The following is a 55,752-nucleotide window of genomic DNA, read 5'->3' on the forward strand; positions in this document are numbered from 1 at the left end:
AGACAAGGCATACGATGTGCCTCAGCTGCGGAAATGGTTACGCGGCAAGCGCATCGGCGTGCGCATCGCCCGCAAAGGCATCGAGTCCAGCGAACGATTGGGCCGCCGCCGGTGGGTCATCGAGCGGCCCATCTCCTGGCTGTCCGGCTACCGTCGGCTCAGCCCCCGCTACGAACGAAATCCCCGCAACTACCTGGCCTTTCTCGGTCTCGCCGCCGCCCTGTGTTGCTACAAGCGACTCCTCCGCCTCACCACATAGGACACCGTCTTACTCGTGGAAGCAGCAGGGAGCGTAAAGAGGAAGCGGCTGCATTGCGGAGCGGCCGTCGACGACGAGCTCGCGTATTTCATGAAGTTGTTGAGGAAGTCGGGTAGCTCCGTGAAGGGGCTGCACAAGGCACTGAGCAACGCTTCGGTCACCGGACTGGGGACGGACGACCTGGACGCCGCGTGTGAGAGCTTCCAGGAGGACTGGAAGTACGGCACCGAGGAGATCGGCGAGCAGTACCCCATCGCCGACAACTCCACGGAAACCGGCCGCAAGAAGAACCGCCGGGTCGCGGTCTCCTTTCCCCGCTCGGAGAGCTGACGGCAGGCCGGTCCCGCCGCACCTCGGCTGCGGGACCGGCCTCGCACCGCGCGGGTTGCGGGCGCCCTACAGCAGGTGGTCGGCCTTGCCCGCCTTGATGTCCCGGATGAGCGTCCGGAGGGCATCACGGCTGTCGGTCAGATGGTGCTCCTCCTGCCCGGCGACGGCGATGTAGGCATTGCCTTCGGTGTCGGTGCCTATGCGGAAGCAGTTGTTGCCCTCGCCGCAGAAGGGCTCTTCCCAGGTGATGCCGGCGGTCATGGTGGCTCCCTCAGAGTTCGCGGGCGATGTTGCGGACGAGGTCGCGGGAGGCCGCCGAGCGCAGCGCCGCGTCGTCCATCCAGTCCAGATGGGCACGGTACTTCGTGAGCTGGGCCTCTGCGTCGGTGAATTCCGGCCCGTGCGCGGAGTCCAGTTGCACCGTGTCCAGCTGGGGTACTGTCCCGTCGGCATACAGCAGTGCGTGCCCGGCCCCTGGAAAGCCGCTCACGCTCGTTGGAATGACCCGCACATCGATGTTGCCGCGCTCGGACTGCGCGGCCAGGTGCTCCAACTGTCGCCGAGTCGCCTCAGTGTCGCCGTAGGGCATGCGCAGCGCGGCCTCGTGGACGTAGGCGACGTACGGAAGCGGCACGGCCCGGTCGAACACCTGCTGCCGCTCCATGCGATGGGCCACTCGCAGCTCGACTTCGAGTCGACTCAGCCGGGGGAGTACGGCGACGAAGACGGCGCGGGCGTACTCCTCGGTCTGCAACAGTCCCGGTACGTGCAGGACCTGAGCCGTCCGCACGCGCGTGGCATGCCACTCCAACTCGGCGATGTCCAGCAGTCCGGCGGGCAGCGTGCCCCGGTACTGTTCCCACCACCCCCGCTCCTTGCCCTCGGCCATGGCGACCAGTGCTGAGATGTAAGTCTCGTCCGCGCAGGCATAGTTACAAGCAAGCGTGCGGATGCGCTCGGCCGAGAACGGCCTGATCCCCGACTCCATGTTGGACAGCCGTGTCCGGTCGATGCCGAGCAGACCGGCGGCGTACTCCGTGGTGACACCCGCTGCGAGCCGCATCCTGCGCAACTCCGCACCCAGTCGCTTCTGGCGCTCCGTCGGCGTGCTTCTCGTCCCCATACCGCCCCTTCTCCACCGTGTGAGTCTCAGTCTGCCGGTGAGTATGGGCCCCGACGCACCAACGATGGGGGTAATTATCTCTGAATCGTTGGACACGGTGACTCCGCCACTCGTACGGTCAGTGACAGGTCGATCACACTGCTCCGCCCACCGGAAGCGCATCGCGCGAGCCTGCCCGCACTCCTGCCCTGGGAGGGCTGGCTCGCGTCAGGGAGACAAGCCACCGCTCGGAGTCGGAGCCGGAGTTCCTCACCATCCACCTGCACGCCAAGGGAGTTGCCGCCGTGCCCGCACCCTTCACGACCTGCCCGCCCCCGTCCGCCACGGACCTGCCGCCCACCCGCCCCGCCCCCGAAACCCTCGCCTACAGCTTCACCCTCCCCGGGGCCCCGCAGAGCCCGTCCATCGCGCGCGCCGCAACCAGAACGGTCCTGCGAACCCACGCCCTCGACGACGTGACGGACGCTGCGGTCCAAGTGGTGAGCGAATTGGCGGCCTGCGCCTGCCGTTTCACCCCCGTCGCCGAGGTCTATATGTCGCTCCGCTACCGGGACGGCGCCCTGCGCGTGATCCTCTACGACGGCCACCCCCGCCACCTCAACCCCCGCCTCGCCGCAGCCTGCGAGTCCCGTCGCCGAGCCGCCCTGCGGGTCCTGTCCTGCGTGGTGAAGTCCTGCCGCGGCGACTGGGGTTTCGGCGAGGCCCGCGAACCGGGCGGCGGTACCCGGATGTGGGCGGTACTGCCGAGGGAAGGCGCGAGCTCGTACCTGTACGGCTGACTCGTTCTGCGCCGAAGCAGAGGACCGCAGGCGCGGAGACACGTGGCTGCCGGGTCTGGAATCGTGGTGCTTGTGCCAGCCGCAACAGGCCCACACCTCACAGGAATTAGGCCTGAGGTTGGGTCCGTGGGCCCAGGTGGCCTGCTGTGACCGAGCGTTACGCTCTGGACCTGGATTGACGAGGGGGATCGAGGTCATCCGGAACAGCCGGACGCGGCAGCGGTTCCGTGTTCACGGGCCGACGGAACCGTGCAGCCGAGGCTGTATGACGTGCGCGTGCGGGCTCCAGGGCGGAGACCCGCCACGACTCGACATACCAGCAGCCGCAGCCGCAGCCGCCTCTGCATCATGCCCTGGAGGCGCATCCCTACGGCCATTCTTCCCCTGACTCATCCTCCTGCTCGGCGAGTTGAGGAGTGGCATGTCTGCGTTCGGGGGCGTTCCGGTGTGGGGGGACGGTGATGGGCCGTCGACGGGGAATGGACGGCGCCGGGAGCTGCCCGGGCCGCTGTCGGTCGCGTTGGTGCTCGTCCACACGCTGTTCGCGTTCTCGGTGCTGGGCGGGATCGGTCTGCTGTTGACGGCGGCGTCGCTGGACGCCGTGGACGGTCGGCTGCTGGCGCAGGTGGCGTTCGCGGCGGCGCCGGGCACGATCGGATGGGTGCTCGCGCGCAGGTCGTGGTCAGGCGGCGTGTGGGTGTGGCGGGGCCTTCTCGTCCTGCAGGCATGGCTGATCGTCGCCGCTCTGGGCAACGTTGGAGATGGCTCGGGGCGGGGCTTCACGCAACTCTTCTTGCCCATCCTGATCGTCGTGTTCCTGACCCGTCGGGAGAGCCGGGAGCGGTTCCGGCTGCCGGATCCGGAGCGAGCGGATCGTCGCCCGTTCTCGGTGGCGCGGATGATCCGCTGGCGCCGGGACGAGGGACAGACGGCGGTGGAGTACGCGGGGCTGGTGGCCGTGGTCGCGGCGATCATTGCCGCGCTGGTGGTCGGCGGGCTTGGGACGCAGATCTTCACCGGCATTCAGTCGGCGGTGTGCAAGGTCACCGGTACGGCGTGCCCGGCGGCGACGGGAAACGGCGGCGAGGAGGTTCAGGCCGGGGACGGCGCGGACGGGACCGACGGTGAGGGGCCCGACGGTGAGGGGCCCGACCGTTCCGGAGCAGCCGGCCAGGACCAGGAGGGCCAGGGCCAGGGTGATCAAGGCGACGGTGATCAGGGCCAGGGTGATCAGGGCAACGGCGGTCAGGGCAACGGCGGTCAGGGCAACGGCGGCCAGGGTGACGAGGACGGCGGATCGGGTGACGGCGGTACCGGGAGCGGCGGCACCGGAGGAACCGGGCCCGGCGGAGCCGACTCCGGAGGTCAGGGCGACGGCGGATCCGGCCCGGGTGGCCAGACCGGCGGGAACAGCGGAGGGAGCGGCTCCGCCTCGCAGGGCGGCGACGGCGGATCCGGCGGTGTCACCGGCGGCGTCCCCGGCGAGGACACCGGCGCTTCGTACACCGAGGAGACGGACGAGGAGAAGAACGACGCAGCAGAGGGCGAGCCGGGATGGGAGGAGGACGAGCAGGCCGCCGAGGACAGCGCTGACGAAGGCGGCGAGGGCTGCACCTCCGGCGTCGGGGCCTTCTTCCGCTGTGTCGGGGACCAGTTCAAGCAGGTGGGGCAGGGCCTCTTCGTCGACGGCATCTGGGGTGACGTCACGGGCATCTGGGACACGGTCACCAACCCGGGTGAGGCGTGGGAGGGCCTGAAGGACTACGGCAGCTCGCTGGGCGACCAGTGGTCCGAGGACGCCAGGGACGCGGGCGAGAAGTGGGAGAACGGCGACTACTTCGACGCGCTCACCGACTGGGGCGGCGCGTCGTGGAACGCCGGCGTCAAGGTCCTGGACGACGTGTTCGTGGGCGACGAGGTCCGCGACCAGTGGAACAACGGCGAGAAGACCCGCGCGGTCACGAACGTCGCCTGGAACATCGGCTCGCTCTTCATCCCCGGCTACGGCGAAGCCAAGATCGTTCAGAAACTCGGCAAGCTGGGCAAGCTCGGCAAGCTCACCGAGAACGCGGCGAATGCGGCGGAGGATGCCAAGAAGGCAGCCAAAGCCGGAGACGCTGACGCCGCCGGGAAAGCAGCGAAGGAGGCCGACGAGGCGGCGGACGCGGCCGAGGAGAGGGCGAGGAAGTCCGGCTGCGCCATCGCCTCCGCTCCCGGCCGCCGCACCCCGTACGGCGACACCCCGGGCCTGACCGGGTCGGCCGGCGGCGGCACCACGGTCCTCGCCGCCGGCGGGTCCCGCTCCCCGTACGTCGTGCTGGCCGAGGGCGGCTGCGACGAAGAGGCAAAGAAGCAGGCCGAGGAAGCCCGCCGGCAGGCGGAGGAGGCCGAGAAGGCCGAGAAGGAAGCGAAGAAGGAGGAAAGCCGCAAGAAGGTCGCCAAGTGGAAGAAGCCGTCCTGGTACAACGACCTGAAGAACCCGCGGAAGGGCTCCAAGGATGGTGGCGACGGTCACTGGAAGGCCAAGAAGGCGGTGGCGTACTGGCCGAAGTCAGAGGTGTGGATGCGCTACCAGGAGCAGGTCTCCAAGGTGAAGCGCGGTAAGGAATACGCTGTCAAGGACCCGAAGACCGGCAGGGACGTCGACTTCGACGGTTGGGACTCGTCACGGCAGACTTACGTCGAGGCGAAGTTCGGCTACGGCAACAAGGTGCGGGCGGACGGCACGCTCGAACCCGCTCAAGCGAACAAGTTCGTCGAGCAGGCGCGGCGGCAGCTGAGCGCAGCGAACGGGAAGCCGGTCGAGTGGAACTTCTCCAACAAGGCGGTGGCCGAGGCGGCAGAGGAAGCCTTCGACGAAGCCGGTGTCGCGGTGGTCGTCAAGTACACGCCGTGGGAGAAGTAAAAGACGGGAGTGCGGATCATGAGTGCGGTGACGGTGGCTGTGCACTGGTGGGCCAGGTCTGAGACGCCGCAGGAGCAGGCGGAACGCTGGTTGGTTCTCCTCGCCCGGCTGACGGCGCTGTCTGACGACGAGCTGACGGAGTGGCGCTGGGACGTGGACCATGACGGCCCCGGCCCACTGGTGCCCCGGCGTGCGGGTGCGTTCGCGACAGCGCTCCAGGCGGCAAACACCCATGATGACGTCGAGATCATCGGCTGGACAGCTCACGTGGTCGGCCGCCGGCAGGACGGTGGCTACGTCCAGGTGTGGATCTCGGCGGGCGGCACGGACGAGCACAGCCCGTTCTTCGTGATCGTGAAGCTCTTCCCCGGGCCCGGGGCGTCGGCCCCTCCGCTCGCGGACCGTCTCGCCGAGACCCTCGCCGCGCTGGCGGAGGCCTGGGACCCGGACACCGGTCTCGCCTACGATCGTGAACTGTTCAAGACCGTCAAGGCGACCTACGGTCTGTCGGCTCCCGCTCCCCGCTGCGGCTGGTCGGTCTACCTCTCCGAGAACCGCGCCGCGCGCGTCCCCGACGACTTCACGGCCCGGCGGCTGCCCACCGAGCACGGCGGCCTCGTCCTGGACCTCGCGCCGAACCCTGGCGAGACCCCGGCCACCGAAACGGTCCTCGCCGCCCACAAGGCCCTCGCCGAGAGCGGCGCCCTGGAACCCATGCCCGTACCCGCGACGGGTGCGAAGCTGTGACGATGAGGGCCGGCGAGCGGTTCGAGACCCCCGGACCGTGTCCGGCGACGAGGCGCCGCTGACGCCGTCGGCTGTCGGCTGTCGGCTGTCGGCCCGGACAGTGGCTGCCCCATCGCCGAGCTGGAGAGCCGGCGGTGAACGACGAAGCAGTGAGGCCCCTCGGTGATCGTGCAGCAGTACCTCGCCCAGATCGACGAACTCCTCGCGCGCCCCCTGACCGGGAGCGACGCCTACCACCTCGTGACCCTGCGCGAGAGCCGTGACTTCGCTCCGCCGAACGACGACTGGGACGAGCTCATGCGGACCAGTGAGGAGTTCGCGGGGGAGCTGAAGCATCTGGCAGCCGCGTTGGACGCCCGATGGGGTCCGCACGCCACCCTGTCCATGGAGGGTTACGCCTACGCCTTCATGGATCCGGACGACGACGACCTCTCGCCCTTCTTCCGGGACCTGTGCGAGAGCGGATACTTCGGCGACCTCCTGTACTGGCGGGTCGGCGACCGTCTGCTCGCCGCGAGCGTCGGTCATGAGGACAAGGAGGAGCCGGTCGTGCTGTTCGCGGGAGTGACCGGTTCCAGGGAGGGGTTCCCCACGTAGGAGCGAGAGGCCCCCGGTTAGGCGCACGGGCTGCTCGCGGTTGACCCCCTGTTCGGAAGGCAGTCCGAGTGGGCCTACCACGCGCCGACGCACTCGTCCCCCGGTCGCGCTTCCACAACACTGGCCGCCGACACACTGTGCGCGGCGGCGTGCCACCGATCAGCCGACCGACACCAATGTCATGAGCGGGTACTACTGGCGTCGGCGTCGTGCGCCTGACTCCGCGCCACGACAACTTCCACCCGAGCCCCTTTCCGCAGCCCCCATTCACCCATCACCCCGGCCTCCGCCTCCACCACATGCCGGGCCCGCGGCCGAGGCATCCCCAGCCGCCCCGGCCGCATGGTGCACACGTCGATGACGCGCAGGCCGCGATCGAGATAGGCGGCATCGATCGGCCACGAACTCTGCGTCGCGGGGACGGAGGCGTACCGGCTCGGCCTGGTCGCCGGGAAGGGGCTCCCCGCGGCGCCTTGAGACAACGCGCGTCCCGACGGTCAGGCGCCGCAGGCCCCGTTTCCGCCGAGGCTGATCATGGCGCGGTACAGCTGCTCCTCGGTGAGCGGCGGCGCCGGCAGCGGGTGGGCGCGGTCGGTTCGGAAGCCGTCGAGCAGAAGGTAAAGGTGGCGGCGCCAGGCGTCCGGGGCGATGGCGTGGGTGGCCTCGGTGACGCGGCTGTGCGACCAGATGACGAAGGCAAGGTCCTCGGGGGTGAGGTCGGGGCGCAGGCTGCCCTGCTCCTGCGCACGCTCGACGATGTGTACACCGAGTTCGCGGATGCGGGTCTGGGCGCCCGCCAGGCAGGCGCTCTCCGGCAACCGTATGGAGGCCAGGTCGTTGAACCCCCGGTCCTGTGACTGGAGTTCGCACATGGTCTCCAGGAAGTGGCACAGCCCCGCCCAGGCGTCGTCCATGGTGACGGCCTTCTCGGCGGCCTCCCGCCAGACGGCCAGCTTCCCGGCGAAGGTTGCCTGCACCAGGTCCAGTCGGGTGGGGAAGTGCCGGTACAGCGTGCCGATGGCCAGCCCGGCCCGCTTGGCCACCTGCTCCAGGGGAGCCTCCATGCCCTGCTCGGCGAAGCAGGAGCGGGCCGCGGTGAGCAGGGCCTCGCGATTGCGCTGCGCGTCGCGCCGCAGTGGGCGGACAGGGGCCGGGTTCCCGGCGGAGGCGGACGGAGAGTCGATGGCCATGTCACCCAGCCTACCAACCGGAGGGGTGCCTCATATTCTCTGCTACGATCCAAGAACATGAGGCAGCCCTCGACTTTCAGTCCTGACCGCTGTCGGGGCGGGAGGTGCCCCTCATCTGTCCAGCCCGTCCGACCAGAGGAGCACCACCCATGCCCGTCATCGCCGTCATCGGGGCAGGCCCCGGCCTGGGCCTGTCCATCGCCCGCCGCTTCGGAAGGGAGGGTTTCCAGGTCGCCCTGGTCTCCCGGACTCAGGACAAGCTCGACGCGCTCGCCGCGCGGCTCGCCGAGGAGGGCATCGAGGCCGCGGGCTTCGCCGCGGACGTGACGCGTCCCGACTCGCTCCAGTCGGCGCTCGCCGCGGTCGCCGGCCGGTTCGGGGCCGTCGACGTACTGGAGTACTCGCCCGCCGACCCCACTCTCGCCGGCGCCGCCGCAGTCGACGCCACGGCGCAGGACCTCCACAAGCAGCTCGACTACTACCTGTACGGAGCGGTTGCCGCGGTCCGTCAGGTGCTGCCCGCCATGCTCGAACGTGGCAGTGGCACCCTGCTGTTCTCCACGGGCGCCTCCTCGGTCCGGCCGCTGGGCGGCGCGTTCGGCAGCATCGGCGTCGCGGCGGCGGCCCTGCGCAACTACGCCATGACCCTGGGCGTCGACCTCGCCGAGCGCGGTGTGCACGCCGCGCACGTGGCGATCGGGGTGTTCATCGGCAGCGGTCCCGGCACCGAGCCCGAGACCATCGCCGAGCACTACTGGGACGCGTACACCAAGCGCGACCAGGCCGAGATCGTCCACACCGTCCCCGGCGGCATCTGGTGAGCACCTCCGGCACGCCCGCGGCGAACACGGCCAGGCCACCCATGGTGAAGATCTTCCGAGCCGCCAACAAGGTCGTACGGCCGCTGCTCGCCTCCCGCTTCCACAAGCCGCTGAGCGGGCGCCTGATGCTGCTCACGTACAAGGGGCACAGGACGGGTCGCGAATTCACGGTCCCCATCGGCTACTTCGACTGGGATCCCGGCACGGTGCTCGCCATGTCCTCCCAGCTCGGCTGGATCCCCAGCCTGCGCCAAGGGTCCGCCGTCCGGCTGCGCATCCGGGGCCAGGACCACGGCGCCGTCCCGACGGTCGTCGAGGACTCTGAGGAAGTCGCCGCCCTGCTGGGTGAGTTCGGCCGGCGCAACGGGCCCAAGGCCGCCAAGGGGCTGATACTCGGCAGTTCGGTTCCAAGCGCAAGTGGAAGATCGTCAGTGACAAGAACTGCAAGTACTGAGGGGCCATGAGGAACAACGTAGCGGCGCTGGTCGTTGCTGTCGTGAGCGTGCTCTGCGCGCTGGCGTTGCGCGCAGTGGACGCGCCCGTGTGGGCGTTCGTCCTTGTGGCAGCCATCCTTGCCACGTGCATCGGCGGTGCCGCCGTCCTCCGTCGCCGGGCGAACGGGGAACCGGACGCGGTGACACAACCCAGCTCTTCCTCCCACTCCTCGTCCTCTACTTCCTCACCCGAGAGGAGAGCCGCGACTGGTACCGCCTCCCCGACCGGGAGCGCGCCGAACGCCGCCCCTTCTCCCTGCCCCGGATGATCCGCTGGCGCCAGGACGAGGGCCAGACGGCGGTGGAGTACGCCGGCCTCATCGCGGTCGTCGCCGCCGTCATCGCGGCCCTCGTCGTCAGCGGCCTGGGCCCGCAGATCGACTGGTCCAAGATGAAGGACCCGGAGCGCGCCAAGGCGTACCTGGGCATCGACTGAGCGGACGACGGAGACGAGACGTTGGTGGGACGCAGGGATGAGTGAGCCGGGCACGGATCCGAATGCCGAGGAGATGTGGGATCCGCAGGTCGCGCGGTGGCGCGACCCGGAGGGTGACTACGTCCTGCCCCACGCCCTGCGGTCCCTGCCCCAGCCCTGGGACGGGAGCGACTGGAGGCGGGTCGCGGAACTGCCCCGCACCGACGAGCGGTTGGCCGAAGCCCACCGCGTGCTGACCGTGCTCCTGGAGGATCCGGCACTGGCCCCGCAGGTGCCTCAGCCGCCGTCCCCCGGCCTGCTGTGGCAAGTGTGGGAGGAATTCCACCAGGCCGTCGGGGAGAGCATGCCCCGCCCGAGCCAGGTGACCTGGTCCGGTGTTGACGAGCTGGTCCGCGCGTGGCGGGACCGACCGCAGCTGTATCCGCTGCACCGGCATGTCGTGCGGCACGTCGAAGCGGCGATGCTGGCCCTGATCCCGTCGCTGCGGGACGACATCGCCGACTCGGTGTTCCGCTGGCTGGCTCTCGAAGCTGACCCGGGTCGATTCGCCGACTGGGCGGTGGGCCTGGCCGAGCGTTGCGTGACCGAGGACATCGGTGCCGACTCTGCCCTCGAACTGCTCGGAGCGATGGGCGGCCCGGAGGCCAGGGCGGCACTGGAGCGCCTGTCGGTGAAGCCGGACGGGCCGGCGAGTTGGGAGAACGCGGAAGCCGCACAGAGCACGCTCTACGACCTGGGGAGCGAATGATCTATGGCCTGCTGATGGCCGGGATGCCGATTCCGCCCGCCTCGCTCGCCGATGCCCTGGCGGAGGCCGTGCGGACGGAAGGCGTCGACGTGGACGTGGCCGACAGGGACGACGACCAGGGTCGGCGCGACTGGAGCGCACCTGTCCTGCGTGGCTACATCAGACTGCGCGGCGACGACACCCTGGTCAACGAGGACCCCAAGGAACCGGAACTCGCCCGCCGCCTGGCTACGGCGCTGGGCGTTCCCGTCCTCTACCCGGCCGAGAAGGACCTTCCTCCGTCGGCCTACTGGCTGGCGACCTCGACAGGACAGTCGGTCCGCGCCCGGCTGTACTCGACGGACGACGAACCACCGGTGCACACGATCGACGCGGTCGACTCCGCGGTCTCCCAACTTCCGCACGTGCGGGTGAGCGACCTGCCGTAGAAGTCCCCCTGAACGAGGCCCTAACCCTCCTCCCCTTCCACGACAACCTCCATCCGAGCCCCTTCTCGTACCCCCCACTTTCCCATCGCCCCGGCCTCCGCCTCCACCACATGCCGGGCCCGCGGCCGAGGCATCCCCAGTCGCCCCGGCCGCATGGTGCACACGTCGATGACGCGCAGGCCGCGATCGAGATAGGCGACATCGATCGGCATGCGCATACGGAAGGTGTGCACGCTGCTCGCGGGGGAGAGGAGGATCGCCCCGTCGATGCGGCCGCGTCCCAACAACCCCCTGGTGCGAGCCCGATAGGAGGTGGCGATCTCCAGCGGCACCCTGACGGACGGCCCTCCATCACCCCCGTGAACGACCAGCTCCCCACGCCCGTCCCGCCAACGCCGCCCCATCCGGACCCCCTCCGACCGCGCCGTCTGCCGACACGCAACTCTTTGCTGCTTCCTGACTGAAACGCCCCGCACGGCACCACTGTTGGCCAACCCATTGGCGCGTTATGCAACCGTTACGGCCGGAACGGGACGACGAATCGCCGATTCCTCCCCATACTCCGCTCCAGTTGACCAGCTTCACCCTGGTGCGGCTGCACCCCGCTGGATAGCTTTGGTTCGCTCAAGAGAAGCCTCGCCTCTGACCGGGAGCCGAACCGTGAACCGCCGCCCCACCCTCCTCGCAGCGCTCACGCTGACCGCCGCTGCGGCCCTGACGCTGTCCGCGTGCGGGAGCGATGACAGCTCCAAGGGCAAGGACAACGACAAGATCGCGGGCGCCGACACAGGGGACAAGGCGTCGCCCTCCCCCTCGCCGAGCGCTGCGGACTCAGCTGACCGGCCGAAGATCGAGCTGCCTTCAGACCTCTCCTACACCTTCGACTGGCCCAAGACCGGGGACAAGGACAAGGACGCGATCCTGGCCGACGGCGAGCAGTCCATCAAGGCCGTCGACCTGGCGATCGTCAACCAGAACGCCCTCGACAAGGCGTACCTCTACTACTACGAGGGGGAGGCAGCCGCCGGCACGCAGAAGTTCGTCCAGAACTACGTCGACCACAAGGCGGCCATCACCGGCGCATACCGCTTCTACGCTCCGCAGGTAGCGGTCGACAAGGACGGCACGGCCTCCCTCAGCTACTGCGAGGACCAGGGCAAGGCGTATGTGAAGGACCTCAAGACCGACAAGGCCAAGAAGACCGAGGTCACCGCCAAGAGCTACGTCATCTACCACACGTCGCTCAAGAAGAACGACAAGGGCGTCTGGGTGATCCAGAAGATGGTCTCGCAGAGTGGGAGCCCCAAGTGCCAGCCATGAAGCGCCCGTTGAAGAGGCTCTCCGCGGTGCTCACAGCCGGCACGTGCTGGTCGCTCCTGGCCCTGCCTGGAGTGGCGACCGCTGACGACACCCTGGGTGGCGACACACAAGGCGCCACCCAGGAGGCCAACGCAGGCAAAGACGGCACCGTCTCCGTCACCGTGGGCGGCGTCGTCTTCGACCGTTCGAAGAACGGCAGCGGCAACTCCGCGGGCGCGCTCACGTCGTCCACGTCCTGGACTCCGCCCCCCTGCTGGTACGCCCCGAAGTACACCCCCGAACAGCTGCAGAAGTACCTTGAACCGACCTGGGAGGCCGGTTCGACGGGTTACCAGTGGGACGCCGAGCAGCGCGACAGGTACGTCAAGGGGCACCCGTACAAGGACTTCAACAAGGACAAGACCGGGAAGGGCTATTTCTGGGACTCCTTCGTCAACAAGGACTTCCCTCCGGGCTGGGACTCCTGTGAGGAACCCATCTTCTGGGTGGACCAGGGCGACCCTCCGCCGGCGAACATCGAGAACGCCGTCACTCCGAAGGTCCTCGCCGAACTCGCCTACGCGGAGATCCGCGTCCCCAGCACCGAAGTCACCCTGGCGCCCGCCGCCGCGACCAAGGTCAACCTGCCGACTTGGGCCTGGCTGGACGCTGCCGACTTCAAGCCGGTGTCCGTCACCGCGTCCGTACCGGTCATCGGCATCTCGGCGACCGCGACCGCGAAACCGGTGTCCCTCAGGATCGAGCCGGGCACCAAGGACGCCGTCACCTACCCGGCCTCCGGCGTCTGCGAAGTCAACAACGACCGCATCGGCCAGCCCTACGCCAAGGGCAAGGCCGACCAGACGCCGCCCTGCGGAGTGAGGTACCTGCGCTCTTCGGGCAACGGCACGTACCCCCTCCAGGCCACCATCACCTGGGAGATCGACTGGACCGGCAGCGGCGGCGCAAGCGGCGACCTCCCCGACGGCACGTTCGGCGCGACCCAGGACGTCGTCGTACAGGAGATCCAGGCCGTCAACCGCTGAGCCGAGCCTCGGACCCGACCGCCCCGCCCGCCCGGCCAGCTGAATGCATAACGTTCTTCACTGTCACGTGGCGGGTGACCAACCGGGCTCCGCGGAAGGTCATCGCTGCCCGCGCGGCCGTGGGCAGCGAGCGTGCCGAGCACATCGAGAGTCTCGACCTTCCCTGCGGCCCGGCGTCACTCGTACAGGAGCGCCTGACCGCCCCGCCGGAGTCTGCGCTTTTTCAGCGGGAGCTGCTCCAGGTCACCGCATACGTTCCGTGTCCCGACGCTGTGCGGGTGGTGGTGCTCACCTTGGCCACTGCGGCGATCGGACGTGCGCAGCACTACCGTGCCCTGCTCCGGGATATCGCCCAGACAGTGACCTTTGACAACCCGCTCCCAGACGTGTCCGACGAGGATTGACATGGCCAACATTTCCTACACCACAGCCTGGGAAGACTCAGCTACGCGTCGGGCCTGGACGAAGCTCATTGCCTGCGCGATCCTCGGCCAGGCTCTTTGGCCGGCTGCGTGAGTGGGAATGCTGGCCTGGTACGTCAGATCGCCGACCTGGGCCCTGTGGCTGTTCTTCGTGCCGATGCTCTACGCGTTCTACCGGACCTGCCTGCAGCCCGCGTACTTCGTCTGGGCCTTCCGTGCACGTCGTCTTCTCCGGGAATATCCGTGGCAGGTTTACAAGAACCCGGAATGCGGCATCGGAAGGATTCCGGAGGCCGGGCCGGCTGACGTCTGGCTGAAGTTCCCCGATCCTGAACGCACCGCCGAGATTGGCATCGTGATGCGTTCCCACCTCCGGGCGACGTTCTGGGTCAGGCGTCTTGGCCCAGGCGTGAAGCCGGCAAAGGCATCACAGGTCGAAGAGGTCTGGTTCGCGGGGGACCCCCGCTTCGCCGGCGTCATCGCAGTCCCCGGCCCTCGACGCCTCTATGTCATCTGCCAGTGCCTGAGCTGCAAAGGCATTTCTGCCGGAGCACAGGGAGCCGGCCCGCAGGCCGTCGAACGCGCCTGTCGCGCAGGCGTCCGGGTCGAGGGGCCGTCCCCGATGGCACCAGGTGCCGTGGAGAACTGATCCTTTCCAGGACTGCCAGCTCCGCTTCCCGAGGCCGTAAACACGTTGTTGGGCGTCTCCCCAACCGGGTAAGAACGGCTGCATGACCCCACTAGGCGCCGTATTCCGCCCCCAACTTGCCCCCGAACGACTGAAAGCTGTCTCTCGAGTCGCAGACGCGGCCGGTCTCGAAGAGCTCTGGCTCTGGGAGGACTGCTTCAGAGAGGGCGGTATCTCCACCGCCGCCGCAGCCCTCGCGTGGACCGAGCACGTGCGGGTCGGGGTCGGGCTGTTGCCCGTGCCCTTGCGGAACGTTGCCATCACCGCCATGGAGGCCGCCGCGCTGCACCGGATGTTCCCCGGGCGGGCGATCCTCGGCGTGGGGCATGGCGTGCAGGACTGGATGGGGCAGGTCGGCGCCCGGGTCGAGTCGCCCGTCACCCTGTTGCGGGAGCATCTCATCGCGCTGCGGGCCCTGTTGGGCGGCGAGCGGGTCACGGTCGACGGGCGGTACGTCAAGCTCGACGACGTCGCTCTCGACTGGCCGCCGGAGGGTCCGCACAGCGGGGTCCTGGCCGGGGCCACCGGGCCGCGGTCGCTGCGGCTCACCGGCGAGGCCGCCGACGGCACCATCCTCACCGCCGCCACCAACGCCGAGGGCGTGCGCAAGGCGCGGCAGCTCGTCGACGAGGGGCGCGCGGCGGCCGGTCGTGCGGCCGGGCCCCACCCCCTGGTCGTCTATCTGCTCACCGCCACCGGGCCCGGCGCCGCCGCCCGGCTGCGCGCCGAGCTCGCGGCCGAAGGGCTCGAAGCGGTTCCGGACCTCGGGGTCGCCGGAGACGCCGGGGCCGTCGCGAAAGCCGTCGAGCGGCTGGTCGAGGCCGGGGCCGACAGCGTCGTGCTGCAGCCGACCGCGGACGAGCCCGACCCGGAGGGTTTCGTGCGGTTCGCGGCCGAGGACGTGCGTCCCCTGGTTCCCTGAGGGCTCGTTGTCAGTGCCGGCTGGCACACTCCGGGCATGAGCGAGGACGACGTGGACGTGCGTCTGCGAGACGTTGTGGAAGCCGACCTGGAGGACCTGCTGGCGTACGAGCATGATCCGGAAGCCGTTCGGCGGTCGAGGTTCACGCCTCGGCCGCGCGACGCGTTCCTGCGGCACTGGAAGACCAAGGTCCTCGGGGACGACACCGTCTTCGTGCAGGCCGTGACCGTCGACGGTGAGGTCGCCGGCAGCGTCGTCGCCTGGTGGGACGGGGACCGCCGCTTCCTCGGGTACTGGCTCGGACGCCCGTACTGGGGCCGCGGTATCGGCAGCCGGGCCCTGGCCCTGTTCCTGGACCGGGAGCAGAACCGGCCTCTGTACGCCGACCCCGCCGGTGGGAACACCGGTTCCGTACGCCTCCTCGAGAAGCACGGCTTCCAGCGGACCGGCACGGTACGGCACGGCGAGGACGAGCACGTCGTGTTCGTCCTCCCGTGAGAAGGCACCGCAGGCCGTCGCCCCGCCTCGGCAACTCGCCGGCACGCCATCGCGCACGGCGAAGTCAACACCCTCGCCCAGCTGCCGATGGGATACCCCGGTCCGCTGACCACGCCTCCGTACTGCCCCGCCTCTGACACATCAATTGCCGAGCGTCCCCGCCCGGCCCCCTGCCACCATTCCCCCATGGCAGAGCAGCAGGAATCCCACCCCTCACGCCCCACCACCTTCGAAGACCTCCTCGCCGAAGGCGCCTCCGTCCCCACGGACGGCTGGGACTTCTCCTGGTTCGAGGGGCGGGCGACGGAAGCACGCCCCTCCTGGGGATACGCCGTGTCGATGGCCGAGCGGTTGAGCCGGGCGAGTGCCGTGCTCGATGTGCAGACCGGGGGAGGAGAGGTGCTGGACTTCGCCCTCTCCAAGGCCGCAGCCGAAGCCAAATCCCCAGCGAAGACTCCAGCCGAGCCCACCACCGACACCGCCGCCCCCAACCCACCCCTCCTCACCATCGCCACCGAAGGCTGGCCGCCCAACGTCGCCAAGGCGACCGCCTTGCTCCGTCCCCGCGGCGTCGCGGTCGTCGCCGCCGCCGAGGACGACCTCCTGCCCTTCGCCGACGGCGCCTTCGACCTGGTCGTCAGCCGTCATCCCGTCCGCCCGCACTGGGATGAGATCGCCCGCGTCCTCCAGCCCGGCGGGACCTACTTCGCCCAGCACGTCGGCCCGGGCAGCGTCTTCGAACTCGTCGAGTACTTCCTCGGGCCGCAGCCGGACGACGTGCGCAGCGCCCGCCATCCCGACCGTGAGCGTGCCGACGCCGAGGCCGCCGGGCTCGACGTCGTCGGTCTGCGAGCGGAGCGGCTGCGCATGGAGTTCCACGACATCGGCGCGGTCGTGCACTTCCTGCGCAAGGTGGTCTGGATGGTCCCCGGCTTCTCCGTCGAGGCGTACGAGCCGCGGCTCCGGGAGCTGCACGAGCGCATCCAGGCCGAGGGCCCCTTCGTCGCCCACAGCACCCGTCACCTCTTCGACGCACGCAAGCCGGGCTGATGCGCACCGTGCGCATGATCATGCACCGGCCGGCCTGACGCGCACCAAGCGCATGATCACGCGTGCGGCCCCACCGTCACCTCTCCCACCACCAGCTCCGGCGTCGCCTCCAGCACCTCGCCCACCCGCTCGACCTGCTCGCCCAGCTCCCGGTGCTGCCGCGCCGTCAGCCGGACGAGCGGCTCGACCGCGACGGTCGTACGACGGCCCCGGCGCCGCTGGTGCCACACCCCCGCCACCACACCGTCGACGAGCAGCACCGGGTGGTTGCCCGCCTGGCCGCCCCCGAGGGCGCGCTGGTATGCCTTTCCGGGAAACAGCCGATCGCGGGGCTGCCCGGCGACGACGAACGCGTCGAAGTAGGGGAGCAGGCGCACACCCCGGGCCGGGCCGTCCGGGAAAGCGGTGTCGCCCGCCGCCACCCACGCCGGTGCCCCCTCGAAGCGGACCTCCTCGATACGGCCCGCTGCGGCCAGTTCACCGAACAGGGCCGTGACCCAGCCGGGCGGCGCCGCCAGCCAGCGCGCGAAGTGCTGCGGTGTCGCCGGGCCGTACGCGTGCAGATAGCGGTCGACGAACGCGGACAGGGCATTCCCCGCATCCGCCCCGCGCTCGCCTCGCTCCCCCCGTACCGGGCGCGTGTACGTCGCCTTGCGGCCGCGGTTCGGTCCGAAGCACAGCGCGCCCGCCCAGCCGGCCCGGTGCATCACCTGACGCCAGCGCGGCCACAGGTCCTGGAACGCCGGCATCACGCGGTCACCGGCCCAGGGGCCCGTACGGGCGACGACCTCCTCGGACAGCTCGTCGAGGGTCAGGTACCTCCCGTCGAGCGCGTCGCCGATCGCCGTCACGACCTCGTCGGCCTGCTCCTCGGTGAGCCGTACGCCGGGCGGGAAGGGGCTCGGCCCGGTCGGTACCGCGGTCAGCGCCGCCGAGAAGAGGGGGAGTTCACGGGCCGGGAGGAGATGGACCGTGCCGCGGGGGCCGTACGTCTTCACCAGGGACCGGTCGTCCCAGAGCGCGGCCCGCACGTCCGCCCGGGTCACCCCGTCCGCCCGTATCCCCACCGACAGCTCCGCCGCGGAGAGCACCTGCGCGTGCGCGCCCAGCATCGCTCCGACCACCTCGGCCACGGGCGTGCCGGTCCCGGCCGGCCCGGCCAGGAACTGCCGCTCCGCCCGGCGCGCGCTCGCCGCGTCCCACGTGATCTCCACGGTCGTCGTCATGGTGCGACGCTAGACGGGGAAGAGGACAGATCCTGGCCTAAGGACCCTTAAAGCCGGGTCGATCCGCGCCGATCGTCGGGTCACTCCTCTCGCTCACTGCACTTGCGCATCTTCCGACGAGAGTTTTCACATCGTTATCGCCCGCGGCTCGCCTCCGCGTCGCCGCTCACGTAAATTCGGACGTGGCAATTCGCGTGAGCAAAGCTGCGCGGGCGGTACCGCGCAGTGGAGGGGGCTGCGCGGTGCCAGGGCCTCCCCCTCGAACCGGCGCGGCGGCGATGTCGAGTCGGCAAAGCGGTGAATCGCGGACGGCCCAGGAGTCGGCTCCGGGTCAAGCGGATACGCGCGGCCGGGTCACCCGTCGGAGGGAAGCCGGGGCAAGTCACCCGAGCGGCCCCCAAGATGCGGCAAATCCTCCGGATCCGGCCCCCGGGGCGCCCGATTTCCCAGCGTATGGGCCTTGCTCCGGGCAGAAGCGCGCCCTGAACGAGAGGTTCCGCGGGCACCGCCGCGTCGCCGGGCGGCTCCGGAGAGTAGTTGTGGCACGCCGATGCACGCAGCATCACTTACGAAGGGTTATGGTGGAAACCCCCCCTCGGGCCGGTCCGTCTCCCCCCCACGGACCGGCCCGTTTTTCTTGCTCCGCCGGGCGGCTCGAACCCCCGGCCGGAACCGTTCGTTCCGCCCCAATTGGCGGCCCACGGCCGCAGCGGGGGTAGGCTTCGCCTCCGGGGACTGCCGTACGGGCAGGGACCGCCCGCGGCCACGACCGGGCCGCACGCCGCGGCCTGTCCGATCCGTACCGGAGGGGCTGACAATCACGTGAACCTGCGCGACAAGCTGCGTGGCCTGCTGGTCAGGCTGTACGCACGCCGGGTGGAAGGTCACCTGGACCACGCTCAGGTGCCCAAGCACATCGGCGTCATCATGGACGGCAACCGGCGCTGGGCGAAGGCCGCCGGTTCCAGCACCGTCGACGGTCACCGGGCCGGTGCCGGAAAGATCGAGGAGTTCCTCGGCTGGTGCTCCGAGACCGATGTCGAGGTCGTCACCCTCTGGCTGCTGTCCACGGACAACTTCGACCGGCCGCAGGAGGAGCTCGTCCCCCTGCTCGGCATCATCGAGGACGTCGTCCGCACCCTGGCCGCCGACGGCCGCTGGCGCGTGCACCACGTCGGCACGCCGGACCTGCTGCCCTCCGGGATGCAGACGGTCCTCAAGGAGGCCGAGGAGACCACCGCGCACGTCGACGGGATAGTGGTCAACGTCGCCATCGGCTACGGCGGCCGCCAGGAGATCGCCGACGCCGTGCGGTCGATGCTGCTCGACGCCCAGGACAAGGGCACCTCGATGGAGGCGCTCGCCGAGGCCGTCGACATCGACATGATCGGGCGTCACCTCTACACGAGCGACCAGCCCGACCCCGACCTGGTGATCCGCACCAGCGGCGAGCAGCGGCTGTCCGGATTCATGCTCTGGCAGACCGCGCACTCCGAGTACTACTTCTGCGACGTGTTCTGGCCGGCGTTCCGCAAGGTCGACTTCCTGCGCGCCATGCGCGACTACGCGGCCCGCCACCGGCGCTTCGGCGGCTGAAACACCCCGTCACCGGACACCGCGGACGCGGGACGTCCCACGTCGCAACACCTCCCGGTACCCCGCTGAAGACGCACGTAACACGGAGTTCACCGGCTCGCCGTCATATGCCGTGGCATGGCGACGCTCGTTCGAGGGCATAACCCAGTCAGGTCGACGCCCGAACCACGGGTGTCGGATCTCAGCGGACGGCACGGGGCCGTCCGCCCGGGAGGCCCTTTGCACCAGCCCGATCGTGCGGTCACAGCACGGACGAAGAGGCGGAGGGCCGGTTTTCGGCCCGCGCAGGGCGGCCGACGACCGGTCCAGCTCCACTCCGTCGCTCCCCGACCTCATCCGAGGGGGTACGTCCTTCCGTGGTGACCAGCACAAAGCGCCACAAGCCCGACCGGCGCACCTATGTTCTCGACACCAGCGTCCTGCTGGCCGATCCGAACGCCCTGAACCGCTTCGACGAGCACGAGGTCGTGCTCCCCATCGTCGTGGTGACGGAACTGGAGGCCAAGCGGCACCATCCCGAACTCGGCTACTTCGCCCGGCAGGCCCTGCGTCTGCTCGACGAGTTCCGGGTCCGGCACGGTCGCCTCGACGCCCCCATCCCGATCGGGGACCTCGGCGGGACCGTCCGTGTCGAGCTCAACCACTCGGACCCCAGCGTGCTGCCCAGCGGCTACCGCCTGGGGGACAACGACTCCCGCATCCTCGCGGTCGCCCGCAATCTGCAGGCCGAGGGGTTCGACGTCACCGTCGTGTCGAAGGACCTCCCGCTCAGGATCAAGGCGTCCTCCGTCGGACTCCTCGCCGAGGAGTACCGTGCGGAGCTCGCCATCACGGACTCCTCCGGCTGGACCGGAATGTCCGAACTGACCCTGCCCGGTGAGCAGGTGGACATCCTCTTCGAGGAGGGGCACGTCCACGTCCCCGAAGCCGCCGACCTGCCGGTGCACACGGGCCTGATGATCCAGTCGGAGCGCGGCAAGGCACTCGGGCGGGTCACGCCCGAGGGCAACATCCGTGTCGTACGCGGGGATCGTGAGGCGTTCGGCATCAAGGGCCGCAGTGCGGAGCAGCGGATCGCGCTCGATCTGCTGCTCGACCCGGACGTCGGGATCGTGTCGATGGGCGGCCGGGCCGGCACCGGCAAGTCGGCGCTGGCGCTGTGCGCGGGCCTGGAGGCGGTGCTGGAGCGCCGTCAGCACCAGAAGGTGATGGTCTTCCGTCCGCTGTACGCGGTGGGCGGGCAGGAGCTCGGCTATCTGCCGGGGTCCGAGGCCGAGAAGATGAGCCCCTGGGCGCAGGCGGTCTTCGACACCCTCTCCGCGGTCACGTCCCGTGAGGTCATCGAGGAGGTCACCGCGCGCGGGATGCTGGAGGTCCTGCCGCTCACCCACATCCGCGGACGCTCGCTGCACGACGCGTTCGTGATCGTGGACGAGGCCCAGTCGCTGGAAAGGAACGTACTTCTTACCGTTCTGTCCCGGATCGGGGCCAATTCACGGGTGATCCTCACCCATGACGTGGCCCAGCGGGACAACCTCAGGGTCGGCCGGTACGACGGTGTCGTCGCCGTCGTCGAGAAGCTGAAGGGTCATCCGCTCTTCGCGCACGTGACCCTGACGCGGTCCGAGAGGTCCCAGATCGCCGCCCTTGTGACCGAAATGCTCGAAGACGGGCAGATCTGACCGTCCTGTAGCAAGGAGTGGCGGTTACGCGATAGTTGGCGCCGTCCGGAAAAGGCCAAGAGCCTAGCCGGGCGGCGCCTTCGCGTGTGGCCGTTCCGTGGAATTTCCTACGTCAAACGGGATGTGAGCTTTCACACGCAACGCGGAATTGCCTTGCCCCGTCGTGGTACGGCAGAGTCTCACTCCTGTCAGGCCCCGCATACGACACACCTGTACCCCCAGCGGTACGGCACCACAAAAGCAACAGCATCAACTGCATAGCGATGTCGTATGCCGCCCGCGCAACACGCGGCGCTCCCCTCGGGGGAGTTGCCCACCGGGCCCGCGCCTCCCGTGACCCCGCAGTTGGGGAGGCCAGTGCCAGGGGCACGATTGCGTCCGCGAGGGTCACCGAAGCGGGCGATGCTGGAAGGAAAACCGTGTGAGCCGGATCTCGGTCCGGGGATTCGCAGTGGCTTCGGCCACGGCGGTCACCGCTGTCGGAAGCGTCGTCGGCGTTGCCTCGGGCAGCACCGCGCAGAACAACGACGCCGAAGCGACGGCAAGCGGCGCGACCTTGCTCGCGGACATCCCCGCGGGCCAGCAGGCCCAGGTGCAGACCGCGTCCCTGACGCAGCAGGCCGACGCGCAGGCCATCCAGGCGGACGTGAGCGCGAAGAAGGACGCCGAGGAGGCCGCCCGCAAGGCCGCCGCCGAGACGGCCATCGCCAAGAAGGAGGCCGCCAAGGAGGCGGCCGAGAAGGCGGCAAAGGAAGCCAAGGAGCGCGCGGAGGCCAAGGCAGCCGCCAGCCGCTCCAAGGACGTCTCCGACTTCCCCGTCGCGACCTCCTACAGCATCGCCCAGCTCCAGGCCATGGCACGGCAGATGGTGCCGTCGGGTCAGTTCCAGTGCTTCAGCAACATCGTGGACCACGAGTCCGACTGGAACTACAAGGCGGTCAACCCCTCCTCCGGGGCCTACGGCATGTTCCAGGCGCTGCCCGGTTCCAAGATGTCGTCCGCCGGCGCCGACTGGCAGACCAACCCGGCCACCCAGATCAAGTGGGGCCTGAACTACATGAACGACCGCTACGGCAGCCCCTGTGAGGCCTGGTCGTTCTGGCAGGCCAACAACTGGTACTGAGCCGACCGGCCCACGGCCGAACCCGTCGTATCCGCGAGCCCCGCACCGTCGTCCGGTGCGGGGCTCGCGCCATGTACGGTCGGACGGACGGCTCCCCGGGGGAGTGGTGCGCCAAGACGGGGGAAAAGGACGGATCATGTCGCGAGTGCCAGGGTGGCTCGGCCGGCTCGGAGCCGGCCTGACCGAGATGAGCGAGCGGTACAACGAACGCCGCGCCGAGGCCGAACGGGAGCAGGACGACCCCGAGTCCCGGACGCTCGCCGACGAACACGTGCCGCCGCCCCCGGACTACGCGCCCGACATCGCCGCCCGCCCCGATCCCGCGCTGGCCGTGCCGTGGGGGGTACGGGTCGCCGCCGAGGCCGGCTGGCGGCTCCTCGTCCTCGCGGGCACCGTGTGGGTGCTGATGCGGGTCATCAGCGCCGTCCAGCTCGTGGTGCTCTCGTTCGTCATCGCGCTGCTCATCACGGCGATTCTGCAGCCGACGGTGGCGCGGCTGCGGCGCCACGGTGTGCCGCGCGGGCCGGCGACCGCGCTGACGGCCATCCTCGGCTTCGTCATCATCGGCCTCATCGGCTGGTTCGTGACCTGGCAGGTCATGGAGAACATCGACGACCTCTCGGGCCAGATCCAGGACGGCATCGACGAGTTGCGGAACTGGCTGCTGAACAGCCCCTTCCACGTCACGGACAAGCAGATCAACGAGATCGCCACGAATCTGCGTGAGGCGGTCGGTGCGAACACCGACCAGATCACCTCGGCGGGTCTGGAGGGCGTGACGGTGGTCGTCGAGGCGCTCACCGGGATCCTGCTGGCGGTCTTCGCGACGCTGTTCCTGCTCTACGACGGCAAGCGGATCTGGGAGTGGACGCTGAAGCTGGTGCCGGCGGCGGCGCGGCCGGGAGTGGCCGGAGCCGGTCCGGCGGCGTGGCGGACGCTGACGGCGTATGTGCGGGGCACGGTGATCGTCGCGCTGATCGACGCGATCTTCATCGGGCTGGGGATCTACTTCCTCGATGTGCCGATGGCCGTGCCGCTGGCGGTGTTCATCTTCCTGTTCGCGTTCATCCCGCTGGTGGGTGCGGTGGTGTCCGGGGCGCTGGCGGTGGTCGTCGCGCTGGTCACCCAGGGGGTGTTCACGGCCGTCATGACCCTGGCGGTGGTGCTCGCGGTGCAGCAGATCGAGGGGCACATCCTGCAGCCGTTCATCCTGGGGCGGGCCGTGCGGGTGCATCCGCTGGCGGTGGTGCTGGCGGTGGCCTGTGGGGGAGTGGTGGCCGGGATCGGCGGTGCGGTGGTGGCCGTGCCGCTGGTGGCGGTGACGAACACGGTCGCCGGGTATCTGCGGGCGTACTCGCAGAGGACCGCGCTACGGCATGCGGTGCGGCCGCGCGGGGCCACGGCGGTGAGCGCGGAGCCGACCCCGCAGACGCCCTCGGAGTAGTCCCGGAGCTCGGAACACCAGCAGGGCCCCGTCCACCGGTCAGGTGGACGGGGCCCTGCCATGCGAGGCGTGCGGCCGGGGGTTACTCGGCCAGAACCGCCTCGGCGTCCAGCGTGACGCCGACCGCCTGGATCACGGAGGCGATCTTGAACGCCTCCTGGACGACCTCGCGGTCGAGGCCGGCCTTGCGGAGGACCTGCTCGTGGGAGTCCAGGCACATGCCGCAGCCGTTGATGGCGGAGACCGCGAAGGACCACAGCTCGAAGTCGACCTTGTCGACGCCCGGGTTGCCGATGACGTTCATCCGCAGGCCCGCGCGCAGGTTGCCGTACTCGTGGTCCGACAGCAGGTGCCGCGTGCGGTAGAAGACGTTGTTCATCGCCATCACCGCGGCGGCGGCCTTGGCCGCCGTGTACGCCTCCGGAGACAGGTTGGCCTTCGCCTCCGGCTCCAGCTCGCGCAGCACGATCGGGGAGCGCGAGGCGATCGCCGTCGACAGCACCGTGCCCCACAGCTGCTGGGCCGGCAGGTCGGAGTTGCCGATGACCGAGCCCAGGTTGAGCTTCAGGTCCTTGGCGTAGTCCGGTATCGCGGACTTCAGGGCATCCAGCGACATGTCAGATCACTCCCCGGAGAGCAGCGCGACGGGGTCGAGGGTCTCGTCGCCCTTCGACCAGTTGCAGGGGCACAGCTCGTCCGTCTGGAGCGCGTCCAGGACCCGGAGGACCTCCTTCGGGTTACGGCCGACCGAGCCCGCGGTCACCATCGAGAACTGGATCTCGTTGTTCTGGTCCACGATGAACACCGCGCGCTTGGCGAAGCCGTCCTCGCCCTCGATGCCGAGGTCGCGCATCAGCTCGTGCTTGGAGTCGGCCATCATCGGGAACGGCAGGTCACGCAGGTCCTCGTGGTCCTTGCGCCAGGCGTGGTGGACGAACTCGGAGTCACCGGAGAAGCCGAGGACCTGAGCGTCGCGGTCCGCGAACTCCTCGTTCAGCTTGCCGAAGGCGGCGATCTCGGTCGGGCACACGAAGGTGAAGTCCTTGGGCCAGGCGAAGATGACCTTCCACTGACCCTCGTAGGTCTTGTGGTTGATCTGCTCGAACTCCGCGCCCTTCTCCAGCGAGACGCAGGCGGTCAGGTCGAACTCGGGGAACTTGTCACCGACGGTGAGCACACACTCTCCTTGCAGCGAAGAAACTCCCGGATTGCGGGCGTTTCCCATGGGTTGGACTGTGTTGATGTTGGCACAGGCTCGATTGATTACGGAAATAGCTACACTCGGTCGAGTTGATCGGAGGTAGTTATTAGTGACTGTCGGTAATAAGCGCAGGCAGCCCAGCCTCGCCCAGCTCCGTGCCTTCGCGGCGGTGGCCGAGCACCTTCATTTCCGGGACGCGGCCGCGGCGATCGGCATGAGCCAGCCCGCCCTCTCGGGCGCCGTGTCGGCCCTGGAGGAGACACTCGGAGTGACGCTCCTCGAGCGTACGACGCGCAAAGTGCTGCTCTCACCCGAGGGCGAGCGGATCGCCGCACGGGCCAAGGCGGTGCTGGGGGAGGTGGGGGCGCTCATGGAGGAGGCCGACGCGGCCCGGGCGCCCTTCACCGGGGTGCTGCGGCTCGGGGTGATCCCGACGGTCGCGCCCTATCTGCTCCCGACGGTCCTGCGGCTCGTCCACGAGCGGTATCCGCACCTCGACCTCCAGGTGCACGAGGAGCAGACCGCCAGCCTGCTCGACGGCCTCGCCGGCGGCCGGCTCGACCTCTTGCTGCTCGCCGTGCCCCTGGGTGTACCGGGCGTCGCCGAACTGCCCCTGTTCGACGAGGACTTCGTGCTCGTCACTCCGCTCGACCACTGGCTCGGCGGGCGGGAGGGCATCGCGCGTGAGGCGCTGCGCGAGCTGAATCTGCTGCTGCTGGACGAGGGGCACTGTCTGCGCGACCAGGCCCTCGACATCTGCCGGGAGGCCGGCCGCGACGACGTGCCCGTCACCACGACCGCCGCGGGCCTGTCCACGCTGGTGCAGCTCGTCGCGGGCGGGCTCGGCGTCACACTGCTGCCGCGCACCGCCCTCAAGGTCGAGACCTCCCGCAGCAACCAGCTCCTCACCGGGTACTTCGCCGACCCGGCCCCCACCCGCCGGGTCGCGCTGGCGATGCGGACGGGGGCCGCGCGCGGCGCGGAGTACGAGCAACTGGCGGCCGCCCTGCGGCAGGCGCTGCGGCCGCTGCCCGTACGGGTGCTGGAGCGGGACGCCTGACGACCCGTACGGGCAGTGCCCGCCGTTACTCGGTGCGCAGCCCGTCGGGCCGCATCAGCCTCAGCAGCGGAGGCAGGCTCAGCAGCGTCACCACGAGGACGACACCGGCGCCGATGCCGGTCATCGACAGCACGCTCGGCCAGTCCACCCGGACCGCGGTGTTGGTCATCCGCAGCAGGACCGCGCCCAGGGCGATGCCCACCGTCGCGGCGAGCAGCAGGCCGAGACCGATCGGGATCGCCGTCTGCCACAGCACCGACAGGCTGAGGGTGCGGCGCCTGGTGCCGAAGGCGACCAGGGACGACAGCAGCTTGCGGCGTTCGCGCAGCTGCTCCAGCTGTGAGACGAGCAGGCTCGCCCCGATCAGCGCCAGCACGCAGGCGGAGCCGACGGACAGGCCCGTGCGGATGGTGGCGTAGCGGTCGTTGCTCTCGATGCTGTGCCAGGTCATGGGCTGGACCGCCGGGTCGATTCGCGCGGCCGTGTTGCGTGCGTGTTCGTAGGCGTCCGGCACCGAGAGGTCCAGGCTCAGGAAGAGCCGCGCCGAGGTGAACGCCGCCAGCTTCCCGGGCAGCGCGCCGGGCGTGACCAGGATGCCGCCGCGCTCGTACCCGGTGGGGTCCTCACGGGACTGGACCTGGCGGATGTCCCGCGGCACGGTCCAGGAGACCGGGCGCTCGCCCGAGCGTGTGGTGTCGCCGTCAGGTTCGGGCGTCCACAGGGTCGTGCCGGGCTCGGCCAGGTGGTCGCTCGCGCTGTCGTACTCCGAGCCCTTGGCCGCGAAGACGTCCCCGTCGCGGCAGGAGGGGAGCGTGGCCACCTCCCGCAGTGACGCGCAGTCGGCCAGGGTGATCTGGACGGAGGAGTCCTCGTCGCCCCGGTCGAAGAGATAGACGTCGGACAGGGCGGTGACCTTGCGCACGCCCTCGGTCTCGCGGTACTTGCCGATGATGGCCGAGGGGTCGGAGCCGTCCGGCGCGTCCACGCTCATCTGGGCCCGGGAGACGTCGTAGTGCGACGCCCGGGTGTAGTTGCCGTCCACCCCGGCGAACAGCATCTGCAGGGCGATCGCCCCGGCCACCGCCACCGCGATGCCGTTGACCATGCGGGCCGCCGCACCACTGCTCAACTGAAGTCGCCGGACGGCCAGTTGCCAGGCGACTCCGCCCGAGCCGAGGCGGGCCACGACCGTCTCCACCACCCAGGGGAGCAGTGCCGTGACGCCGACCAGCAGGAGCATCACGCCGCCGACGACGAGGTACTGGTTGAAGGTCCCGCCGTCGTTGCCCTGCCCGATCATCGGGTAGAGCAGTGCGATTCCGCCCAGCGGCAGCAGCAGCCGCCACCACAGCCGGCGCCGGGAGGGCTTGGCCGTGCGCACCACGCCGAGCGGCTCGATGACCACCCCGCGCAGGGCGAGGATCGTCACCAGGACCGCCGCCGCCGGCACCGCCAGCGCGACCAGCACGGCCAGCACGGGGGAGGGGTTCAGATAGCTCGGGAACACGCTGACGTGGAACACCTCGGCGGAGGCCGCCAGTTCGCGTCCGAGCAGGAAGAACCCGGTGCCGAGGACGAGCCCCAGCACCGAACCCGCGAGCGCTTCGCCGGCGGCGATCCGCCGGGTCATCCGGCTGTCGGAGCCGACCAGTCGCAGTGCCGCCAGCCTGCGGTCACGCCGCTCGCCGCCGAACCGTACGGCCGCGGCGATGAACACGGCGACCGGCATCAGCAGCACCACGAAGACGACCAGGACCAGCAGGAGCAGCACCGGGTCCCAGGCGTCGGACGACCCCAGGTCGTCGTTGCCGAAGCTGTCGATCCGGGCGCCGCTCGCGGGGCCCTCCAGCACCTTCTCCAGCCCCTTGCCGCCCGCGAAGTAGGCGAGTTCCTGCGAGCCGACGAGCCCCTGCTCGCCGATGGTGCCGGCGATGCGGTAGTCCAGCCGCTCCCGCAGCAGCTTGCCGTCGTCGGAGGCGAGCAGCTCCTTCAGCGCGGGGGAGACGACCATCTCGCCCGCCGCCGGGAACGCGGCGACCCCCGGCGGCAGCGGGGCCCGCGGGCCCTCCGGCTCCAGCAGCCTGCCGCGCACGTCCAGGTCCCGGAACGTGGTGTCCGCGTCCACGACCATCAGCGTGTCGTCGGCCTTCGGTATCTTCTGCTGGCTGAACGTGTGGTCGCTGCGCGCCTCCTCGCGCCGGTCCCGTTCCGCCAGCGCGTTCGGGATGGCGGTGGTGAGCAGCAGCAGCGCCACCCCGAGCCCGACGCCGACGGCCGTGAGCAGCGACCGTGTCCACCCCTCGCGCCCCCCGGCGAGGGCGAACCGGGCCCCCATGGCGAGGTCCCGGCTCCACTGCCTGACGCTCATACGACGCGCTCCATGTCACGGGACTTGCCGTCCCGTACGACGATCTCGCGGTCGGAGTACGCGGCCACCCGCGCCTCGTGCGTGACGAGTACGACGGCCGCGTTGGCGGACCGGGCGGCGTCGGTGAGCAGTTCCATCACGCGCTCGCCGTTGAACGAGTCGAGCGCGCCGGTCGGTTCGTCGGCGAAGACCACCCGGGGGTTCGTCACCAGCGAGCGGGCGACGGCGACCCGCTGCCCCTGGCCGCCGGAGACCTCGCCGGGCCGCTTCTTGCGGAGGTCGTCGACCTCCAGCCGCTCCATCCACGCCAGCGCGGTCTTCTCGGCCGCCTTGCGCGACGACCCGCTCAGCCGCAGCGGCAGGGCGACGTTCTCCACGCAGGTGAGTTCCGGCACGAGCTGACCGAACTGGAACACGAACCCGAACTCCGAGCGCCGCAGCGCACTGCGCTCGGCGTCGCTCATCGCGGTCACCTCGCGCCCGTTGTACGTGATCGAGCCCGAGTCGGGCATGACGATCCCGGCGAGACAGTGCAGCAGCGTCGACTTGCCCGACCCGGAGGGGCCCATCACGGCGACGACCTCGCCCGGGTGGATGGAGAACGCGGCGCCGTCGAGCGCGGTCGTCGGCCCGTACGCCTTGCGCAGGTCCTGGGCGGTGAGGAGGGAACCAGCGGGAATCGTCATGGGGTCACCGCCTCACGGAGCTTGTCCAGACGTGCCGCGGTCAGCTCCAGCCAGCGCAGGTCCGCCTCCAGGTGGAACAGCGCGTGGTCGCAGATGAGCTGGTCGGCCAGATCGCCCTTGCGCTTGCGGTCGGTGAGGATCCGCATGCTGCGCAGGTGCTCCGAGCGCTGGGTGTCGAGGATGTCACCGGCGTCGCGGTGGGTGAGCAGCGCCAGGACGACCTTGGTGTAGAGGGTCGACTGGAGGTAGGGCTCCGGCTTCTCGGGCGTGGCGAGCCAGCGCGCGACGTCGGTGATGCCGGCCTCGGTGATCGCGTACCGCTTGCGTTCGGGACCACCGCCCGCCTCGATGCCGTCGACCTCGACGAGCCCGTTCTTCAGCAGACGGGACATCGTCGAGTAGACCTGGCCGTAGTGGAGCGGCCGGTCGTGACCGAACTTCTCGTCGAAGGCCCGCTTCAGGTCGTAACCGTGGCGCGGGCCGGACTCCAGGAGTCCCAGGAGTGTGTGACCGATGGACATGGTCAGGACTGTACACGGGGTGTATACGCGGCATGTATACGTCGAGTGTGTAGATCATGGCGGGCGGTACGGCCGTGCAGGTCGGGACGTGTTGTCACGGTTCCGCAACAGCCGTGAAGCCCGTTCGTTCAGGCGGGCGGCGGTCCAGGGGCGGAACCCCCGGAAGACCCCGGCGGGCGCCCCCGCCGGGGCAGCGGCCCGGTCTCCCGCGGCAGCCGCCCCGTCTCCGCCAGCGCCTTGCGCAGCAGGAACTCGATCTGTGCGTTGGCCGACCGCAGCTCGTCCCCGGCCCACCGTGCGAGCGCCTCGTACACCGCCGGGTCCAGCCGCAGCAGCACCTGTTTGCGCTGCTGCTGCGGCCGGCGCTGCGGGCCCGGACCTTCGTCAGGGACCGTCACTGGTAGAGGGACCCGGTGTTGAGGACCGGCTGCGCGGCCCGGTCACCGCACAGCACCACCATCAGGTTGGAGACCATCGCCGCCTTCCGCTCGGAGTCCAGCTCCACGATGTCCCGCTCGGTGATGCGGGCGATCGCGGCCTCCACCATGCCCACCGCGCCGTCCACGATCTGGCGCCGCGCCGCGACCACCGCTCCGGCCTGCTGCCGCTGGAGCATCGCCGAGGCGATCTCGGGGGCGTACGCGAGGTGCGTGAAGCGGGACTCGATGATCTGCACCCCGGCCGCCTCCACGCGCGCGTGCAGTTCGACGGCGAGCTTCTCGGTGATCTCCTCGGCGTTGCCGCGCAGCGAGAGGCCGTCCTCCTCGTGGGCGTCATAGGGGTACTCGATGGCGATGTGCCGCACGGCGGCCTCGGTCTGGGTGGAGACGAACTCGATGTAGTCGTCGACCTCGAACGTGGCCTGGGCGGTGTCCTCGACGCGCCAGACGACGACCGCGGCGAGTTCGATGGGGTTGCCGTAGGCGTCGTTGACCTTCAGGACGGCGGTCTCGTGGTTGCGGACACGCGTTGAGATCTTCGTGCGCGAGGTGAAGGGGTTCACCCAGCGCAGGCCGTCCTGCCGGATCGTGCCGCGGTACCGGCCGAAGAGCTGGACGACCCGGGCCTCGCCCGGCGCCACCATGTTCAGCCCGCACATGGCGAGGAACGCCGCGAGCGCGACCAGGATGCCGCCGATGATCAGCCCGGCCTTCGCGCCGCCGTCCACCGAGGTGGCGACCGCGATCAGCCCTGCGCCGGCCAGCAGCCCGAGCAGCCCGAGCAGCAGGGCGAGCCCGCCGCCGATGCTGTGTGCGGTGAACTCCCGCACGCGGGGCGCCGGCATCTCGGGTACGTCGGCGGTGACCTGGGAGTCGTGTGTGGACATGGGTGATCCCCCGTTCCTCTGAGAAGCCATTCCTGCATAGCTTCTGTCTATCTAAGTGATATCACTTTATCGCGCCATGGCAACCCTTCGCGTGTCTCGTACGTCGGTTCCGTTGGGATGGGTGCTGATTGTCACGTCCGCAAAGGGCCGGATCGGCAGCCCTATCTCTTATCTCCCGGTGTTAGCTTTCTGAGCTGACCTGAGCGGCGAACCTGTGTGACGCGTGAGCACACATGAACGAAGCGGAGCGGATCGGACCCATGGGACGAGCGGAAGAGAGACGCGCCCGACAGCGCGGTGGGCGCCGGGCGGCACCCAAGAGCCGCCGTTCGTCGGCCGCGGCCGGGAAGAGCGGCATACGCAGGCTCTTCACCTGGAAGAAGATCGTCGGAACCTTCCTCGGCCTGTGCCTGCTGGGCATGGGCGCCTTCATCGTGCTGTACATGGTGATCGACATCCCGAAGGGGAACGCCGACGCCAAGTTGCAGAGCAACGTCTACAAGTACGGCGACGGCGCGATCATGGCCCGCGACGGCAAGGTCAACCGCGAGGTCGTCGACCTGTCCCGGGTCCCCAAGGGCGTGCGGCTCAGCTTCGTCGCCGCCGAGAACAAGACCTTCTACAAGGACGCCGGCGTCGACCTCAAGGGCACCGCCCGAGGCGTGTTCAACACGCTGTCCGGCCGGGGCGCGCAGGGCGGTTCGACGATCACCCAGCAGTACGTCAAGAACTACTACCTGACGCAGGAACAGACCGTCTCGCGCAAGCTGAAGGAACTGGTCATCTCGCTGAAGCTGGACCGGGAGAAGTCCAAGGACTACATCCTCGCCGGCTACATCAACACCAGCTACTACGGCCGCAACGCCTACGGCATCCAGGCCGCCGCCCAGGCCTACTACCGCACCGACGCCGAGAAGCTCACCGTCGCGCAGGGCGCCTACCTCGCCGCGCTGCTCCAGGCCCCCAGCCAGTACGACTGGGCCGTCGCCTCCGAGGGCGGTAAGAAGCTGGTGAAGGCGCGCTGGAACTACGTCCTGGACAACATGGTCGACGAGGGCTGGCTGAGCCAGTCGGAGCGATCGGGCATGACGTTCCCGGTGCCGAAGGAGCCCAAGCCCGCCCCCGGCATGGAGGGCCAGAAGGGCTACCTGGTCAACGCGGCCAACGCGGCACTGGAGAAGCAGCTCGTCGCCGAGGGCACCGCCGACAGCGCCAAGGAAGCCGAGGCGATGGTCAACGCCGGCGGCTGGACCCTCACGCTCAACATCGACAAGAAGAAGCAGGCGGCGCTGGAGAAGTCCGTCCAGCAGCAGCTCAACAGCAAGCTCGACCCCGACAAGCGCAAGGTCGACGGAGACGTCCAGGCCGGTGCGGCGTCCGTGAACCCGAAGACCGGCGCCGTGGTCGCGATGTACGGCGGCGAGGACTACTTCAAGCACTACATGAACAACGCCACCCGCTCCGACTACCAGCCGGCCTCCACCTTCAAGCCGGTCATCCTGGCCGCGGCCCTGGAGGAGCAGGCGAAGACGCAGAGCGGCAAGCCGATCACCGCGAGCACGGTCTACGACGGCACGAGTAAGCGCCAGGTCGTGGAGAACGGCACCAAGGTCGGCTTCGCCCCCGAGAACGAGGACGACAAGAACTACGGCCCGATCTCCGTCCAGACGGCGATGAACAAGTCCGTCAACTCCGTCTTCGCGCAGATGGGCGTCGACGTCGGCATGTCCGAGGTGGTGAAGGTCGCCGGCAAGCTCGGCATGGACACCGAGAACATGGAGGCCGTGCCCGCGCAGACCCTGGGCAGCATGGGCGCGAGCCCTCTGCAGATGGCCGGTGTCTACGCGACCCTCGACAACCACGGCAAGAAGGTCACCCCGGCCCTCGTGAAGTCGGCGGAGCACCTGAACCGGACGGTCACCATGCCCGACCCGGTGGGCGACCAGGTCATCAGCCGTGAGGCCGCCGACTCGGTCACCTCGGTGCTGACCGGCGTGGTCGACGACGGCACCGCCCAGGCGTCCGTGCGCAACAACCCTGCCCGCGACGGCCAGCAGGTCGCGGGCAAGACGGGTACGTCCGACAACAACAAGTCGGCCTGGTTCACCGGCTACACGCCCGAACTGGTCACCTCGGTGGGCCTGTTCGGCGAGGACGCCAAGACCCACGCCCAGGTGCCGATGTACAAGGCGGGCGGCGAGCCCCGGGTCAACGGCGGCGGGTTCCCGGCGCAGATCTGGGCGGCGTACACCTTCGGTGTGATGGGTGACGTCAGCAAGTTCGACCTGGACACCCAGCAGGGCGCGGCCGTCCAGCCGACCTGGACGCCGACGCCCACGCAGGAGCCGACCAAGGAGCCGACGCAGGAGCCGACGACCGAGGAGCCGTCGTCCTCCCCGCCGCCGACGACCGAGGAGCCGTCGACGTCCCCGCCGCCGAGCCCGTCGACGACACCGCCCACCATCACCCCGCCCACGACCCCGCAGACGACACCGCCGGGCGACGGCGGTGACCCGTTCGAACCGGTCAAGCCGGGCGACGACCAGTAGGAGCGCGAAAGGGCGCCCGGTCAACACCGGGCGCCCTTCGGCTTGTCCGTACGGCTCCGTCAGCCGCGGTTGAGCTCGAACCACACCACCTTGCCCGTGCTGAGCCGGGTCGCGCCCCAGCGCCGGGCGAGCCGGTTCACCAGATACAGCCCGCGTCCGCCCTCGTCGGTGGCGCGTGCCTGGCGCAGCCGCGGCAGTTGCGGCACGTCGTCGCCGACCTCGCAGCGCAGCACGTCCGTGCGCAGCAGGCGCAGCGTCACCGGCCGCGAGGCGTACCGCACGGCGTTGGTGACGACCTCGCTGACCAGCAGCTCGACCGAGTCGCTGAGCTCCTCCAGGCCCCAGCGCTGCAGCGCGCGGCGGGCAAGGCGGCGGGCCCGGCCGGGGGCGGCGTCCTCCGGCTCCAGGAACCAGTACGCCACGTCGCTGGGCGCGATCCCGTCGAAGCGGGCGGCGAGCAGCGCGATGTCGTCGTCCCGGTCGCCCGGGCCGAGCATGTCGAGCACCTCGTCGCACAGCGCTTCCAGGGGCGGCGGATGGTCCGGCCCGGTGAGCTGCGCGACCGCGGCGAGCTTCTCCCGCAGCTGCTCGATGCCGGTCCACACATCGCGCAGGCGCGACTCGACCAGGCCGTCGGTGTAGAGCAGCAGGGTCGCACCGGCGGGCGCGTCCAGCTCCACGGCCTCGAAGTCCACGCCGCCGACACCGATCGGGGCACCGGCCGGGACGCGCAGCACCTCGGCGCGGCCGCCCAGGTGGAGCAGGACGGGCGGCGGATGGCCGGCGTTGGCGATGGTGATGCGGTGCGATACCGGGTCGTACACGGCGTAGAGGCAGGTCGCCATGCGGTCCACGCCCAGGCGCTGGGCCTGCTCGTCGAGGTGGTGCAGGACCTCCTGCGGCGGCAGGTCGAGGCCGGCGAGGGTCTGGGCCGTGGTGCGCAGCTGGCCCATGATGGCGGCCGACGTCATGGAGTGGCCCATGACGTCACCGACGACCAGGGCGACCCGGCTGCCGGGCAGCGGGATCGCGTCGTACCAGTCGCCGCCGACCCGGGCCGTCTCCGCGGCCGGCAGATAGCGGGAGGCCAGCCGCACGCCCGTCGGGCGGGGCAGCGTCTCCGGCAGCATGGTGCGCTGCAGCTCGTCCGCGATGTAGGCCTCGCGGCCGTACAGCACGGCCTTGTCGATGCCGAGGGCGCTGTGCGTGGCGAGCTGGGCGGCCACCAGGAGGTCGTCCGGCTCGAACGCCATGCGCTCGGGCCGGCGCAGGAACAGTGCCGCACCGATGACCCGGCGCCGGCCGCGCAGCGGGGCGAGGATCGCGCGCTGTCCGTCCGGCACGCCGAACTCGCCGCCTTCACCGAGCAGTTCCGGCAGCGCGGCACGGGCCGCCGGGGCGTCCGTGAACACCGGGCGCACGCCCCGCAGGACCTCGGCGAGCGCGCTGCCGGGCCGTACCTCGCACAGCTCGGCGCCGACCGTGTCCAGCTCGTTCGGCTCGGGCTGCGCGGCCGGCAGGAAGCCGTTCTCGGTGTCCCGCTCCGCCGGTATCCGGTCGGTGCGGCGCAGCCTCAGCACCAGCGGGCCCGTGGGCCGCTCGTCGCCGACGGGCAGCGGGTCGCGCAGATAGACCAGGATGGCGTCGGAGAAGGTGGGCACGGTGGCCCGGCACAACCCCATCACGATCTCGTCGAGATCGATACCGCGGGCGATCCGCCGGGTGGCGGCCCCCACGAACCTGAGCCGGTCGCCGTCCCGCCGCATGGGAATGGGGCGGCCGGGCGGCAGGCTCTGGCCGCTGCGGCGCTCCTGCCCGTCGGTGGTCACCGGCGGCCGGTCCTGTTCGTCGGCCGGCTGGACCGGAATGCCCTCGGGGGCGGGGCGCGGCCGAGGGGTCTCGCGCTCGGCGGTCTGCTCGGCACCCGGCTGGGAGTGCTCGGAGGCGGGGTCGCTCACGGTGTCCTTGCCCTTGCCGAACGGCGTTGAGGTGCCCGGCGTGCTGTGTGCCGTCGTGACCGGAACGGTGACATCGCCGCCGGGGCGGCCCTGTACCGGTAAGGCGCCCGCGCCGGGCGCACGCGCCGGTGTCGGGGTATGCACGAACGCCCCGCGGGGATCCACGGGGTCCACGCCCGCCTGGGGGCGTTCGAACGAGGTCGGCTGCTCCGTCACGCGTGTCGAATCCATCCGTCCGGGGCTGCGCGCCGCGCGCGCAGTTGGTCCCGCCGAAACTCCGATACCCGGAATACGTGTCCCAGGAACGGAATTCCCGCGTGGTCAGAGGTTGTTCCTGTGCCACCGGCCGACCGTCTGCGGGCGCAGGCCCTGCCGGTGTTGCCCTCGTACCCCTCGCTCACGTCCTGCCGCCCCTCGGTGACGATCGGTCAAGCCCAGCGCGTGCTCCGGTAGTTGCCGCCGCGCGCCCTTGCGGAGGACGATCCTACGTTTCTTGCCCGGGGGCGCATCAAGGGTCTCATGAGGACACATGCGCGGGCGTACGATCCCAGTCCTCCGGCAGTGACGGTACCGCCCAGGACGGATCCGGGCGCCAGTGGTGCCAGCGTTCCGAGAACGGCGGCCCCCACGCGCGGATCACCTCCACCGCGTCCTGCCCCGCCGCCCGTACCTTTTCCGCCTGTTGGTCGCCCATCAGCCCGTCCCGCCGGGCCTGGGCGAACTCGTCCTCGTCCCGCCAGTGCCAACTGCGGTCGGGATGGACGGAGATGTCCAGAAAGTGATCCACGGAGTCGACGCCGCCCGACCAACGGGTCAGCGGCTCCTCCAGGTTCACGTACCAGTTCTTGAACTGCCAGCCCGGCTCCCAGAACAGCCACACCGACCAGGGCTCGCCGGGCCGGGCCAGCTTCAGCACACCCGTGCCGAACCACCGGTCGCGCTGCACGGTCCGCGGCTTGGTGTAGCGCGACTCCAGCGGTTCCAGGTGCACGGGCGTGCCGTCGGCGAGCACGGGCTTCACACATTCGGTACCGGGCGCCAGCCACACGGCGAGCAGGTCGGCGTCGTCCCGGACGACGGTGACGGGACGCGCGATGTGCACGTGCGTGCCGCCGTTCTCCCGGTACCGCCACAGGATCCGGCTCCCTGGAGCCCAGAAGCCTGCCGCACCACCCGTTTCCACGCGTCTCATCGCTCCACCGTCTGCCATGAACAGATATTAGGTGCCGTAGGCATACGACGCTGCGGCGCGTGTCACGGTTCACGCGCCGGGCACACGGACGCGTTCCCCCGTCACGGGTGTGTCATCCGCAGGACATCGAGCGCCTCGTCGAGCTGCTCCGCGGTCAGATCCCCGCGCTCCACGTATCCGCCGTCCAGCACGACCTGACGGATCGTCTTCCGCTCGGCCAGCGCCTTCTTGGCGACCTTGGCGGCCTCCTCGTAGCCGATGTACTTGTTGAGCGGGGTGACGACGGAAGGGGAGGACTCGGCGTACTCCCGCGCCCGCTCCCGGTTCGCGGTGACGCCGTCGACGGTCCGGTCGGCGAGCAGCCGCGTCACGTTGGCGAGCAGCCGGATCGACTCCAGCACGTTCTTCGCGATGACGGGCAGCATCACGTTGAGCTCGAAGTTCCCGGCGGCGCCGGCGGTGGCGACGGTGGCGTCGTTGCCCACGACCTGCGCGGCGACCATCAGCACGGCCTCGGGAATGACCGGGTTGACCTTGCCCGGCATGATCGAGGAGCCGGGCTGGAGGTCGGGCAGGGCGATCTCGGCGAGGCCGGTGCGCGGCCCGGAGGACATCCAGCGCAGGTCGTTGGCGATCTTCGTCAGCCCGACCGCGATGGTCCGCAGCTGTCCGCTGGTCTCGACGATGCCGTCCCGGGCGCCCTGCGCCTCGAAGTGGTTCCGGGCCTCGGTCAGGGGCAGCCCGGTGGTGCGGGCGACCTCCTCGATGACGGCGGCGGAGAAGCCGGGCGGGGTGTTGATGCCGGTGCCCACGGCCGTACCGCCGAGGGGCAGTTCGGCGAGCCGGGGGAGGGAGGCCTCCAGCCGCTCGATGCCGTACCGCACCTGGGCCGCGTACCCGCCGAACTCCTGGCCCAGCGTGACGGGCGTGGCGTCCATCAGGTGCGTCCGCCCGGACTTCACGACGTCGGTGAACTCCTCCGCCTTGCGCTCCAGGGCGGCGGCGAGGTGCTCCAGGGCCGGGACGAGGTCGCGCGTCACGGCGGCGGTGGCGGCGATGTGGATCGAGGAGGGGAAGACGTCGTTGGACGACTGGGAGGCGTTCACATGGTCGTTGGGGTGCACACCGGCGCCCAGGCGCTCGCTCGCGAGGGTGGCGATGACCTCGTTGGTGTTCATGTTGGACGACGTCCCGGACCCGGTCTGGAACACGTCGACCGGGAAGTGCGCGTCCCACCTCCCCTCGGCGACCTCCCCGGCCGCCTCCTGGATCGCCCCGGCGATGTCCTTGTCCAGGACCCCCAGCTCGGCGTTGACCTTGGCCGCCGCCCCCTTGATCCGGGCCAGCGCCTCGATGTGCGCGCGCTCGATGCGCTGCCCGGAGACCGGGAAGTTCTCCACGGCCCGCTGGGTCTGCGCCCGCCACTTGGCGTGGGCGGGCACCCGCACCTCGCCCATGGAGTCGTGCTCGGTGCGGTACTCGGTCCTGTCCTGCTCGTCGGTCATCGACGATCACCTCCACGTGTCACAGCGTCAGCGCCGCGACCACTGTTCCCCGTGGAGGCGAATCGTCACCGCCCTTGTCGGGCGAGTCCGGGGTGGCGTACCGGAATGGACTGTCCTGCGCCATCGGCCCGGCCCCTGTGGCCGTGCCGGCGCCGTCCTACGGGTGGTAGAGCTCTCGGGCGCGGGCCGGATCGATGGGCCCGTCCTGGTGCAGATGCAGGAAGAAGTCCAGCTGCCACGCTTGCGCACTGGCGGCCTGGCGGTTGGTGGTGGTCACCCAGGGCGGGTAGACGCGGAAGGCTCGTTTCCCACCGGAACCGTTCGCTGATACGACACCGTGCCGGCGGAGCGCGTCCATGGGAAGGACGAACTGGCCGAAGTGGGAATGGTCGCGGGTACTGATGACGAAGAGGTCGACGGGGTCCGTGGCGTCGAAGGGCTGGATGGGCCCGGCCGGGGACCTCTTCCAGACGGTGACGAATTGGCCGACCTTGGTAGGGGTCGTCTTGGCCGCGCGGAACCGGATGGAGAGGCCGTCAAGGGTGAACTCGTGGGCGGCATAAGCGGCACCCTCGGCTTCGGGTACCGGCTGCGAGCAGGTGAACCCGCAGGGGTCATAGACGAGTGCCTTCGCCGCGATGAGATCTCCGTGGGCCGGGGCGGTGTCCAACCACGGTCCGGGATGGAGATCGGATGAGCACTCGCGGTTCCTCGTCATTCGTCCACCCTGTCACGGTTGCCTGGACGCAGTCGGCTCAAGTCGGTGCGGCAGCTGATCGAGACGGTCAACGACACCCTCAGGGGCCGGCTCGTCCTGGAACAGCACGGCGGGCGAACCTTCGAAGGCGTCGCCGTCCGCGTCGGCCAACGCGTCCTCGCGATGGCCGACGCGATCTGGCACCACCACAAGACCCACCAGCCGGTCACACGATCACTGATCGCCTACGACCACTGATCATTCGGAATAACTGTCCAGGTCAGGCCAGGCCCGGACCCCGTACCGGGATCGACGTGAAGGTCGGCTGCGGCGCCGGGTCCTGGAAGAAGTCGTTGCCCTTGTCGTCGACCACGATGAACGCCGGGAAGTCCTCGACCTCGATCTTCCAGACGGCCTCCATGCCGAGCTCCTCGTACTCGACGACCTCGACCTTCTTGATGCAGTCCTGGGCGAGGCGCGCGGCCGGGCCGCCGATGGAGCCGAGGTAGAAGCCGCCGTGGGCGTCGCAGGCGGCCGTGACCTGCTTGCTGCGGTTGCCCTTGGCCAGCATCACCTTGGAGCCGCCCGCCGCCTGGAACTGCTCCACGTAGGAGTCCATCCGGCCGGCCGTGGTCGGGCCGAAGGAGCCCGACGCGTAGCCCTCGGGCGTCTTGGCCGGACCGGCGTAGTACACCGGGTGGTCCTTCAGGTACTGCGGCATCTCCTCGCCCGCGTCCAGCCGCTCCTTGATCTTGGCGTGCGCGATGTCGCGGGCCACGACCAGCGGGCCGGTGAGGGACAGGCGGGTCTTCACCGGGTACTTGGTGAGCTCCGCGAGGATCGTCTCCATCGGCTGGTTCAGGTCGATCCTGACGACGTCGCCCTCTTCGAGGTGCTCGTCCGTCGTCTCCGGCAGGAACCGCGCCGGGTCCGTCTCCAGCTGCTCCAGGAAGACGCCCTCGGCGGTGATCTTCGCGACGGCCTGGCGGTCGGCGGAGCAGGACACGGCGATGGCGACCGGGCAGGAGGCGCCGTGCCGAGGCAGACGCACCACGCGCACGTCGTGGCAGAAGTACTTGCCGCCGAACTGCGCGCCGATGCCGATCCTCTGCGTCAGCTCGAAGACCTTCTGCTCCAGCTCCTTGTCCCGGAAGCCGTGCCCGAGCTCGGAGCCCTCCGCCGGGATCTCGTCCAGGTAGTGCGCGGAGGCGTACTTCGCCGTCTTCAGCGCGTACTCGGCGGACGTACCGCCGACCACGATCGCCAGGTGGTAGGGCGGGCAGGCCGCCGTGCCCAGCGAACGGATCTTCTCCTCCAGGAACTTCATCATGGAGGACTCGTTCAGGACGGCCTTCGTCTCCTGGTACAGGAACGACTTGTTGGCCGAGCCGCCGCCCTTCGCCATGAAGAGGAACTTGTAGGCGCCGCCGTCGGCCGCGTACAGCTCGATCTGCGCGGGGAGGTTGGAGCCGGTGTTCTTCTCCTCCCACATGGTGAGCGGAGCCATCTGCGAGTAGCGCAGGTTCAGGTTCCTGTACGCGTCGTAGATGCCGCGGCTCAGGGCCTCCTCGTCGCGGCCCCGGGTCAGCACGTTCTGCCCGCGCTTGCCCATCACGATCGCCGTGCCCGTGTCCTGGCACATCGGCAGCACACCGGCCGCCGCGATGTTCGCGTTCTTCAGCAGGTCCAGCGCCACGAACTTGTCGTTGCCCGACGCCTCGGGGTCGTCGATGATGCGGCGCAGCTGCGCGAGGTGGGCCGGGCGCAGGTAGTGCTGGATGTCGTGGATGGCCTCCTCGGCGAGCTTGCGCAGCGCCTCCGGCTCCACCTGGAGGAAGGTCCGCCCGTCCGGCCCCTCGACCGTGGAGACACCCTCGGAGGTCACCAGGCGGTACGGGGTGGTGTCCTCGCCCTGGGGGAGCAGATCGGTGTACGCGAACTCAGGCATCTCGCCCATTCCTCACTCGACAGACGCGGCCCGCCTCCTTTGGCGGGCGTCAACCAGCGTAGAACCTGCCGCTGACGGCAAGCTTGTGAGGTAAGGCTCAGTTCGTCACGGGCGAAGGCGACGCGGGGGGTGTCGCGATCTATCGTGTTTCGCTACGCTGCTCCCGTGGACCTTCAGAAGCAGACCGCGCCTGCCGTCTCCGAGCTCCGCGCCTCCGACGCCGAGCGCGACCGCATCGCCGACATCCTGCACGACGCCCTGGCCGAGGGCCGCCTCACCGCGGAGGAGCACGCCGAGCGCGTCGAGGGGGTGCTGCGCGCCAAGACCGTCGGCGAACTGGAGGTCTTCATACGGGACCTGCCCGCGGCCCACCGCCAGGACTCGGGCCCCGGCCTCGCCCATGCCCCGGCTCCCCGGCGCCCCACGGCCGGCGCCATCCCGATCGACCCGGACGACAACGTGGTCGCGGTCTTCAGCAGCGCCGTCCGCAAGGGCCGCTGGCGCGCGGGCCGCCGCATCCACGCGTACGCGATCTTCGGCAGTGTCGAGATAGACCTCAGCGAGGCCCTCTTCGATCACCAGCAGGTGGTCGTCAAGTCGTTCGCGATCTTCGGCAGCGTCGAGATCCGGGTCCCGGAGAACGTGTCGCTGCGCGGCATGGGCGGCGGCGTCCTCGGCAGCTTCGAGGTCGCCACCCTCGACTCGGGCGAACCGGAGGCCCCCATCGTCTACGTCGACGGCTGGGCCGTCCTGGGCAGCGTCGAGGCGCGGCCCAAGCGCGGCAAGGTCGTGGCGGACATCCTGGACCGGGTGCAGCGCAAGGTCGACAGGAGTTTGCGCAAACACCTGGGGCATTGACAGGTGCGAATTCCCTGAATCCGGCGGTTCGGAACTCAGTGCATAGGCGCGCGTACAGCGGGTAGGCCTTGCTGCATCGTCTCTCGCTCGCGAAGCCGTCGTCAGGAGTAGACCGTGCTGCAACCGCCGCATTCGTCCCTGCAGGTAGCTGCCGTTCCGGCCCCGCGGGTGCCAGCGCGAGACAGGGATCAAGACGCCCCGTGGCACACCGAAGCGGTGTGCCGACGTGACGAGGCAGGCCTGTTCTTCGCCCCCTCCAAGGAACCGACCGCCGCGAGGCTGTCCCGGGAGGAAGCGGCGAAGCGGGTCTGTGCCCGCTGCCCGGTGATGGTGGAGTGCCGCGAACACGCCCTGCTCCAGCCCGAGCCCTACGGCGTGTGGGGCGGCCTCACCGCCGCGGAACGCCGTGTGGTCCTGGCCCGGCGCCGCCGCCGCGACATGGAACTGAAGAAGACGGCCCGCCCGGCGGACCAGATAGCCGCGGCAGGCTGACGGCGAGCAGCACGAGAAGGGCGCCCCCACCGCACCGGGGACGCCCTTTCGTTGTGCCGGCCTTCTTCTCGGGGCTACTTCCCCTTGTCGAAGTCGATCGCGCTGTAGGCGCGCAGTTTGCTCAGCCGGTGCTCGGAGTCGATCCGGCGAACCGTGCCCGACCGTGACCGCATCACGATCGAGTCGGTCGTGGCGGTCTCCGCCCGGTAGCGAACCCCCCGCAGCAGCTCCCCGTCGGTGATCCCGGTGGCCACGAAGAACACGTTCTCCCCGGTGACGAGGTCCTCGGTCGTCAGCACCCGGTCGAGATCGTGCCCCGCGTCGATCGCCCGCTGCCGCTCCTCGTCGTCCTTGGGCCACAGCTTGCCCTGGATCGTGCCGCCCAGGCACTTCACCGCGCAGGCCGAGATGATCCCCTCCGGCGTACCGCCGATGCCGAGCAGCAGGTCGACGCCCGTGCCCTCGCGCAGCGCCAGGATCGAGCCGGCCACATCGCCGTCGGAGATCAGCCTGATGCGCGCCCCGGTGTCCCGGATCTCCTTGATGATGCCCTCGTGCCGCGGGCGGTCCAGGATCACCACCGTCACGTCCTCCGGTGCGGACCGCTTCGCCTTGGCGACCCGGCGGATGTTCACCGACACCGGGGCGTTGATGTCGACGAAGTCGGCCGCCTCCGGCCCGGTGACGAGTTTGTCCATGTAGAAGACGGCGGACGGGTCGAACATGGACCCGCGCTCGGCGGCGGCCAGCACCGCGATCGCGTTCGTCATGCCCTTCGCGGTCAGCGTGGTGCCGTCGATCGGGTCGACGGCGATGTCGCACTCGGGCCCGGTCCCGTCGCCCACGCGCTCCCCGTTGAACAGCATCGGGGCTTCGTCCTTCTCGCCCTCGCCGATGACGACGACGCCGTTCATCGAGACGGTGGAGACGAGCGTGCGCATGGCACGCACCGCGGCGCCGTCGGCGCCGTTCTTGTCACCCCGCCCGACCCAACGGCCCGCGGCCATCGCCGCGGCCTCGGTGACCCGGACGAGTTCCAGGGCGAGGTTGCGGTCGGGGGCCTCGGAGGGCACATCGAGTTCGGACGGCAAGTGATGATGCTCGGTCATCGGAGCGCACCTTTCTGTACGACGACGGCCGGATGAGGGTGTTGTCGCCTGACTCTATCCCCGAGCCGCCAAAATGAGCAGGGGCCCCCACGGATGAGCGCAGCAGGGACCTGCGACGATAGGGGGCGTGGCAGGCACGAACGGCAAGCAGAAGACCGCGCGGGACATGATCCTCTCCATGGGAGTCATCATCCTCGTAGCGGGCTTCGTGTACCTCTTCATCCCGCACGACGACTCCCCGCCCGACGTCAAGGCCGTCGACTACCGGGTCGAGCTGCTCACGGCGCGCCGCGCCGCCTCCTACCCCGTGGCCGCGCCCCAGGGTCTGCCCGACGCGTGGAAGGCCACCTCCGTCCGCTTCCGGGGCGACGAGTTCGACGCCTGGCATCTCGGCTTCCACGACCCCGAGGGGGAGTACGTGGCGGTCGAGCAGTCCACTCAGCGGCGTCCCGTCTTCCTCGACGAGGCGACTCAGGGCGCGCGGAAAACCGGGAAGACCGAGAAGATCGACGGCGAGACCTGGACCCGTTACGAGGGCGGCCGGTACGACGCGCTGGTCCTCGAGGGCACCAAGGGCTCGACGACGGTCGTGACGGGCACCGCGTCGTTCGCACAGCTGACGAAGATGGCCGAGGCGCTGCGGACGAAGTGACCGCGCACGAGGATGGCCCCCGGCGTCGACGCCGGGGGCCTTCCTCGTGCGCGTCCGCGGGGACGGCTCAGACGGTCGTGACGACCTGGTCGAACTCCAGGCGCGGGGAGCGCGGGAACCAGGCGTCCGGGCCCGGCCGGCCGATGTTGACGACCATCAGCGGGGTGTGGTCGTCATCCAGGAACTCCTTGCGGATGCCCTCCAGGTCCGCACCCGTCATCGGACCGGCGGCCAGACCGGCCGCGCGGACGCCGATGATGAAGTAGGCGGCCTGCAGCGCGGCGTTCAGCGCGGCGCTGTTCTCGCGGACGACGCGCTCGCCGAAGAAGGCGTCCTTGGCCTGCGGGAAGTGCGGGAAGAGCGCGGGCAGCTCCTCGTGGAACTCGTTGTCCGCGGAGAGGATCGCGACCAGCGGGGCGGTGGCGGTCTTGGCCTGGTTGCCCTCGGCCAGGTGCTGCACCAGGCGCTCACGGGCCTCGGGGGAGCGGACCAGGGTGACGCGCAGCGGCGACTGGTTCATGGAGGTCGGGCCGTACTTGACCAGGTCGTAGATCGCCTGCACCTGCTCGTCGGTCACCGGCTCGTCGGTGAAGGTGTTGGCGGTGCGGGCCTCGCGGAAGAGCAGGTCCTGGGCGGCGGGGTCAAGAACGAGAGACATGAGCGGAACCTTCTCGGGGATGTACGTCGGGTCCGGGGGGCCGGACCGGCTGACGTCTGCGACGGTACGCCAGTAAAGTTCAACGTTCAACCAAACTCGAGGTGTGGTGATCCACTTCACAGTGGGTCACCCGGGGTGGAGCGCGCCTCTACCCGGCGTCCTCGCCCTCCGCGGCCTCCTCCGCCAGCGCCGCGTCCAGCCGCGCCCGGGCCCCGTCCAGCCAGCGCCGGCACACCTTCGCCAGCTCCTCGCCCCGCTCCCAGAGCGCGAGGGACTCCTCCAGCGTCGTACCGCCCGCCTCCAAGCGCCGGACGACCTCGATCAGCTCGTCCCGCGCCTGCTCGTACCCGAGCGCCTCGCTCGTGCCCGGTGTCTCATCAACCTCGCTGGTCATCCACCCACCCTATGTGTCGACTCGTACGGAGAACTCACCCTCGGACACCCGCGCGCGCAGGGCCTCGCCGGCCGTCACCTCACCGGGGTCGCGGACGGCGTGCCCGTCCGGCTTCTGCAGCACGGCGTACCCGCGCTTCAGGGTCGCGGCGGGGGAGAGGGCCACCACGCGCGCGTGCGTGTGCGTCAGCTCCGAGTCGGCCCGGTCGAGCTGGTGCCGCAGGCAGCGCCGGCCCCGGTCGAGCAGGTCCGCCACCTGGTCGGCGCGCGCGTCGATCATCCGGTGCGGATCCTCTATCGACGGCCGCGCGAGAGCGTGCGCCAGCCCGCGCTCCTCCCGCTCCACCAGCGCCGCCACGCACCGCCGCGCCCGGTCCCGCAGCAGCCGCACCCGCTCGTACTCCTCGCCGACATCCGGCACGACCTTCTTGGCGGCGTCGGTCGGGGTGGAGGCGCGCACGTCGGCGACGTGGTCCAGCAGCGGGTTGTCCGGTTCGTGCCCGATGGCGGACACCACGGGCGTACGGCACTGCGCGACCGTGCGGATCAGCTGCTCGTCGGAGAACGGGAGCAGGTCCTCCACGCTGCCGCCGCCGCGGGCGACGATGATCACGTCCACGTCGTCGATCGCGTCGAGCTCCTTCACCGCCTGCACGACCTGCGGCACGGCGTGCACGCCCTGCACTGCGACGTTGCGCACCTCGAAGCGGACGGCGGGCCAGCGGTGCCGGGCGTTCTCCAGGACGTCCCGCTCGGCGGCCGAGGCCCGTCCGCAGACCAGCCCGACCAGCTGCGGCAGGAAGGGCAGCGGCTTCTTGCGCTCCGGCGCGAACAGCCCCTCCCGCGCGAGGGCCTTCTTCAGCTGCTCCAGGCGCGCGAGCAGTTCACCGACCCCGACGGGCCGTATCTCGGCGGCCCGCAGCGACAGCTGCCCCCGCGGGGCGTACCACTCGGGCTTCGCGAGGACGACGACCCGGGCGCCCTCGCTCACCACGTCCGCGACGTCGTCGAACACCTGCCGGTAGCAGGTGACGCTGACGGAGATGTCGTACGACGGGTCCCGCAGCGTCAGGAACACCACACCCGCGCCCGGCCGCCGCGACAACTGCGTGATCTGCCCCTCGACCCACACCGCCCCGAGCCGGTCGATCCAGCCCCCGATGAGCCGCGACACCTCACCGACGGGCAGCGGGGCTTCCGGACTCGTGTTCACAGCCATGCCCGCGAGGGTAGTGGGAACCGCTGACAAGACCGCTCACCCGCGAGCCGTCCGGCCCGCCACGACCCGGCCCCGTTCCCGGGCCCCACGCGCACGCAGGCCAACACCGAGCCCGCCCGGGGAACCACCCGCACCATCCGGGCGCAGCCGAACGCGGTGAACACCCTCGCGCTCGTGGCGACGGCGCAGACCGGCGCGACCGGGCCCTGCGTCTTGGCGTCCAGCGTGCCGAACACGCACCGGGGCCATCGGCGCCATGAACAGCGGCCCGCAGACGACCAGATCACGGAATCCGGGACTGCGCCGCGGCGCGCGCTCCCTCCGCCGCAGGGGCCGCCGATCCGGTCCCGGACGTCGTGCCCCCGCTCCCGCTGTACGTCACTCGCGTCGCGCCGTGTCAGCCTTCCCGGGGACTGCGCGCGGACGCGATCTTCGACTCGCCCGACGCGGCCTTACGATGGGAGGCATGTCTGCTTCGCCTGGCCGCCGTGTCCTGCTCGCCGCCCCCCGTGGCTACTGCGCGGGTGTGGACCGCGCCGTGATCGCCGTCGAGAAAGCCCTGGAGCAGTACGGCGCTCCGGTGTACGTCCGGCACGAGATCGTCCACAACAAGTACGTCGTGCAGACCCTGGAGAAGAAGGGCGCGATCTTCGTCGAGCGGACGGAGGAGGTCCCCCCGGGCAACATCGTGATGTTCTCGGCGCACGGGGTCGCCCCCGTCGTCCACGAGGAGGCCGAGCGCGGCCGCCTCGCCACCATCGACGCCACCTGCCCGCTGGTCACCAAGGTCCACAAGGAAGCCGTCCGGTTCGCGGGCGAGGACTACGACATCCTCCTGATCGGCCACGAGGGCCACGAGGAGGTCATCGGCACCTCCGGCGAGGCCCCCGACCACATCCAGCTCGTCGACGGACCGGGCGATGTGGCGAAGGTCGAGGTACGCGACCCGTCCAAGGTCGTCTGGCTCTCCCAGACCACGCTGTCCGTCGACGAGACCATGGAGACCGTCGACGCCCTGAAGGACAAGTTCCCGCAGCTCATCTCCCCGCCCAGCGACGACATCTGCTATGCCACGCAGAACCGCCAGCTGGCCGTGAAGCAGATGGGCGCCGAGTCGGACCTGGTCATCGTGGTCGGCTCGCGCAACTCCTCCAACTCCAAGCGGCTCGTCGAGGTTGCCAAGATCGCGGGCGCCCGCGAGGCGTACCTCGTGGACTTCGCCGACGAGATCGACGAGGCCTGGCTGGAGGGCGTGACCACGGTCGGCGTCACCTCGGGCGCCTCCGTCCCGGAGGTCCTGGTCGAGCAGGTCCTGGAATGGCTGTCCAAGCGCGGCTTCGAGGACGTCGAGATCGTCAAGGCGGCCGAGGAGTCCATCACGTTCTCCCTGCCCAAGGAGCTGCGCCGCGACCTGCGCGAGGAGGCCGCGGCCCTGGCCGTCGAGCGCGGCGGCGCCGGGACCGGTGAACATTCCGCGGAGTGATCGGGGGCAGGCCGGGCAGCACCGCTGTCCGGCCTGTGACGGTCAGTCGTTCGTCGTAACGTAGGGCCATGCAGATCTTCGGAGTGGACATCGGCGGATCGGGGATCAAGGGTGCCCCGGTGGACCTGGACAAGGGCGATCTGGCCCAGGAGCGCCACAAGGTCCTCACCCCCCAACCGGCCACGCCCGACGGAGTCGCCGACGGCGTCAAGCAGGTCGTCGACCACTTCGGCTGGACGGGCCCGATCGGGGTCACGTTCCCCGGTGTCGTCACCGACGGAGCCACGATCCGCACGGCGGCGAACGTCGACGACGGCTGGATCGACACCGACGCCCGCGCACTGCTCGGCGAGCGGCTGGGCGGTCTGCCGGTGACGGTGGTCAACGACGCGGACGCGGCGGGTGTCGCCGAGATGCACTTCGGCGCCGGCCGCGACCGCCGGGGCACGGTGATCCTGCTGACCCTCGGCACCGGCATCGGCAGCGCGGTCTTCGTCGACGGTGTTCTCGTCCCCAACACCGAGCTGGGCCACCTGGAGCTCGACGGGCACGACGCGGAGAAGCGGGCCTCCAGCAAGGCCCGCGAGGACCACGACATGACGTGGGAGCACTGGGCGGCGCACCGCGTGCGCAAGTACCTCGCCCACGTCGAGATGCTGTTCTCGCCGGAGCTGTTCATCATCGGCGGCGGCGTCAGCCGCAAGTCCCACAAGTTCCTGCCCTACATCGAGGGCATCAAGGCGGAGATCGTCCCGGCGCAGCTGCAGAACAACGCGGGGATCGTGGGAGCGGCGATGCGGGCGGCCGGGCGGTAGGGCCGCTCCGGACGGAGGGGTGTCACACCGGCGGCCGGGCTCCGGCCGTCCGCCGCCGGTGCACCAGCCGGATCCGCCGGACGATCACGATCAGCCCGGCGATCAGGGTCCCTCCGTACAGCCAGCCGGCCTGTGTGGCGAGCGCCGTGACCAGGCCCATCAGCCTGCCGCCGGTCCCTCCCTCGCCTTCGGCCAACGGCAGCAGCCCCACGGCGAACGCGATCGGCACGACGACGGGCGCGGTCATCAGGTCCCTCCGGCGGACCCAGAGGGCGGTCAGCGCGCACACCGGCAGGAACAGCACGCCGTACGCCGTAAGGGACGCCCCGAACAGCGCCGCGCAGAGCGCGCCGAGCAGGAACATCACCACCGCGCAGAACAGCCCGCTGCCCAGGCCGGTCAGCCGGGGGTTCGGCAGCCCTCCCGCGGCGGGCGCCGCTGCGGGCGCGGGCCGTGGCACCGGCACCGGGCGGCGCCGCGGCCCGGGCGGCCGGGCCGCGCGCACGGGCTCGCCCCCCGCTCCCCGTCCCGCCTGGGACGGCACGGGTTGCCGGGGCGGCCTGGGCCGGTCCCGTCGCGGTCCGTACTGGGGAGATCGCGTCCTGTATTGCTCCACCGCACCAACTTAGGTCGTTCTATATGCCAAATAGCCCTTCTGACACGCCGTGGAGCGCGGCTTGGCCAAGCGTTCGATACGTCGCCGGGTCGGTTCCGGACACGCCGTAGACTGGTGGATCGGCCGGTCCTCTGGCCCCCTGGCCCTCCACTCACGGGAAGTCGCAACGTGTCGCTCACGATCGGAATCGTCGGTCTGCCGAATGTCGGCAAGTCGACCCTGTTCAACGCCCTGACCAAGAACGACGTGCTGGCGGCCAACTACCCGTTCGCCACGATCGAGCCCAACGTCGGTGTCGTCGGCGTGCCCGACCCCCGTCTGACGAAACTGGCGGAGATCTTCTCCTCGCAGCGGGTCCTTCCGGCCACGGTCGACTTCGTCGACATCGCGGGCATCGTGCGCGGCGCCTCCGAGGGCGAGGGCCTGGGCAACAAGTTCCTCGCGAACATCCGCGAGTCCGACGCGATCTGCCAGGTCATCCGTGCCTTCAAGGACGAGAACGTCGTGCACGTGGACGGCAAGGTCTCGCCCAAGGACGACATCGAGACGATCAACACCGAGCTGATCCTCGCGGACCTGCAGACCATCGAGAAGGTCCTGCCGCGCCTCCAGAAGGAGTCGCGCATCAAGAAGGACATCGCGCCGAAGGTCAAGGCCGTCGAGGAGGCCAAGGAGATCCTGGAGAAGGGCGACACGCTGTTCTCCGCGGGCATCGTCCAGGGCTCCGGCAACGAGGAGCTCCTGCACGACCTGCACCTGCTCACCACCAAGCCGTTCCTCTACGTCTTCAACGTCGACGAGGACGAGCTGACCGACGAGGACTTCAAGGACGAGCAGCGGGCGCTGGTCGCCCCGGCCGAGGCGATCTTCCTCAACGCCAAGCTGGAGGCGGACCTCGCCGAGCTCGACGAGGACGAGGCGCTGGAACTCCTCCAGTCCGTCGGCCAGGAGGAGCCGGGCCTGGCGACCCTGGCCCACGTCGGCTTCCGCACCCTGGGGCTCCAGACATACCTGACCGCCGGCCCCAAGGAATCCCGCGCCTGGACCATCAAGAAAGGCGCCACCGCCCCCGAGGCCGCCGGCGTCATCCACACGGACTTCCAGAAGGGCTTCATCAAGGCGGAGGTCATCTCCTTCGACGACCTGGTGGAGACGGGGTCGGTGGCGGAGGCCCGCGCGAAGGGGAAGGCCCGCATGGAGGGCAAGGACTACGTCATGCAGGACGGGGACGTGGTGGAGTTCCGCTTCAATGTCTAGCCGGTGATGTCCAAACGGCAGGGACTGCAGAAGGGCTTGCGTGCCTTGGCAGCCAACATCCGTGCCGATGCCGAGGAGCGGTACGACGGCGCGGAGCACGGGTGGTGGGCCGGTGTCGAGTGGACGCTGCGGGGATCGAGAACACCGCCGCCCAGATGCCCGAAGGCCGGCCGTAGGCATTGGGTGCCGACGGGCGTCAGGGCGTAGAAGCGGCAGCTGACGCCGGGCCCGGCTGTGCGGGGCTCGCCGGGGCGCGGGTCGTACAGGGCGCGGCCGCCGGGCCACCGGGAGAACTCGGTGGTCAGGGCGACACCGTCGTCGACTTCCTCGGTCAGCCATCCGTGGCCAGCAGCAGGCCGATGCCGATTTCGACCAGGCCACCTGGAGGGCGCGCAGCTCGCGCTCGGCATCGGTGAACTCCAGCCCCGGGCTCGAGAGGTCGGCCACGAGGTCCGTCCGCAGGAGACAGGGCCTCTATCCGATGAGGGCCACCGGGGCGTCCCAGGCGTTGCGGTCGACGGTGATGGTGTGGCCTCCGCGGCTCTCCTTGCTGTTGACCATGTACTGATGGGCGCGGCTGTGGTTGGTGTACAGCTTGGGATCCCAGGGCCAGTCAGCGGTGGTGGTGTTCTTGTTGTTCCACAGCGCGTACCAGAGGTTGCCGGGCAGGTCGGTCCGGTCGGTGGCCGTGGCGATGGCCTTGGCGCTGGAGCTGCTGAAGCCGTAGAGCCCGGCGCGGTATGTCTTGGCCCGCAGGGTCTTCGAGAAGGAGCGCACGTACGTCAGCGTGGCGTCGTTGCACGCCTTGTTCGTGGTGTCGTACGACTCCATGTTGAGGTAGATCGGGCTGCCTGGCTTCATGCCGAGTGCGGACGCCTTGGCGACGGCGTCCTCGGCGTTGCTCTTGCCGAGGGCGGCTGCCGTGGTCGCCGTGAACCTCTCCGGGTTTCTGCTGGTCTGGCAGGGCGGCTGGGCGCCCACGTAGAGCGGGATGAGCTTCCATCCGGCGGCGCTGACCGACTTCACCCAGGACGCGGTGAGGTTGGGCTGGGCGCAACCGCGGTTTTTGCCGCCGATGTAAACAGCGGCGGCCCCGTAGAAACCGGTGTTCCATGCCTTCATCGCGGAAAGGGAAGGAGCCGTGCACGTATCGAACGCCCGGCCCGTGTACGTCTTCTGCGCAGGCCAGCTCGTGGCGGCCATGGAGGTCTGCGCCGCGATCCCGGCGCCGGCGACTACGACGACGCCTGTCGTGGCCCACGCGATGTAACGGCCTCTCTTGGACAGCCTGTGACTGGACATACCCACCCCATTCGGATCGCGGCCCGCGGCCGCAACTGATGCATCGGCGAAGACTCGCGAACGCAACGACACGCCAGAGGGTGCGGCTGCAGCGCTCGGCGCCTTCTGGGCAGCGCGGTTGAGCTCCGGCAGTCGGAGCGCTCCGCACCTTATCCAGGCCCCTCGCTGGTTGGTGGTGGAGGGTGTCAATGTTGGGCTCATGGTCTCCACATAGACGGCGGCGGCCTCTGCGAAGAGGTTCTCGGAGGCCGCCGCCAGGGTCCCCATTGCAGCGCGCTGACCTGCCTTGGTCGGGGCTGTGGTCAGGGTGTGTCGAGTAGAGCTTCCCCGTGATATCGGACACGTGATCGTTATGCCGGGAGGGCCCGGCTGCCCCGGCCCGCTCCCCACGTGAGGGGCGTGTCGGGCGGGGCGGCCTGGTCGGCGAGCGCCGCTTGGCGCAGGCGGCGCTCGCGTGCCTGGATGCGGCGTGTCTTACGGGAGGTGGACAAGGCCGTCGGTGGTGACGGTCGGGCGGCCGGAGGTGCCGGCCACGACGATCTTGACGGTGTGTTTGGCACTGGTGGCCCAGGTCTTGGTCCAGATCGCGTCGCGGTACTTGGTGGTGGAGGACTTCAGGTCGACTGTCGTGGCCTTGACGCCGTCGACGTAGATGTGTGCTTGGCCGGAGGTGGTGGCGCGGGAGACGATCCATGCTGCGGACTTGCCGGTGAAGGTCCAGGTCAGGCTCGCCTTGGCGGAGGTGCTGGAGTAGGACTGGCCGCCGAGGTAGCTGGTGGAGGTCTTGGTGGCCCAGGTGCCGGTCTTGACGGCGGCGGTCTCCTTGAGGATCACGGGGGTGCTGGTGACGGACGCGGTGGCGGTGTTGCCTGCCTGGTCGTAGGCGGTCATGGACCAGGTGGTCGCTGTGCCGGCTTTGGCGGTGTGTGCGGCGCTGTTCGTGGTGGGGCCGTAGGTCATCGCCGCAGGGGTGGTGAGGCGTACGTGCTTCAGTGCCGCGCTGTCGGTGGCCTTCCAGGCGAGGGTGAGCGGGACGGCGGTGGTGTTCACGGTGCCGGTCCGCAGGGAGAGGACGGGCTTGGTGGTGAAGGTGGGGGCGGTGGTCTCAGCGATCACGGTCGCGGCCGGGGTGGTGGCAGTCTTGCCGGACTGGTGGACCGCGCGCACGGCGATCGTGTGGGTCCCCGGGGTGAGGGTGGCCGGGGCGGAGGTCGTGGTGCCCGCCACGGTGGCGGCGGTCTTGCCGTCGATGAGCAGTTCGTACCGCTTGACCAGCGAGGCGGGGGTGGTGGACGCCCAGTTCACCGTGACGGAGCCCTTGGTGTAGTACCTCGGGCCCGAAGTGCCGGTGCCGGCGAGGGACTTGAGGGCGAGGCCGGTGACGGGGCCGGCAACCCAGGAGCGGATGGTCGCGAGCTGGTTGTAGAAGGCGTCGCCGGGGCACTGGGTGTTGAAGCCGTCCCGGTGGCCGTGGATGACCGGGACGGACAGCTGTGCGCCCTTGGCCCAGGTCTTGCCGAAGTAGTTACGGCCGTTGTCCCCGGCGGTCAGGGTGGCGGTGCCGGCCGGATCCACACCGTACTGGCCGAGCTTCCACGCGGCGATCCGTGCGACCGAGACCATCGCGGCTTGCGGCGGCGCGGCATCGGTGTAGGTGCCCAGCACGGAGATGCCGGTGGTCTCGGCGTTGAAGCCGTAGGCGTGCGCGCCCTGCACCGGGCGGTCGACGCCTCCCTTGCGGCCCTCGTAGACCGTGCCGCACTTGTCGACGAGGAAGTTGTAGCCGATATCCTTCCAGCCCAACTGCTTGACGTGGTAAGCGTAAATCCCACGCACCACCGTCGGGGCGTCGGCGCAGCTGTAGCTGTTGGACTCGGCGGTGTGGTGGACCACGACCGCCTTGACCTTCCCGCCGGGCAGATATCCGGGGGCCTCGGGGCTGATCGACTCGTCCGCGCCCCAGCCTGCACGGGAGGTGATCGCCGGGCGCGGCGCGGTGGAAGGCGGCGCGGTCGGTGCCGTCGACGACGGCGTGGGTGTGGGGCTCGCGGTCATGGTCGGTGGAGCGGACGCGGATGGCGTACTGCTCGGTGACGCGGGCTCACCCGGGGTCTGGCTCACCGACGGCTCTATGGTCGGCTCGTCACTGACGGTCGGCTCGGCGGTCGCGGTGGCGCTCTGCTCTGGCTCCGCGGGATCCGACGGCGGCGAGGGCTGCTCGCTCTCCTCGACGTCGAACGCCGCGGGCTCCATGTCCGTTACGCCGCCCTTGCCGGGGTCGACCATGTCCAGGCGCAGCCCCGCGGGCAGTCCGGCGGACGTCGCCCCGCCCGAACTGACGCGTACCTCGACCCCGTTGGACGGGCCGACCCACGCCGGCTCGGTTCCGCCACGTGCGGCCCCGCTCTCGCCCTGGCCGCTGTCACCGTCCAGCCGCACCCACGTCGACCACCGTCCGGACTCCACAGCACGGGTCCGGACCTGGACCGTGCCCAGCGCGCGGGCGCCCGGATCGGTCCAGGTCACCCCCAGCATGCTGAACGGCTTCACGTCGTCCCGCTTCAGTGATGCGCTGCGGCCGTCGCCACTCGACCGCAACGCGGCCGTACGCGTATCAGCCTTCACCGGCCCGGACTTGGCGTCCGTGCCGGTGCTTGTCGCGGGGCTGCCGGACACTGACTGGAACACCAGCACCCCGGATATCCCCGCCGCCACGGCAGCAGCCGCGCCCCCCACGATTCGTCGCCGCTGCACGCAGCCCCACCCCTTCAACCGATCTGTCCGCACGCAGAAGCAGCCGGCTTCCTGCCCGCCCGCGTCGCGTGCCTGAAGGGAACGTACAACCTCTCCACAATTCCCCCTCACGCAGGGCCGCGACAGGCTGAGACGCCTCTTGCCCGGGCCCGTCTGGGATTTAGCCGACGAGAAGCGTTCACCCATCGGGCGCAGGAGAGAGGAGGATCAGGTCGCTGCTGGGAACTGGACGGTCGATCTTGTCCCCCTTGCCACAGTTTCCGATCTTTTATTTCTCGATACCGTCACATCGTCATCACACAGGTGATGTACATGTGCACATGTGAGACCGAGGAATGACGATGATTCACATACCTGCGCCGGGGGAGCGCGGGCGGCCTTGGTCCGGGGGGGAGTCTGCGCTACATAGCGGGGAGTCTTGTCCTGGCCTTGTCCGTCACGCTGCTCGACGGCACCGTCGCGATGGCCACGCCATCCCAGGCGCCTGCCGCGCCGAAGAAGCCGGCCGTCACGCAGGCGGCGGACATCCCGTCCGCGCGCGTGGCCGCCCGCTTGTCGGGCAAGCGGGTGGAGGCGCTGTCGGAGCGCACGGAGACCGCCACGACCTGGGCGAACAAGGACGGTTCGCTCACCACCGAGCTGACCGCCGGTCCCATCCGCTTCGAGGACGAGACCACCGGTGACTGGCGTGACGTCGACCTCGACCTCGTCAAACTGGATGACGGGGGTGTTGAGCCGAAGGCCCACCGCGGTCTGGAACTGGCCGGCAAGACCGGTGCCCCGGCAGCGTCGTTGAAGGCGGCGCAGTCGGCCAAGGCCACTGATCTGGTGACGCTCGGTGAGGGTGACGAGCAAGTCACCTTGCAATGGAAGGGCGGTCTGCCCGCCCCGAAGCTGGACGGCAACCGGGCCGAGTACGTCAACGCGGTGCCCGGCGCGGACGTGGTCGTGGAAGCGACCCGTACCGGGTTCGAGCAGTTCGTCGAGATCAAGGATCGAGTACACCTTCCACGCCGGCCATGGCGGATTCGTCCAGCCCACCGACGGTGAACGCACCGCGCGCCGCCTGCCCCTGGTCGCCGAGGCCGACGGCAGCAAGTACAACGCAGCGTCGTTTTCATGGCGCCGCTCCGCAGCCGATGACTGGCAGCCGATCCCAGTCGGCCAGGTCACTTCCGACGGTACCGCCCTCACTGGGTGGCCGGTGCCCCTGACCGGTGGCAAGAACAGCCCGCTGGTGTGGAACGCCACCAATACCGTCGACCCCGACGGCACCGTC

The 55,752-nt window shown here is 70.0% G+C and carries 55 protein-coding genes and 3 pseudogenes (1 of these 58 only partly in view); 32 read left to right on the forward strand and 26 right to left on the reverse strand.

Annotation, left to right across the window (positions count from 1 at the left end; all coding sequences use genetic code 11):
* Together G3I77_RS15850 and G3I77_RS41195 are read left to right on the forward strand one after the other, a co-directional pair.
* Window positions 1-259: transposase (locus tag G3I77_RS15850; protein ID WP_248504282.1), on the forward strand; the 259-nt coding region annotated here is incomplete at its 5' end.
* A 15-nt stretch (window positions 260-274) separates the two neighbouring features.
* Window positions 275-589 carry a hypothetical protein gene (locus tag G3I77_RS41195; protein ID WP_374385398.1) on the forward strand — a complete coding sequence of 105 codons (315 nt, stop codon included), beginning with the start codon at window positions 275-277 and terminating at the stop codon, window positions 587-589.
* Window positions 590-655: 66 nt separating this feature from the next.
* Here G3I77_RS41195 and G3I77_RS15860 read toward each other — a convergent pair whose 3' ends face one another.
* Entirely contained in the window at window positions 656-850 is a 195-nt protein-coding gene (locus G3I77_RS15860) for a hypothetical protein (RefSeq protein ID WP_248504283.1), read from the reverse strand.
* A gap of 10 nt (window positions 851-860) precedes the next feature.
* On the reverse strand, window positions 861-1,712 hold the full coding sequence (locus G3I77_RS15865) for a helix-turn-helix transcriptional regulator (RefSeq protein WP_248504284.1): 852 nt from the start codon (window positions 1,710-1,712) through the stop codon (window positions 861-863).
* Between the two features lie 284 nt (window positions 1,713-1,996).
* Between G3I77_RS15865 and G3I77_RS15870 the strand changes: the two genes are divergently transcribed.
* The 4 genes from G3I77_RS15870 to G3I77_RS15885 all read left to right on the forward strand — a co-directional run bounded on the left by G3I77_RS15870 (window position 1,997) and on the right by G3I77_RS15885 (window position 6,740).
* Window positions 1,997-2,491: an ATP-binding protein gene (locus G3I77_RS15870; RefSeq protein WP_248504285.1), complete on the forward strand. Its 495-nt coding sequence runs from the start codon at window positions 1,997-1,999 to the stop codon at window positions 2,489-2,491.
* A 421-nt stretch (window positions 2,492-2,912) separates the two neighbouring features.
* Complete coding sequence (locus G3I77_RS15875; RefSeq protein ID WP_248504286.1) at window positions 2,913-5,396, forward strand: Tox-REase-5 domain-containing protein; 2,484 nt, start codon at window positions 2,913-2,915, stop codon at window positions 5,394-5,396.
* Window positions 5,397-5,414: 18 nt separating this feature from the next.
* A complete protein-coding gene (locus tag G3I77_RS15880) occupies window positions 5,415-6,143 on the forward strand; it encodes an Imm52 family immunity protein (protein WP_248504287.1) in 729 nt (242 codons plus the stop codon).
* 162 nt (window positions 6,144-6,305) lie between these two features.
* Window positions 6,306-6,740 carry a hypothetical protein gene (locus tag G3I77_RS15885; protein ID WP_248504288.1) on the forward strand — a complete coding sequence of 145 codons (435 nt, stop codon included), beginning with the start codon at window positions 6,306-6,308 and terminating at the stop codon, window positions 6,738-6,740.
* 179 nt (window positions 6,741-6,919) lie between these two features.
* On the opposite strand, the pseudogene G3I77_RS15890 reads toward G3I77_RS15885, so the two are convergent.
* A pseudogene (locus G3I77_RS15890) lies at window positions 6,920-7,138 on the reverse strand (hypothetical protein); the annotation flags it as partial.
* 99 nt (window positions 7,139-7,237) lie between these two features.
* Window positions 7,238-7,930 carry a TetR/AcrR family transcriptional regulator gene (locus tag G3I77_RS15895; RefSeq protein ID WP_248504289.1) on the reverse strand — a complete coding sequence of 231 codons (693 nt, stop codon included), beginning with the start codon at window positions 7,928-7,930 and terminating at the stop codon, window positions 7,238-7,240.
* Window positions 7,931-8,079: 149 nt separating this feature from the next.
* Here G3I77_RS15895 and G3I77_RS15900 point away from each other — a divergent pair, with 149 nt between their 5' ends.
* From G3I77_RS15900 to G3I77_RS15920, 5 genes are all read left to right on the forward strand, one after another.
* Window positions 8,080-8,751 carry an SDR family oxidoreductase gene (locus G3I77_RS15900; RefSeq protein ID WP_248504290.1) on the forward strand — a complete coding sequence of 224 codons (672 nt, stop codon included), beginning with the start codon at window positions 8,080-8,082 and terminating at the stop codon, window positions 8,749-8,751.
* 41 nt (window positions 8,752-8,792) lie between these two features.
* Window positions 8,793-9,215, forward strand: coding sequence for a hypothetical protein (locus G3I77_RS15905; protein ID WP_248504291.1), 423 nt, complete (start codon window positions 8,793-8,795; stop codon window positions 9,213-9,215).
* 115 nt (window positions 9,216-9,330) lie between these two features.
* Window positions 9,331-9,681, forward strand: a complete 351-nt coding sequence (locus tag G3I77_RS15910) for a hypothetical protein (RefSeq protein WP_248504292.1) — start codon at window positions 9,331-9,333, stop codon at window positions 9,679-9,681.
* A 37-nt stretch (window positions 9,682-9,718) separates the two neighbouring features.
* On the forward strand, window positions 9,719-10,429 hold the full coding sequence (locus tag G3I77_RS15915; protein ID WP_248504293.1) for a hypothetical protein: 711 nt from the start codon (window positions 9,719-9,721) through the stop codon (window positions 10,427-10,429).
* On the forward strand, window positions 10,426-10,857 hold the full coding sequence (locus G3I77_RS15920) for a hypothetical protein (RefSeq protein ID WP_248504294.1): 432 nt from the start codon (window positions 10,426-10,428) through the stop codon (window positions 10,855-10,857). The genes G3I77_RS15915 and G3I77_RS15920 overlap by 4 nt, the downstream gene beginning before the upstream one ends.
* Before the next feature lie 20 nt (window positions 10,858-10,877).
* Here the strand turns inward: G3I77_RS15920 and G3I77_RS15925 are convergent, their stop codons facing one another.
* A complete protein-coding gene (locus G3I77_RS15925; protein ID WP_248504296.1) occupies window positions 10,878-11,261 on the reverse strand; it encodes a DUF192 domain-containing protein in 384 nt (127 codons plus the stop codon).
* 256 nt (window positions 11,262-11,517) lie between these two features.
* Here G3I77_RS15925 and G3I77_RS15930 point away from each other — a divergent pair, with 256 nt between their 5' ends.
* The 7 genes from G3I77_RS15930 to G3I77_RS15960 all read left to right on the forward strand — a co-directional run bounded on the left by G3I77_RS15930 (window position 11,518) and on the right by G3I77_RS15960 (window position 16,782).
* The gene (locus G3I77_RS15930) at window positions 11,518-12,177 is read left to right on the forward strand and encodes a hypothetical protein (protein WP_248504298.1); all 660 of its coding nucleotides are present in this window, start codon (window positions 11,518-11,520) and stop codon (window positions 12,175-12,177) included.
* Window positions 12,174-13,202, forward strand: coding sequence for a hypothetical protein (locus G3I77_RS15935; protein ID WP_248504300.1), 1,029 nt, complete (start codon window positions 12,174-12,176; stop codon window positions 13,200-13,202). Before G3I77_RS15930 ends, G3I77_RS15935 begins: the two co-directional genes overlap by 4 nt.
* A gap of 74 nt (window positions 13,203-13,276) precedes the next feature.
* Complete coding sequence (locus G3I77_RS15940) at window positions 13,277-13,606, forward strand: hypothetical protein (RefSeq protein ID WP_248504302.1); 330 nt, start codon at window positions 13,277-13,279, stop codon at window positions 13,604-13,606.
* 118 nt (window positions 13,607-13,724) lie between these two features.
* Window positions 13,725-14,273, forward strand: coding sequence for a hypothetical protein (locus G3I77_RS15945; protein WP_248504303.1), 549 nt, complete (start codon window positions 13,725-13,727; stop codon window positions 14,271-14,273).
* 82 nt (window positions 14,274-14,355) lie between these two features.
* A complete protein-coding gene (locus tag G3I77_RS15950) occupies window positions 14,356-15,234 on the forward strand; it encodes an LLM class flavin-dependent oxidoreductase (protein ID WP_248504305.1) in 879 nt (292 codons plus the stop codon).
* 36 nt (window positions 15,235-15,270) lie between these two features.
* Complete coding sequence (locus G3I77_RS15955; protein WP_248504307.1) at window positions 15,271-15,732, forward strand: GNAT family N-acetyltransferase; 462 nt, start codon at window positions 15,271-15,273, stop codon at window positions 15,730-15,732.
* A gap of 186 nt (window positions 15,733-15,918) precedes the next feature.
* Entirely contained in the window at window positions 15,919-16,782 is an 864-nt protein-coding gene (locus G3I77_RS15960; RefSeq protein WP_248504309.1) for a methyltransferase domain-containing protein, read from the forward strand.
* 56 nt (window positions 16,783-16,838) lie between these two features.
* On the opposite strand, the gene G3I77_RS15965 is transcribed toward G3I77_RS15960, so the two are convergent.
* Window positions 16,839-18,008, reverse strand: coding sequence for a winged helix DNA-binding domain-containing protein (locus G3I77_RS15965; protein ID WP_248504311.1), 1,170 nt, complete (start codon window positions 18,006-18,008; stop codon window positions 16,839-16,841).
* A gap of 822 nt (window positions 18,009-18,830) precedes the next feature.
* Here G3I77_RS15965 and G3I77_RS15970 point away from each other — a divergent pair.
* From G3I77_RS15970 to G3I77_RS15985, 4 genes are all read left to right on the forward strand, one after another.
* Window positions 18,831-19,604 (forward strand): isoprenyl transferase, encoded by a 774-nt coding sequence (locus tag G3I77_RS15970; protein ID WP_248504313.1) that lies wholly within the window; start codon window positions 18,831-18,833, stop codon window positions 19,602-19,604.
* 356 nt (window positions 19,605-19,960) lie between these two features.
* Window positions 19,961-21,286, forward strand: coding sequence for a PhoH family protein (locus G3I77_RS15975; protein WP_248504315.1), 1,326 nt, complete (start codon window positions 19,961-19,963; stop codon window positions 21,284-21,286).
* A 421-nt stretch (window positions 21,287-21,707) separates the two neighbouring features.
* On the forward strand, window positions 21,708-22,409 hold the full coding sequence (locus G3I77_RS15980) for a transglycosylase SLT domain-containing protein (RefSeq protein WP_248504317.1): 702 nt from the start codon (window positions 21,708-21,710) through the stop codon (window positions 22,407-22,409).
* Between the two features lie 136 nt (window positions 22,410-22,545).
* On the forward strand, window positions 22,546-23,853 hold the full coding sequence (locus G3I77_RS15985) for an AI-2E family transporter (RefSeq protein WP_248504319.1): 1,308 nt from the start codon (window positions 22,546-22,548) through the stop codon (window positions 23,851-23,853).
* Between the two features lie 82 nt (window positions 23,854-23,935).
* Here G3I77_RS15985 and G3I77_RS15990 read toward each other — a convergent pair whose 3' ends face one another.
* Both G3I77_RS15990 and G3I77_RS15995 read right to left on the reverse strand, forming a co-directional pair.
* Window positions 23,936-24,469, reverse strand: a complete 534-nt coding sequence (locus G3I77_RS15990; protein WP_248504321.1) for an alkyl hydroperoxide reductase — start codon at window positions 24,467-24,469, stop codon at window positions 23,936-23,938.
* A gap of 6 nt (window positions 24,470-24,475) precedes the next feature.
* Complete coding sequence (locus tag G3I77_RS15995; protein ID WP_248504323.1) at window positions 24,476-25,030, reverse strand: peroxiredoxin; 555 nt, start codon at window positions 25,028-25,030, stop codon at window positions 24,476-24,478.
* A 133-nt stretch (window positions 25,031-25,163) separates the two neighbouring features.
* On the opposite strand from G3I77_RS15995, the gene G3I77_RS16000 reads away from it, so the two are divergent.
* Window positions 25,164-26,114, forward strand: coding sequence for a LysR substrate-binding domain-containing protein (locus G3I77_RS16000; protein WP_248504325.1), 951 nt, complete (start codon window positions 25,164-25,166; stop codon window positions 26,112-26,114).
* Between the two features lie 25 nt (window positions 26,115-26,139).
* On the opposite strand, the gene G3I77_RS16005 is transcribed toward G3I77_RS16000, so the two are convergent.
* The 5 genes from G3I77_RS16005 to G3I77_RS16025 all read right to left on the reverse strand — a co-directional run bounded on the left by G3I77_RS16005 (window position 26,140) and on the right by G3I77_RS16025 (window position 31,016).
* A complete protein-coding gene (locus tag G3I77_RS16005) occupies window positions 26,140-28,482 on the reverse strand; it encodes an ABC transporter permease (RefSeq protein WP_248504327.1) in 2,343 nt (780 codons plus the stop codon).
* The gene (locus tag G3I77_RS16010; RefSeq protein WP_248504329.1) at window positions 28,479-29,168 is read right to left on the reverse strand and encodes an ABC transporter ATP-binding protein; all 690 of its coding nucleotides are present in this window, start codon (window positions 29,166-29,168) and stop codon (window positions 28,479-28,481) included. Before G3I77_RS16010 ends, G3I77_RS16005 begins: the two co-directional genes overlap by 4 nt.
* Window positions 29,165-29,689, reverse strand: a complete 525-nt coding sequence (locus G3I77_RS16015) for a PadR family transcriptional regulator (RefSeq protein ID WP_248504331.1) — start codon at window positions 29,687-29,689, stop codon at window positions 29,165-29,167. The genes G3I77_RS16010 and G3I77_RS16015 overlap by 4 nt, the downstream gene beginning before the upstream one ends.
* A gap of 128 nt (window positions 29,690-29,817) precedes the next feature.
* Window positions 29,818-30,087, reverse strand: a complete 270-nt coding sequence (locus G3I77_RS16020; RefSeq protein WP_248504333.1) for a hypothetical protein — start codon at window positions 30,085-30,087, stop codon at window positions 29,818-29,820.
* Window positions 30,084-31,016 carry an SPFH domain-containing protein gene (locus G3I77_RS16025; protein WP_248504335.1) on the reverse strand — a complete coding sequence of 311 codons (933 nt, stop codon included), beginning with the start codon at window positions 31,014-31,016 and terminating at the stop codon, window positions 30,084-30,086. Before G3I77_RS16025 ends, G3I77_RS16020 begins: the two co-directional genes overlap by 4 nt.
* A gap of 260 nt (window positions 31,017-31,276) precedes the next feature.
* On the opposite strand from G3I77_RS16025, the gene G3I77_RS16030 reads away from it, so the two are divergent.
* Window positions 31,277-33,565, forward strand: coding sequence for a transglycosylase domain-containing protein (locus G3I77_RS16030; RefSeq protein WP_248504337.1), 2,289 nt, complete (start codon window positions 31,277-31,279; stop codon window positions 33,563-33,565).
* 59 nt (window positions 33,566-33,624) lie between these two features.
* Here G3I77_RS16030 and G3I77_RS16035 read toward each other — a convergent pair whose 3' ends face one another.
* From G3I77_RS16035 to G3I77_RS16050, 4 genes are all read right to left on the reverse strand, one after another.
* Window positions 33,625-35,754: a SpoIIE family protein phosphatase gene (locus tag G3I77_RS16035; protein WP_248504339.1), complete on the reverse strand. Its 2,130-nt coding sequence runs from the start codon at window positions 35,752-35,754 to the stop codon at window positions 33,625-33,627.
* A gap of 286 nt (window positions 35,755-36,040) precedes the next feature.
* Complete coding sequence (locus G3I77_RS16040) at window positions 36,041-36,733, reverse strand: DUF402 domain-containing protein (RefSeq protein WP_248504340.1); 693 nt, start codon at window positions 36,731-36,733, stop codon at window positions 36,041-36,043.
* A gap of 83 nt (window positions 36,734-36,816) precedes the next feature.
* Complete coding sequence (locus G3I77_RS16045) at window positions 36,817-38,220, reverse strand: aspartate ammonia-lyase (RefSeq protein ID WP_248504342.1); 1,404 nt, start codon at window positions 38,218-38,220, stop codon at window positions 36,817-36,819.
* 157 nt (window positions 38,221-38,377) lie between these two features.
* Entirely contained in the window at window positions 38,378-38,938 is a 561-nt protein-coding gene (locus G3I77_RS16050) for a MepB family protein (RefSeq protein ID WP_374385399.1), read from the reverse strand.
* Between the two features lie 18 nt (window positions 38,939-38,956).
* Between G3I77_RS16050 and G3I77_RS16055 the strand changes: the two genes are divergently transcribed.
* Window positions 38,957-39,175: a hypothetical protein gene (locus G3I77_RS16055; RefSeq protein ID WP_248504346.1), complete on the forward strand. Its 219-nt coding sequence runs from the start codon at window positions 38,957-38,959 to the stop codon at window positions 39,173-39,175.
* 22 nt (window positions 39,176-39,197) lie between these two features.
* On the opposite strand, the gene G3I77_RS16060 is transcribed toward G3I77_RS16055, so the two are convergent.
* Window positions 39,198-40,874: a fumarate hydratase gene (locus G3I77_RS16060; RefSeq protein WP_248504348.1), complete on the reverse strand. Its 1,677-nt coding sequence runs from the start codon at window positions 40,872-40,874 to the stop codon at window positions 39,198-39,200.
* A 156-nt stretch (window positions 40,875-41,030) separates the two neighbouring features.
* Between G3I77_RS16060 and G3I77_RS16065 the strand changes: the two genes are divergently transcribed.
* A complete protein-coding gene (locus G3I77_RS16065) occupies window positions 41,031-41,723 on the forward strand; it encodes a DUF1707 domain-containing protein (RefSeq protein WP_248504350.1) in 693 nt (230 codons plus the stop codon).
* Between the two features lie 114 nt (window positions 41,724-41,837).
* Window positions 41,838-42,215: a WhiB family transcriptional regulator gene (locus G3I77_RS16070; RefSeq protein ID WP_248504352.1), complete on the forward strand. Its 378-nt coding sequence runs from the start codon at window positions 41,838-41,840 to the stop codon at window positions 42,213-42,215.
* Window positions 42,216-42,289: 74 nt separating this feature from the next.
* On the opposite strand, the gene glpX is transcribed toward G3I77_RS16070, so the two are convergent.
* Complete coding sequence (gene glpX / locus G3I77_RS16075) at window positions 42,290-43,324, reverse strand: class II fructose-bisphosphatase (protein WP_150482819.1); 1,035 nt, start codon at window positions 43,322-43,324, stop codon at window positions 42,290-42,292.
* A 127-nt stretch (window positions 43,325-43,451) separates the two neighbouring features.
* Here glpX and G3I77_RS16080 point away from each other — a divergent pair, with 127 nt between their 5' ends.
* A complete protein-coding gene (locus G3I77_RS16080) occupies window positions 43,452-43,976 on the forward strand; it encodes a DUF4245 domain-containing protein (RefSeq protein WP_248504354.1) in 525 nt (174 codons plus the stop codon).
* Window positions 43,977-44,043: 67 nt separating this feature from the next.
* On the opposite strand, the gene G3I77_RS16085 is transcribed toward G3I77_RS16080, so the two are convergent.
* From G3I77_RS16085 to G3I77_RS16100, 4 genes and pseudogenes are all read right to left on the reverse strand, one after another.
* The gene (locus tag G3I77_RS16085) at window positions 44,044-44,634 is read right to left on the reverse strand and encodes a malonic semialdehyde reductase (protein ID WP_248504356.1); all 591 of its coding nucleotides are present in this window, start codon (window positions 44,632-44,634) and stop codon (window positions 44,044-44,046) included.
* Between the two features lie 148 nt (window positions 44,635-44,782).
* On the reverse strand, window positions 44,783-45,028 hold the full coding sequence (locus tag G3I77_RS16090; RefSeq protein ID WP_248504358.1) for an exodeoxyribonuclease VII small subunit: 246 nt from the start codon (window positions 45,026-45,028) through the stop codon (window positions 44,783-44,785).
* Window positions 45,029-45,037: 9 nt separating this feature from the next.
* Entirely contained in the window at window positions 45,038-46,246 is a 1,209-nt protein-coding gene (gene xseA, locus G3I77_RS16095; protein WP_248504360.1) for an exodeoxyribonuclease VII large subunit, read from the reverse strand.
* A gap of 65 nt (window positions 46,247-46,311) precedes the next feature.
* Window positions 46,312-46,576 (reverse strand): annotated as a pseudogene (locus G3I77_RS16100) (amino acid permease); the annotation flags it as partial.
* 127 nt (window positions 46,577-46,703) lie between these two features.
* Between G3I77_RS16100 and G3I77_RS16105 the strand changes: the two are divergent.
* On the forward strand, window positions 46,704-47,729 hold the full coding sequence (locus G3I77_RS16105; RefSeq protein ID WP_248504362.1) for a 4-hydroxy-3-methylbut-2-enyl diphosphate reductase: 1,026 nt from the start codon (window positions 46,704-46,706) through the stop codon (window positions 47,727-47,729).
* Between the two features lie 68 nt (window positions 47,730-47,797).
* Window positions 47,798-48,544: a polyphosphate--glucose phosphotransferase gene (gene ppgK, locus G3I77_RS16110; RefSeq protein WP_248504364.1), complete on the forward strand. Its 747-nt coding sequence runs from the start codon at window positions 47,798-47,800 to the stop codon at window positions 48,542-48,544.
* A gap of 22 nt (window positions 48,545-48,566) precedes the next feature.
* Here ppgK and G3I77_RS16115 read toward each other — a convergent pair whose 3' ends face one another.
* Window positions 48,567-49,160, reverse strand: coding sequence for a DUF6542 domain-containing protein (locus G3I77_RS16115; protein ID WP_248504366.1), 594 nt, complete (start codon window positions 49,158-49,160; stop codon window positions 48,567-48,569).
* Between the two features lie 168 nt (window positions 49,161-49,328).
* Here G3I77_RS16115 and ychF point away from each other — a divergent pair, with 168 nt between their 5' ends.
* Window positions 49,329-50,417: a redox-regulated ATPase YchF gene (gene ychF, locus G3I77_RS16120; protein ID WP_248504373.1), complete on the forward strand. Its 1,089-nt coding sequence runs from the start codon at window positions 49,329-49,331 to the stop codon at window positions 50,415-50,417.
* Window positions 50,418-50,891: 474 nt separating this feature from the next.
* Here the strand turns inward: ychF and G3I77_RS16125 are convergent, their stop codons facing one another.
* Both G3I77_RS16125 and G3I77_RS16130 read right to left on the reverse strand, forming a co-directional pair.
* The gene (locus G3I77_RS16125) at window positions 50,892-51,719 is read right to left on the reverse strand and encodes a glycoside hydrolase domain-containing protein (RefSeq protein WP_248504375.1); all 828 of its coding nucleotides are present in this window, start codon (window positions 51,717-51,719) and stop codon (window positions 50,892-50,894) included.
* A 474-nt stretch (window positions 51,720-52,193) separates the two neighbouring features.
* Complete coding sequence (locus G3I77_RS16130; protein ID WP_374385400.1) at window positions 52,194-54,473, reverse strand: N-acetylmuramoyl-L-alanine amidase; 2,280 nt, start codon at window positions 54,471-54,473, stop codon at window positions 52,194-52,196.
* Window positions 54,474-54,935: 462 nt separating this feature from the next.
* Between G3I77_RS16130 and G3I77_RS16135 the strand changes: the two are divergent.
* A pseudogene (locus G3I77_RS16135) lies at window positions 54,936-55,752 on the forward strand (RHS repeat-associated core domain-containing protein); it runs 2,266 nt beyond the window's last position.

This window comes from Streptomyces sp. D2-8, from assembly GCF_023184515.1.
GTDB lineage: Bacteria > Actinomycetota > Actinomycetes > Streptomycetales > Streptomycetaceae > Streptomyces.

What these genes read in the sequence shown, in the direction of transcription:
- G3I77_RS15860 (WP_248504283.1), bottom strand. Translation starts at nt 850, where the DNA reads ATGACCGCCGGCATCACCTGGGAAGAGCCCTTCTGCGGCGAGGGCAAC.
- G3I77_RS15865 (WP_248504284.1), bottom strand. Translation starts at nt 1,712, where the DNA reads ATGGGGACGAGAAGCACGCCGACGGAGCGCCAGAAGCGACTGGGTGCG.
- G3I77_RS15875 (WP_248504286.1), top strand. Translation starts at nt 2,913, where the DNA reads ATGTCTGCGTTCGGGGGCGTTCCGGTGTGGGGGGACGGTGATGGGCCG.
- G3I77_RS15880 (WP_248504287.1), top strand. Translation starts at nt 5,415, where the DNA reads ATGAGTGCGGTGACGGTGGCTGTGCACTGGTGGGCCAGGTCTGAGACG.
- G3I77_RS15895 (WP_248504289.1), bottom strand. Translation starts at nt 7,930, where the DNA reads ATGGCCATCGACTCTCCGTCCGCCTCCGCCGGGAACCCGGCCCCTGTC.
- G3I77_RS15900 (WP_248504290.1), top strand. Translation starts at nt 8,080, where the DNA reads ATGCCCGTCATCGCCGTCATCGGGGCAGGCCCCGGCCTGGGCCTGTCC.
- G3I77_RS15905 (WP_248504291.1), top strand. Translation starts at nt 8,793, where the DNA reads ATGGTGAAGATCTTCCGAGCCGCCAACAAGGTCGTACGGCCGCTGCTC.
- G3I77_RS15915 (WP_248504293.1), top strand. Translation starts at nt 9,719, where the DNA reads ATGAGTGAGCCGGGCACGGATCCGAATGCCGAGGAGATGTGGGATCCG.
- G3I77_RS15920 (WP_248504294.1), top strand. Translation starts at nt 10,426, where the DNA reads ATGATCTATGGCCTGCTGATGGCCGGGATGCCGATTCCGCCCGCCTCG.
- G3I77_RS15925 (WP_248504296.1), bottom strand. Translation starts at nt 11,261, where the DNA reads ATGGGGCGGCGTTGGCGGGACGGGCGTGGGGAGCTGGTCGTTCACGGG.
- G3I77_RS15935 (WP_248504300.1), top strand. Translation starts at nt 12,174, where the DNA reads ATGAAGCGCCCGTTGAAGAGGCTCTCCGCGGTGCTCACAGCCGGCACG.
- G3I77_RS15945 (WP_248504303.1), top strand. Translation starts at nt 13,725, where the DNA reads ATGCTGGCCTGGTACGTCAGATCGCCGACCTGGGCCCTGTGGCTGTTC.
- G3I77_RS15950 (WP_248504305.1), top strand. Translation starts at nt 14,356, where the DNA reads ATGACCCCACTAGGCGCCGTATTCCGCCCCCAACTTGCCCCCGAACGA.
- G3I77_RS15955 (WP_248504307.1), top strand. Translation starts at nt 15,271, where the DNA reads ATGAGCGAGGACGACGTGGACGTGCGTCTGCGAGACGTTGTGGAAGCC.
- G3I77_RS15960 (WP_248504309.1), top strand. Translation starts at nt 15,919, where the DNA reads ATGGCAGAGCAGCAGGAATCCCACCCCTCACGCCCCACCACCTTCGAA.
- G3I77_RS15965 (WP_248504311.1), bottom strand. Translation starts at nt 18,008, where the DNA reads ATGACGACGACCGTGGAGATCACGTGGGACGCGGCGAGCGCGCGCCGG.
- G3I77_RS15985 (WP_248504319.1), top strand. Translation starts at nt 22,546, where the DNA reads ATGTCGCGAGTGCCAGGGTGGCTCGGCCGGCTCGGAGCCGGCCTGACC.
- G3I77_RS15990 (WP_248504321.1), bottom strand. Translation starts at nt 24,469, where the DNA reads ATGTCGCTGGATGCCCTGAAGTCCGCGATACCGGACTACGCCAAGGAC.
- G3I77_RS16005 (WP_248504327.1), bottom strand. Translation starts at nt 28,482, where the DNA reads ATGAGCGTCAGGCAGTGGAGCCGGGACCTCGCCATGGGGGCCCGGTTC.
- G3I77_RS16010 (WP_248504329.1), bottom strand. Translation starts at nt 29,168, where the DNA reads ATGACGATTCCCGCTGGTTCCCTCCTCACCGCCCAGGACCTGCGCAAG.
- G3I77_RS16015 (WP_248504331.1), bottom strand. Translation starts at nt 29,689, where the DNA reads ATGTCCATCGGTCACACACTCCTGGGACTCCTGGAGTCCGGCCCGCGC.
- G3I77_RS16025 (WP_248504335.1), bottom strand. Translation starts at nt 31,016, where the DNA reads ATGTCCACACACGACTCCCAGGTCACCGCCGACGTACCCGAGATGCCG.
- G3I77_RS16030 (WP_248504337.1), top strand. Translation starts at nt 31,277, where the DNA reads ATGGGACGAGCGGAAGAGAGACGCGCCCGACAGCGCGGTGGGCGCCGG.
- G3I77_RS16035 (WP_248504339.1), bottom strand. Translation starts at nt 35,754, where the DNA reads ATGGATTCGACACGCGTGACGGAGCAGCCGACCTCGTTCGAACGCCCC.
- G3I77_RS16040 (WP_248504340.1), bottom strand. Translation starts at nt 36,733, where the DNA reads ATGGCAGACGGTGGAGCGATGAGACGCGTGGAAACGGGTGGTGCGGCA.
- G3I77_RS16045 (WP_248504342.1), bottom strand. Translation starts at nt 38,220, where the DNA reads ATGACCGACGAGCAGGACAGGACCGAGTACCGCACCGAGCACGACTCC.
- G3I77_RS16050 (WP_374385399.1), bottom strand. Translation starts at nt 38,938, where the DNA reads ATGACGAGGAACCGCGAGTGCTCATCCGATCTCCATCCCGGACCGTGG.
- G3I77_RS16060 (WP_248504348.1), bottom strand. Translation starts at nt 40,874, where the DNA reads ATGGGCGAGATGCCTGAGTTCGCGTACACCGATCTGCTCCCCCAGGGC.
- glpX (WP_150482819.1), bottom strand. Translation starts at nt 43,324, where the DNA reads ATGACCGAGCATCATCACTTGCCGTCCGAACTCGATGTGCCCTCCGAG.
- G3I77_RS16085 (WP_248504356.1), bottom strand. Translation starts at nt 44,634, where the DNA reads ATGTCTCTCGTTCTTGACCCCGCCGCCCAGGACCTGCTCTTCCGCGAG.
- G3I77_RS16090 (WP_248504358.1), bottom strand. Translation starts at nt 45,028, where the DNA reads ATGACCAGCGAGGTTGATGAGACACCGGGCACGAGCGAGGCGCTCGGG.
- xseA (WP_248504360.1), bottom strand. Translation starts at nt 46,246, where the DNA reads ATGGCTGTGAACACGAGTCCGGAAGCCCCGCTGCCCGTCGGTGAGGTG.
- G3I77_RS16105 (WP_248504362.1), top strand. Translation starts at nt 46,704, where the DNA reads ATGGGAGGCATGTCTGCTTCGCCTGGCCGCCGTGTCCTGCTCGCCGCC.
- ppgK (WP_248504364.1), top strand. Translation starts at nt 47,798, where the DNA reads ATGCAGATCTTCGGAGTGGACATCGGCGGATCGGGGATCAAGGGTGCC.
- G3I77_RS16125 (WP_248504375.1), bottom strand. Translation starts at nt 51,719, where the DNA reads ATGTCCAGTCACAGGCTGTCCAAGAGAGGCCGTTACATCGCGTGGGCC.